The following is a 55,924-nucleotide window of genomic DNA, read 5'->3' on the forward strand; positions in this document are numbered from 1 at the left end:
GAACTGCGCGTCCATTCCGGAAGATGTGGTGGAGAGCGAGCTGTTCGGTCACGCGCCGGGCGCTTACGCCAATGCCCATGAGGGGAAAAAAGGCTTCTTCGAACAGGCTAACGGCGGCTCGGTGCTGCTCGATGAAATTGGCGAGATGTCGCCGCGTATGCAGGCCAAGCTGCTGCGCTTTCTCAATGACGGCACGTTCCGTCGGGTGGGCGAAGAGCATGAGGTGCATGTGGATGTGCGCGTTATCTGCGCGACGCAGAAAAATCTCGTGGAACTGGTGCAAAAAGGCGCGTTTCGCGAAGATCTTTTCTACCGCCTCAACGTGCTGACGCTGAATCTGCCGCCGCTGCGCGACCGCCCGCAGGACATCATGCCGCTGACGGAGATGTTCGTGGCGCGCTTTGCCGATGAACAGGGCGTGCCGCGCCCGAAACTGGCAGGCGATCTCGGCCAGGTGCTGACCCGCTACGGCTGGCCAGGCAACGTGCGCCAGCTGAAAAACGCGATTTACCGCGCGCTCACGCAGCTTGAGGGTTATGAACTGCGCCCGCAGGACATCCTGCTGCCGGATTTCGACGCCGCCGCGCTGCCGGTGGGCGAAGAGGCGATGGAAGGCTCGCTTGACGACATAACACGCCGTTTCGAGCGCTCGGTGCTGACGCAGCTTTATCGCAGCTATCCAAGTACCCGTAAGCTCGCCAAACGGCTCGGCGTCTCACATACGGCCATCGCCAATAAACTTCGTGAATATGGCTTAAGCCAGCGCAAGGGCGAAGAGTAACGCCGCAAACAAAAAAGCCTCCGCATGCGGAGGCTTTTTTTATCGGACGAATTACGCTTTCAGTGCGTTAAGCGCCGCGTCGTAGTTCGGCTCGTGGGTGATTTCATTCACCAGCTCGCTGAACACGATTTCATCGTTCTCATTCAGGACCAGCACCGCGCGAGCGGTCAGACCTTTCAGCGCGCCTTCTTCGATGCCCACGCCATATTCTTTGGCGAATTCCGGGTTACGCAGCGTGGAGAGCGTGATGACATTGCTCAGGCCTTCCGCGCCGCAGAAGCGGGACTGCGCGAACGGCAGGTCGGCGGAAACGCACAGCACAACGGTGTTTTCCATGCCGGTCGCCAGCTGGTTGAATTTGCGCACGGACGCCGCGCAAACGCCGGTGTCGATGCTCGGGAAAATGTTCAGTACTTTACGCTTACCGGCAAACTGGCTCAGCGAAACGTCAGACAGATCTTTTGCCACCAGGCTGAACGGCGCCGCTTTGCTGCCTGCCTGCGGGATCTGACCCACCACGGAAACCGGATTGCCCTGGAAATAGACGATTTGTGACATAGTTATCTTCCTGTTTACATATAGTTAACGTCGCCGCTAGTGTATGTGATCCCGCGGGGGATGAATATAAAAAACTGTCCCGGCAGGCTAACTTTCCAGTCGCTATACTGAGGCAAAGCCCGTTGCGAGGAAAATAATGAGAAGCGTAAAAGTGTATCAGGAAGCCTGGCCGCTCCATTCGCCGTTTGTGATTGCCCGCGGCAGCCGCAGTGAAGCGGTGGTGGTTGTGGTGGAGCTGGAAGAAGAGGGCGTCAGGGCGCTGGGCGAATGCACGCCGTATCCGCGCTACGGTGAGAGCGCAGCCTCGGTAATGGCGCAAATCATGACTGTTGTGCCACAGCTCGAAGCCGGGCTGGATCGGGCCGGGCTGCAGAAATTGCTGCCAGCAGGTGCCGCGCGTAACGCCGTCGACTGTGCGCTCTGGGATCTTGAGGCGCGCCGCGCGGGCGAAACGCTTGAGGCCTTTTTACAGGTCACGCTGCCGGAACAGCACACTACCGCCCAGACGGTCGTATTAGGCGCGCCGGAACAGATGGCGAGCAACGCCGCGCTGCTGTGGGAAAAGGGCGCACGGCTGCTGAAAATCAAACTCGACGACACGTTTATTACCGAGCGGATGGTCGCCATTCGCGGTGCGGTGCCGGAGGCGACGCTGATTGTCGATGCTAACGAATCCTGGCATGCGGAAGGGCTGGCGGCGCGCTGTCAGCTGCTGGCGGACCTCGGCGTGCAGATGCTGGAACAGCCGCTGCCGGCGTCTGACGATCGGGCGCTGGAGAACTTTATTCATCCGCTGTCCATCTGCGCCGATGAGAGCTGTCACGCGCGCGGCAGCCTGAAGACGCTCGCCGGGCGCTACGAGATGATCAACATCAAGCTCGATAAAACCGGCGGGCTGACGGAGGCGCTGGCGCTCGCGCGCCAGGCGACGGAGGAAGGATTCGGCCTGATGCTCGGCTGTATGCTCTGCACCTCACGCGCCATCGGTGCCGCGCTGCCGCTGATCCCGCAAATGCGCTTTACCGATCTCGACGGCCCCACGTGGCTTGCGGTGGATGTGGAGCCTCCCTTACGTTTTACGCCCGGCCAGCTCTATCTTCATTCTGACGTCGGCCCTCAGCTTTCGTCGTCGTAATGCAGCAATGCGGTCATCGCCGCCAGATAGCGCTCGGTGGCGTCGTCGGCGGAGATGGCCGGAAACTCGGCGGTAATGCAGATTAACCCCAGATCCGCGCACCAGCTGCCAAACGATCCGGGCGTCTCATAACCGACGCTGGTGACGTGCGGCAGGCCGAACGCGTCGGCGAGCCAGCGGCCAAGCGGAGTCTGCTGCGGATCTTCTATACAGCCTAACGGGTCGTGAAACGAGACCACCCAGGCGGGTTTTAGCTGATGAATTAACTGGCACAGCGCGGCGGTTTCCGGCTCCGAACCCGGCTTTTCGCCGGTGGAGAGCGTCACGTCGCGCGCTTCTGCCGCACTGTTCCAGCGATAGACGGTTTCGCCCGGCTGCCAGTTGGCCGCCGGAAAATTGCGGTTGAGATCGACGCCGCGGGCGTTGGCGCGCAGGCCGAGCTGACAGCCGTCCGGGTTGACCGCCAGCACCACGTGATGCCGCCGGTGCGTTGGCTCCAGCGTACGCAGCGCGCAGGAGAGCGTCACCAGCGCCGCGTTTTCATCACCGTGGGTGCCTGCGATGATAAGTCCCGGCGCGCGCTGCGCCTCCGGGGCCGGGAACCAGAGCAGCGGCGCGCCGAGCGCCGATTCGCCATAACGCAGGGCGTCGTCAGGTAAAGCGCCGCGCCGGGCGCGCGGTCGAAGCGGAGTCAGCGTGTTCATTGTGGGTCGCCATGAAAGGGTGATTACAGGAGTGTTGACGACATTTGGCCGAAATTCAACAGCCTGACGGTAGCCTGCGTCGTGCGCGCTATTTAAACGCTCAGACATTAACACTTTGATCTGACGCGGGGTTTGCACGCAAAATCGCGCCCACGGGTTTGCAATTTATATTCATCCAACAAATAATTCCCCGACAGCGCCCGGAGAGAGCGGTTCGGCGCGGGACCACGAGAACGAGGACCTCATGAAAATTCCTGTAAGCTTTACTCTTAGCGCATTATGGGTCGCGACCGCGCTGACCGGCGCGTTTGCCGCCGATGTGCCGCCAGGCACGGCGCTTGCCGAACACCAGACGCTGGTCCGCCATCTGAAAGATGAACCCGCCTCGCTGGATCCGGCGAAAGCGGTAGGGCTGCCGGAGATCCAGGTGCTGCGCGATCTCTTTGAAGGGCTGGTGAACCAGAATGAAAAAGGCGAACTGGTGCCGGGTGTGGCCACGCAGTGGCAGACCAACGATAACCGCATCTGGACGTTTACGCTTCGCGACAACGCGAAATGGTCCGACGGCACGTCGGTAACAGCGCAGGATTTTGTCTACAGCTGGCAGCGTATGGTCGACCCGAAAACCACCTCTCCATTCGCCTGGTTCTTTGCGCTGGCGGGTATCGCCAACGCGCAGGCGATTATCGACGGTAAACAGGCGCCTGCACAGCTTGGCGTCAGCGCGCCGGATGCGCATACGCTGAAAGTCACTCTCGATAAACCGCTGCCGTGGTTCCCGTCGCTTGCCGCCAACGCGGCGCTCTATCCTGTGCAAAAAGCGAACGTGGAGCAGGGCGGCGACTGGACGCGCCCCGGTAAGCTGGTGGGTAACGGCGCGTTTGTGCTGAAAGACCGCGTGGTCAACGAAAAGCTGGTGCTGACGCCAAACACGCACTACTGGGATAACGCGAAAACCGTGCTGACGCAGGTGACGTTTTTACCGGTCAATCAGGAATCCGCCGCTACCAAGCGCTATCTCGCGAATGATATCGACATCACGGAATCCTTCCCGAAAAATCTCTATCAGAAGTTGAAAAAAGAGATCCCCGATCAGGTCTTCACACCGCCGCAGCTTGGCACTTATTACTATGCATTTAACACGCAGAAAGGCCCGACGGCGGACCCGCGCGTGCGTCTCGCGCTCAGCATGACTATCGACCGCCGCCTGATGGCTGAAAAAGTGCTCGGCACCGGCGAGAAACCGGCCTGGCGTTTTACGCCGGACGTGACCGCAGGCTTTACGCCCGCGCCGTCAGAGTGGGAGCAGATGAGCCAGCAGGAGCTTAACGCGCAGGCGAAAACGCTGCTTCAGGCGGCGGGTTACGGCCCGGCGCGTCCGCTCAACCTGACGCTGCTCTATAACACGTCTGAAAACCACCAGAAAATCGCCATCGCCGTGGCGTCGATGTGGAAAAAGAATCTTGGCGTGGATGTGAAGCTGAAAAATCAGGAGTGGAAAACCTATATCGACAGCCGCAATACCGGGAATTTCGATGTGATCCGCGCCTCGTGGGTGGGAGATTATAACGAGCCGTCAACGTTTCTTTCGCTTCTGACTTCCACCCACAGCGGGAATATTTCGCGCTTTAAAAACCCGGACTACGACAAAGTGCTGCAACAGGCCGCACAGGAGAATTCCCCCAAAGCGCGTAATGCCGATTACAACAGCGCCGAGAGGATCATCTCAACCCAGGCACCGATTGCGCCGATTTATCAGTACACCAATGGCCGGTTAATTAAGCCGTGGCTAAAAGGCTACCCGATTAATAACCCGGAAGATGTGGCCTACAGCCGCACCATGTATATCCTTAAGCATTAACGCATGTCCGGCGCTGCCCCCGTGGCAGGCGCCGGAAACGTTTTGCTTCAATCTGCCGTTACTTTTCCGCTTCCGGGTGAATGAGCGCCAGTTCCTGCTCGCGGCGCTGGTTCATATTAATGACGCAGCTTAACGCGTGGGCGGCAAGCCACGGCGTACCCGCGGCCGAGGCGCTCGCTGCCGTACAGAAGGCGTCTCGCGCCGCCGTCCACTGCTGCTGACTTATTTTTAACGCCTCGACCATCTGGGTGCGCCGTGCCTCGTCGCCCTGCGGCCAGCGGGTATAGTCGAAGTTCTGTAGCTCAGTGACTTTGGCATTGAACGCCTGTTTAAGCGCATTATCTGAGGCCAGCCCCGCCGCTTCGAGACATTCACCGCTGTTTTCGCCCGTCTGTTGAGTGCAGGCATCGGTTGCCGCGCTGCGCGTAATCTCATCCGCCTGAGCGCACAGCGGATTTAACGCCAGCATCAGCAGCGCACTATTTATCAGGTTTTTCACAAGAGTGAATTCCGGTCTGAGGAAAGATAAAGACGCGTCACGTCGTCACCAGGCGGCGTGTTTGTGAGTATTTTCCCATGCCTGACAGGAAAATACTATGCGAAAGGCCTTACTGGTCAGTGCTTTTGAAACGGGCAATAAAGCAGTTTGCATTTACGGCGATAACCACACCGGCCCACGCTTTGCCGGTGATTACCCGCGCAATGCGCATTACTGTTCACGATAGTTTGCCAGAAGCGTGCGTTATAAACGGTGGTGCGGTACAGAGTAAGCTCGACGGGGTGATTATTAACGGTAATGGATGCGCCATTAATAGACAATGTATCGCCAGATGATAAATAAAACGTCGCCTTATACCAGAGAATAAGTTTAAAAGATTGTTGCGATGAAATTAAGGTAAATACAGAATTGGTGTCGGTGCTTACTACTGAATCAACCACCCGCCAGTTCATTCGACTCTCCATATGATTTCGCGTGCTTAATTGGCGTGCGCATCGGTTAATGATGCCGGTAGTTCAATTGTAACGTGTGAAAAGTAAATTTTTGCGAGGAAACGACGGGGAGTGAAGAGGAAAGTAAAGAAACATCATATATGCTGAACAATTATTGCTGTTTTTCATGTCTTTATAATTTAAAATCGTAATTGTCACAATCTGATTAAATTGATATGAAAATAGTTTCAGTGCGACAATAATAAAAATTAGAAGCGAATTTCGGATGGCCTTTCTGAAAAACCGAAGTGAGTTATCAATTGCATACCAACTGGTCAAATTCTGCATAGAAATTCATTTTCGCTGGTGTAACGCTATTGTGAAAAAAATTTAACTTAAGGAATGTGCTTGTTTGATCAAAAAATGATCACCCGAGGCGCTTCAGGTGCAGCGGAAAGCTATCCATACGCCTGATGACGGCTCAGGCGCTACCGGCCTGCCCGTTATTCAAAGCGCGCTTAACTGGCGATAGAGGGCACCTGCATTTTTATCCAGTTGGGGAAAAAGACTTTGCGGCCAGAGGTCGGGAAGGGTGTCGCTGTAAGCCAGCGCGACAAATTTTTCAGGCTCGCTGACGCTGTAGCTGAAACTCGAAAAGGTGGTGGCGGTTTTGACTTCCACATCCGCAAGTTGCGGCGTAGCGCCATCGCTGATGCGCCAGACATACAGCAGTTCTACATCACGAATGCTCATTTCACTCATCACGCGGGCCACATCGTCACGATGCGCTTTGCGCCAGCGTAAAGTCGTGTTTTGTTTGACCATCTCATTACTGTGCGTGCGAAATTTATCGGTCAGTATGGCCAGCTCCGTTTCGGGAAGCTTACAGGAGTAGAGCACGACATCGCGCCCGGCGGCATCTTCAAAGGAGCGCCAGGCACCCTGTTCGCAATCGGTTCGTGATTCAAAGGCCTGGCCGATGGAGGATTCCCCGGCGCTGAGGGCTTTCACCTGGTCGATGCTGTCCGCATCACACCCCTGCAATAAAAACACTGCCCCGACGACTGCTATCAGGCCGGACCGTTTCATCTCACTCTCCCTTTTCCTGAAGCGCGATGGCACGCATCCCCGCTTCAGGTGTGATGGTTAGCTGGTGTGGCGTAGCTGGTGTCAGCCGCACGTTACTGCTTTTATACATATCAGTTATCGGCCGCGTTTCGTATCGCTTTAATTTTATTAGTGAAGTCTGTAAAGCTTGCCATGGGCAAATCACAGGAACAACGGGCGTGGGCTACACTTAGCTTGTCTCAGCCATTCGGGGAGCCGATATGCCTTCTATCCAGCTGCATCTGAAAGACCGCCCGGAAGTAGATTTTACCGCCAGCTACAGCGTGAGTGAACCCGACACCGTTACCGGGGAAACAATAAAAACGTTTGAGATCGATAAATCGCAGGAAATAAGCGCTTTCGCCACGCTGCGTGAGGGGGATCGTCTCTGCGTGGTGTTGCCAAGCGGGGAGGCGCAGGAGGTGTTTTTAGCGCAGGAATCGCCAGAGAGCTATCTTTTCACCAGCCGGGCATAAACCACAGGCCTGCTAACCGGCCGGGAGAACACGAAAAAAACGTAAAAAGGAGAGCATTACGCTCTCCTTTATATTTCATGATGCTAAAAGCGTACCCGTTCAATGATGACCCTGCGGTGTCATGCAGGAAAGTTACGCTTTAGTGCTGGCACGCGGATCAGGAACGTCCGCCGCCGTGGCTGTTTTCACCGCCTTTGCGCCCCGCTTCAGAGGCGCGTTCCCGGTCATTTTTAAAATTACCCCCGCTCTGCTGGCCACCTTTATGGCCCGCTTCGGCTGCACGTTCCGGGTCGTTTTTAAAATTACCGCTGCTATGCTGGCCCCCTTTCTGGCCTGCTTCAGACGCACGCTGACGATCCTCTGCAAAATTACCTGAACCACCACGATGCTGAGTCATATCATTCTCCTCATGTTGTTGGTCGTACTTATTACAGCAGTGCGTGACTGCTATCGAAAAGGTATTGGTAACTGTAGATAAAGTGTTTTTATCCTGCAAGCCGTGAAGGCGACAAAAATAACGAAATTCAGAAAACTGTCTGAATTGTGGTTGAATTTTATTGTCCTTTCACTTTGTATTTTTGGTGCATTTACGGTTCGCCTGGTTTGATTTTTTAATTAAAATACGAAGCGGTGGTATAAATAATAATCACAATATTTAGCCAGTAATAAAATGAATATTATGAAAAATATCGTCATATTTTGACGTATTTATTTTGGACACGACTGACGTCACATTCAGGCCCGACGTGCAACGACTCGCAAGCGGTGGAGGCAAAGGCCGGGAGACCACGGGGTACGGGCAACAAGGGCGGTACGGCAGAAAAGGGGTTCATCCATGAACCCTGTTTCCCTGGTGATGGCAAAGCATGCCTCAGCTATCGCCAAGGTCTGAAATAAGCGTAGACGGGAAATATTGCGACACATAATTATTTTTTATTTTAAGTGTTTTCTGGTGCAGTTTAGCGGAAAACCATCAATTAAAATGTATTAATAATACACACTTGAATAAGTTAAATGTGTTGTAATGATAAACCACAGATATAAGGTGGTTATCAGGAAAGGCGTTGTTCTTGTGAAAGATAAACGGTTTCCGGTGTTTTTATTCACCGGAAACCGAGAGTTATATCCACTGTGCGATATATTCCGGCTCCACCGGACGCGAGAAGAAATAGCCCTGTGCTTCATCACAGCCAAACTCCAGCAGCAGACGCGCGGTCTCGGCATCCTCCACGCCTTCCGCCAGCACTACGTAATCCAGCTCTTTCAGCATCTGGATAACGTTACGCACGATAATCTGGCTGCTGCGCTCCTGCGCGATGCTGGATGTGAGCGAGCGGTCGAGCTTGATGATGTCGATAGGGATGCGGCGCAGGTAGTTGATGTTGCTGTAGCCCGCGCCAAAGTCGTCCAGCAGGATCTTAAAGCCGCGTAGTTTGAGCATATCCATCTCGCAGAGCGCGGTTTCGCTCTCCAGCGCTTTTTCGGTTTCCAGACATTCGATTCGAATATCGTTGGTCGAAAGCCCGGCGCGCAGTACACGCTCTTCCAGCGCGTCGGCAAACCCGCTTCGGGAGAGATCGCTAACGCTGATATTGACGGACAACGGCAGGGTGATCCCCTCTTTGCGCCATTTCTGGAGCTGTTGGAGCGCAGCGCCAATCACCCATTGCGTTATCTCTTCCATCAGACTGGTATTTTGCGCCAGCGGAATAAACACTCCCGGTGGGATATCCCCGCGCGTCGGATGACGCCAGCGGAGCAGCGCTTCCGCGCCGACCGCCCGGTTCGTGCTGAGTTTGATTTTTGGCTGATACATCAGATAGAGGCCGCGGTTTTTGGCGATGCTCTCACTGAGATCGTGCAGCAGCTGGAAATCGACGTTGCGCTTCTCATCGCGCTTAGCGTCAAAAACCATATGACGCTTGTTAAGCCAGATGGCTTCATGCAGCGCGCTGATGGCGCGACGCAGCGCCTCGTTGGGCGAGGTTTTCTCGGGCTGCCAGGCCACTTCGCCCGCGAAAATATTCAGCCGTATATTAATGCCCTGCAACATCCGCGCGTTAACCACCGGCAGTACCGCGGCGTTACGGCGAATGGCTTTCTGGTTGCGCGTTTTAAGGAGCAGCGCGTAGCGGCCTGTCGCCACGTTATAGAGCACCGTCTCGTTTTTCAGGCGCAGCTTCATGCGCAGCAGCGGGCCGAGATCGTTAAGCAGCGTCTCCAGCGCCGGCATACCGAGCGAACGCGCCAGCTCATACGCGGTCGGCATGTCGATGCAGTCGAAAATCATCAGCGTATAGCGCTCGGTGCTGCCGCTGGCGGAAAGCCGTTCCATATCAGCCAGCAGTTTCTGGCAGTTAGGGAGGCGGGTCACCGGGTCTAAAAAGCCGACCGCGTTTAAGGTCTCAAGCCAGGCACCGGTCAGCCCGGCGATAAGCGTGAGCGTGCGGGCGCGCTCCTCGTCAAACAGCTGCGCCACGGTATCTGTCATGCCGATGGTGCCGGTCAGGGTGCCGTCGCGCGTGCGCAGCGGCGCCAGGGCGTAGAAACGCAGATCCGGGGAGGCAGCGGCCAGCGGATGCAGACGCGCCTGCGCATCCAGCGCCGTGTCACAGCACCAGACCGGCTCGTTGTGCGTACATAACGACTGCGTCAAAACCGACGCGTCGATTTGCAACGGTTCAGGATGCGCGAGATGCACCGGCAGGCCCGCTTTATCCACCACGGCGATAAAACAGCCAGGAATGCCGAGCGCAAGGCTTGCAAGCCTCGCAAATTGCAGCAGTACCGGGTCCTGATGCCCGTGATTTCCCCGGAGCATATCCAGGGCTGCCATGCGTCTGGCATCTTTTCTGTCGATGTGGCTAAACATAAGGGGTGCTACCTTTAAGCACGGCTTCTTTTATGGCGCGAGCGCCTCGGGCTTTGACTGTCAACGCGGGCGTTGTGTTATCTGCATCATCGGCAAGGGCGCGCGGAGCTTTAACGCTAAGCGCGCGTTCACCCTAAATTGCCAGGCGGATACGGCGTGAGGGGTTACGTCAACGCGCCCGGTAAAATTGTGCGTCAGGCAGGGTCAGAAATAGCGGCGCGCTGGCCACTTCATACACGCAAAACACCACCAGGCGACGATATTGAGGCCAGGCAGCGTCAGCAATAGCGCCATCGACCAGCCGAAGCCTGCGCGCGTGGCGATTTTGTAAGAAGGGATAAAAATCAGCAGCCAGACCGTAAAGGCCAGCGCCAGCGTGGGTATTCCAGGCAGCATAGGTTCTTCCCCGTCCATTTTCAGAAGGTTATCGGCAGGGCAGGGAATAAGTTGAGAATTTTCTGAAAGCTGTCAGCGAACGGCGAGAACCGTCAGCGGCGCGCGCAGCATGGTGAAAAGCTGAAACTGACTGGCGTCGGAGACATCGCGCAGCACATCGCCATTGCGATAGACCAGATTTTTGATATGCCCGAGCTGGCGCCAGACCACAATCGCCGAGGCGATAAGCGAACAGTTCTGTTCCGTCTGAATACACTCAAGCGTCGCGTACTGGGAATCATCCAGTTGATTAATAAAGACCTGTAGCGCATCAGCGGGAATAATGGCTTTAATGTCATCAAGCATAACGTCGCTGACGGTGTGGGAAAGACGTAACGTAACGCGCGGGGTTCTCATTGCGGTAGGTCGGCCCTGACTTGTTAAATTTATAAGCAGGATTACGTTAACACATCACGTGCAGATTTGATTCATCCTCTTTTATGGCGAGAGAAGGGTGAAGCAGATCAACTTTTTCTGTGGAATGGCCTTAACTGATACTTGATCTGCGTCATAAAAAATCGCATATTGCGACCGCATTCTCAGTATGGATACGCAATCATGACGCTCTATCAACATATGCTCGTGTTTTACGCCGTCATGGCGGCAATCGCGGCGCTCATTACCTTTTTTATCGCCAAAGACAAAACCAGCATTAAGCTGCTTTGCGCGACGCTTATCGGCGCGACCTGGCCGATGAGTTTCCCTGTCGCCCTGCTGGTGGCGCTGTTTTAATCCTCAAAGGCATCGCTTCGGCTTGAAATTCCTGCGCAATGTATCACCATAAAGCCAGTTGAATCACCGGAGCGAACGATGCTGCCTGAAAATTACCCCTCCCGCACCGATGCGGAAAAACGCCTGCTGGCGGTCAATGCCGCCCTTGAACTGATCAAAGCCTCTGTGGCGGCCCCGAATGGTTATGAAGGGCGCGATAAGCTTGCCAAAGATATCGAATATACCCGTCACCACCTGGCTGAACTGGCTGACGCCATCCAGGCGGCGCTGGAAAGCCGTTAAGCGTACACGGCGATTTTGAACTGAACATCAGGAGACGCGATGGAGGCCATTAAAGGCTCTGAAGTCAATGTGCCGGACGCGGTCATCGCCTGGCTGCTGGATGGCCGCGGTGGTGTGAAGCCGTTGCAGGATGACGCTATTATCGATAAAGACCAGCCCTGCTGGCTGCATCTGAATTATGCCAACCCGGAGAGCGCGCAGTGGCTCGCTGAGACGCCGCTGCTACCAAACCTGGTGCGTGACGCGCTGGCGGGCGAAAGTTTGCGCCCACGCGTGACGCGCATGGGCGACGGTACGCTGATTACGCTGCGCTGCATCAACGGCAGCACCGACGAGCGACCCGATCAGCTGGTGGCGATGCGGCTCTATATCGATGAACGGCTTATCGTCTCCACGCGCCAGCGTAAAGTGCTGGCGCTTGACGATATCATTCACGACCTCAACGAGGGCAGCGGCCCGGCGGATGTCGGCGGCTGGCTGGTGGACGCCTGCGACGCGCTGACCGATCACGCCAGCGAATTTATCGAAGAGCTGCACGATAAAATCATCGATCTCGAAGACAATCTGCTGGAAGAGATCGTGCCGCCGCGCGGCGTGCTGGCGCTGCTGCGCAAGCAGTTGATTGTAATGCGCCGCTACATGTCGCCGCAGCGCGATGTTTTTTCTCGCCTCGCCAGCGAGCGTTTTAGCTGGATGACGGACGATCACCGCCGCCGGATGCAGGATATCGCCGACCGTCTTGGCCGCGGACTGGATGAGATCGACGCCTGTATCGCGCGTACTGCGGTGATGTCCGACGAGATTTCCCAGACGATGCAGGAATCGCTGTCGCGCCGCAGTTATACGATGTCGCTGATGGCGATGGTCTTTTTGCCCAGCACGTTTCTCACTGGCCTGTTTGGCGTCAACCTCGGCGGTATTCCCGGCGGCGGATGGCACCTCGGGTTCAGCGTGTTTTGCGTGGCGCTGGTGTTGCTGATTGGTGGTGTTACGTGGTGGTTACATCGAAGTAAATGGTTGTAAAAAAACGCCTTTCAACCGCGCCATTGCAGTAAAAACACCCACGAGTTTGAGCGATATCAAAAAATGCCGGGCGGTTTCGCGGCATCATTCTTGTCGCAGGTGAATGCAACGTCAAGCGATGGGCGTTGCGCTCCATATTGTCTTACTTCCTTTTTTGAATTACTGCATAGCACAATTGATTCGTACGATGCCGGCTTAATTAAGTCGGCTTTTTTTTGCCCGTTTCTTGTGGTCTGATCCGCGCGCCGCCGCGCTTTTCCCTTCTGTGACGCATCTTCTACGCTTAAGGTATCTGCCACGTAAAGAGGAAGCGACTATGCAGCATCTGTATCAGACCCGCATGAGCGATCCGGTGCCCATCGATCCCGTACCGGTGCCGGACCCGATCCCAACGCCGCAGCCCGTGCCCGATCCGCCATCGCCCGACCCGCGTCCTATCGACGACCCACCGCCGCATATGCGTTAAGCGCGCAAAAAAAAGCCCTCCGCGGGGAGGGCATCAGGCTTATTTGATTTCCAGCACGTCGAGGCGCTGCATCGGCGGGGCCTCTTCATCTTCCGGCGCCCAGCCTGCGGGCTTCATCGGGATCTCTTCACGGTCGAACGCCAGATCGCCGCCGTTCACCACTTCAGAGCCGTGATGAATGCCTTTGAAATCGAACAGTTCGGTGTCGCACAGGTGCGACGGCACCACATTCTGCATCGCGCTGAACATGGTTTCGATACGGCCCGGATAACGTTTATCCCAGTCGCGAAGCATATCGGCGATCACCTGACGCTGCAGGTTGGGCTGCGAGCCGCACAGGTTGCACGGGATAATCGGGAAACCTTTCGCCTGCGAGAAACGCTCAATGTCTTTTTCACGGCAGTAGGCGAGCGGGCGAATCACGATGTGCTTACCGTCGTCGCTCATCAGCTTCGGCGGCATGCCTTTCATTTTGCCGCCGTAAAACATGTTCAGGAACAGCGTTTGCAGAATGTCGTCACGGTGATGGCCGAGCGCGATTTTGGTCGCGCCAAGCTCGGTGGCGGTGCGGTAAAGAATGCCGCGACGCAGACGCGAGCAGAGCGAGCAGGTGGTTTTCCCCTCCGGGATCTTCTCTTTGACGATCCCATAGGTATTTTCCTCAACGATTTTATATTCCACGCCAAGTGATGACAGATACTCCGGCAGAATATGCTCCGGGAAACCCGGCTGTTTCTGGTCGAGGTTTACCGCCACCAGCGAAAAGTTAACCGGCGCGCTCTGCTGCAAATTGCGCAGAATTTCCAGCATCGTGTAGCTGTCTTTACCGCCGGAGAGGCAGACCATAATCCGATCGCCTTCTTCAATCATATTGTAATCGGCGATGGCCTCCCCGACATTGCGGCGCAGGCGCTTCTGCAATTTGTTGAGGTTGTACTGCTCTTTTTTACTAATTTCTTGAATTTCAGACATTTAAAAGTGGCTCAGTTCTGCGTTGCGGCGCGCCCTGGCGGATTGCCCGGCGCGTGTATTCACCGTTGGCTTGCCCGCGCGCGGCATAAATCGCCGCTTGCGCCAGCAGGCCCGAATATTGTTCCTGTGCGTGGCGTGTATGGTACGGATTACGGCGACGAATACCAGCGCGTTTTGCGCAGCGCCGCCTGTTTTGAAGCGGTAACAATTTGCTGCCACACTGAGAAAGATCGGATGCCGGGCCTGAGTGCCTGCGGCGGGGATAATCACAACGGGAGGGGCTATGCGTCTGGCGTCTTATAACGTAGAAAACCTGTTCGATCGCGCGCGCGTGATGTCGCAGAGCAGCTGGTCGCAGGGGCGGCCGGTGCTGGAAAAATTCGCGCGGCTGAATGAACTGCTCGGCGAAATCACCTACAGCGATGCCAGTAAGAAAGAGATGGTAAAGCTGATGGTGGCGCTCGGGCTTGAGAAATCGGACACCGGGCCGTTTGTCATTCTGCGTCGCAACCGTGGCAACCTGCTGAAGCGCCCGCGCGACGGCGGTATCGAGATTATCGCCAGCGGCCGCGCCGACTGGGTCGGCTCGCTTGAGCTTATCGAATCGCCGGTCGATGAAGTCGCCATGCGCATCACCGCCAAAGTGATGCGCGATCTTAACGCCGATGTGCTGGCGGTGGTGGAGGCCGAGAGCCGTCCGGCGCTGGCGGCGTTTAACCAGGAGATTATCGCGGCGCTCGGCGGCGAGCCGTTTCGTCACGTCATGGTTATCGACGGCAACGACAGCCGCGGCATTGACGTCGGCCTGCTTACCGGCGCGGAGTATCCCATCGGGCCGATGCGCAGCCACGTGGACGATCGCGACGCGCGCGGCCAGCTGATTTTTTCACGCGACTGCCCGGAATATTCGGTGCCGCTGAAAGGCGGCGACACGCTGTGGGTGATGGTGAATCATCTGAAGAGTAAAGGCTACGGCGGCAAAGCGGATTCCGATGCCCGGCGTAAAGCGCAGGCGCAGCGGGTGGCGGAAATCTACCAGGCGCGCCGCGCCGCTGGCGAGCAATTTATCGCCATCGCAGGCGATTTCAACGACACGCCGGAGAGCGACACCCTGGCACCGCTCCTGAAAGAGACCGATCTGCGCGATGCCTTCACGCATCCGGCGTTCGATAACGGCGGATATCCCGGCACCTGGGGCAACAGCGCCAAAAACAACAAGCTCGATTACATTCTACTGTCACCTGCGCTCTGGGAGCGCGTCACCGCGGGTGGCGTTATTCGTAAAGGTATGTGGCCCGGCGAGCGGCCGGTCAAATGGGAGGTTTACCCGGAGCTGAAAAAGCCGCAGCAGGCCGGCTCCGATCACGCGGCACTGTGGGTGGATCTCAATATTTAAACCAGCGGCGACAAAAAACGGGCTACGCGATATCAGCGCTGGCCCGGATTAATCCGCGTTTTCTCACCGGGTGAAAGAATAATATAAGCCAGTACGCCGCGCGTTATATTTCTCTCTTTTTATAGCTGAAATATTTTCGTATAAATTATTGTTATATAAGTCGTTATACGTATGCATCTCCGCCTCGCTAATAACGCGGTTTGCGTGCTTTCAATCCACAAAAATAAACCTCCGCAGCGGATAAAAATTACCCGTCTGGTTTCCCGCTTCGCTTGCATAAATATCTCGTCAACTATACTGAAACCTGAATTTATCGTTGGCGCTGATAAGCGTCAGGTTCCTGAAACCAGGATGTCTTTCGTGTCTTTACGAGCGCGAAATGAAAAGAAACAGGAGAACAAACCATGACGACACGTCCACAACCGCCATTCCCTGAACAGCAGCAGAATGTCCCTGGCAGTACCACGAAGATGCAGCCGCAGCCGGATCACGGCGAAACGAGCTATAAAGGCTCCGGACGACTCACCGGCAAGGCCGCCATCATCACCGGCGGCGACTCCGGTATTGGCCGCGCGGTCGCCATTGCGTATGCCCGCGAAGGGGCGGATGTGCTTATCTCGTATCTTGATGAGCATGACGATGCCAAAGACACCGCGCGTCTCGTGGAAGAGGCGGGCCGCAAAGCGGTTCTGGTGCCAGGTGATATCACCGACGCCGCCCACTGCCGCGCGCTGGTGCAAAAAGCCGCCGATGAATTCGGCAAAATCGACATCGTGGTCAACAACGCCGCGTTCCAGATGACCCGCGATTCGCTGGATGAAATCAGCGATGAAGAGTTTGACCGCACCATGAAAACCAACCTCTACGGCATGTTCTGGATCTGCAAAGCGGCTGTGCCGCATATGCCAGCGGGGGGTTCAATTATCAATACCGCGTCGGTCAATGCCGATCAGCCGAAGCCGAAACTCATCGCGTATTCCGCCACCAAAGCGGCTATCGTCAACTTCTCAGGTAGCCTCGCCGCGCTGCTTGCCGAAAAAGGCATTCGCGCGAACGCCGTTGCCCCAGGCCCCATCTGGACGCCGCTGATTCCGTCCACCATGCCGCCGGAGCAGGTGAAAGAGTTCGGCAGCCAGGTGCCGCTGGCGCGTGCCGGTCAGCCTGCTGAACTGGCGCCGGTTTATGTGATGCTCGCAAGCGACGAGGCAAGCTACGTCTCCGGCGCGACTGTGGCGGTCACGGGCGGCCTGGCGGTTATCTGATAAAAAAGGAGAGAGGGATGCTCAACTATCCGCTTACGCTGACGACGCCGCTCGCGACCCACATCTTCGGCGGCACGCGCATCAAAACGCAGCTCGGTAAGGCGGAACTGCCGGAATCGCGCATCGCGGAAACCTGGGAGGTGAGCGACGTTGACGGCATGATAGCGACCGTCACCAATGGCGAATACGCTGGCATGTCGCTGCGTGAGCTGGCGAAGCGCTATCCCGATGAACTGGTCGCGCCAGGCTGGCGCGGCCCGTACTTTCCGCTTCTGAGCAAATTTATCGACGGCAGCGGCATGCTGCCGGTGCATCTGCATGCTAACGACGACATCGCGCAGCGTCTCGAAAACCAGCCGAACGGCAAAACCGAGGCCTGGCATATTCTGTGGGCTGCACCCGGCGCGACCTGCCTTGTCGGTATCAAAACCGGCATGAAAAAAGAGGCGATCCGCGAGGCGCTGCTGGCGGGCGATTATGACCGCGTCATGTACCGCTTGCCGCTGAAAACCGGCGACACGATCTATGTACCGGGCGGCCAGCTGCACTCCTTCGGGCCGGACACGCTTATCTATGAAATCGAACAGACGTCTGACATTCAGCAGCATGCGATGCCGTGGAATATGGAAGATGGCTCGCCAGTGCCGCCTGACGAGCAGGCGCGTAACATCGATAAACTGCTGGAAGAGCTGCGCCCGGAACTGCTGACCCAGCCGCAGCGCGGGCTGGTGCTCGAAGAGTGCGAGGCCGTTCAGCGCCTGGTGTGCTGCGCAGGTCCTTATTTCGCGCTGGAGCGCTGGCGCTTCGATACCTGCTACGACTATCACTTCTCCTCAGTGCGCATCGTCACCAATATCGGCGCGCCGGTGACGATTCACACGCCCGGTAACGCGGTGATGACGCTTGAGCGCGCGCAGAGCGTGATTCTGCCCGCCGCGCTCGGCGAGGCGGAGTTCTGCGGTAAAGGCGAGTTGCTGGTAGGTTATGTGCCCGATCTGGCGCAGGAGATTGTCGCGCCGCTGCGCGCCGCAGGCTACCCGCAGGCGGCCATCGACGCGCTCGGCGATATCAGCGGGCGTCTGCGCTAGCGCGCTGTTTCTCAAGCCGCCGGTAGAGCGTGCTGCGCGAGACGCCAAGCTTGCGCGCGGCAAGGCTCATATTCCCGTTCACGCTCTGCAATACGGCGTCCACATCCGGCGCAGCGTTCTCTGAAGGCTGCGCCGTTTCTTTATGTCCGTCCACAGAACAATAGGGGGGCGGCAGGTCGCTTAACGTGACAACGTCACCGTCGTCCGCCAGCGCCAGCAACACTTTCAGCAGGCTTGCGAGCTGGCGCACGTTCCCCGGCCAGGGGAGGCGCGCGATATGCTCAACCACATCGGCAGAGAGCGTGACGCCGCGGCGCGCACCGCCCAGCTCCTGCCACAGCCGCTGAACAAAACGCGGCAGCGCGGGCCATTCGCGCAGCGGCGGAATGCGCAGCCGGTACTCTTCAATACGGTAAAAGAGATCTTCACGAAACGCGCCGCGCGCCACCATCTCATCCAGCGGACGGTGGGTGGCGCAGATAAGCGTAAACGCCACCGGTACCGCGCTGGTGCCGCCGAGCGGCACCACCTTTTTCTCCTGCAATACCCGCAACAGGCGGGTCTGCATGGCAAGCGGCATATCGCCAATTTCATCCAGAAACAGCACGCCGCCGTCGGCTTCGCGGATTTTACCGATATAGCCGCGGCTGCTCGCACCGGTAAACGCGCCGGGCTGGTAGCCGAAAAGCTCCGATTCAATCAGCTGCTCTGGCAGTGCGGCGCAGTTAATGGCGACGAACGGGCCGTCGCGCCACTGGCTCTGCTGATGCAGGCGGCGGCTCAGGTGTTCTTTGCCGCAGCCGGTTTCACCGGTAATACACAGCGCGATGCCCGCGTTCAGCAGGCGTAGCGCTTTGGCGGTTTCAACGCCGCTCTCTTCTTCCTGCAAAAGCGCCGGATGCGCGGCCCAGACGCGCCGCGCCGGAAGCTGGCGGCGGGTGTGGTAGCAGCGCTGGTTGATGGCGGTAAGCGCGGCGTTATCGCCTGCTGGCATGGCCTGCGGGAACAGCGCATCAAGCGAAAGCGTGCCGATATGCGCCGTAGAAAGCTTGAATTCATCCATCGCCAGTTTATTGGCGGCCACCAGACGGTTATCGCTGAACGCCAGCAGCAGTTCCTGTGCCGAGCCGAGCGCGGCAGGATCGGTGTGCAACCGCAGCAGCCACTGCTGCGCGTCGAGCTGCGCGATAACCCAGTCGTGTTCCAGCTGGCGTACGGCCTGGCGCATCAGGCGGCCTGCCTCAGCCACGGGCTGTTGTGCAGGCGTTGAGAGATCCAGCACGCCCGCTATTTGTCCATCCGGGCGGAACACCGGCACGCCGTAGCAGTAAAGCCCGGCGTTCTGATTGAGGAAATGCTGGCTGCCGTGGACTTCACACGGCGCGTGCAGCGCCAGCGCGGTGCCGATGGCGTTGGTGCCGCGCGCGTGTTCGCCCCACAGATTACCGGGCGCGAGCGCCACGCGCTGCGCCTTATGTAGAAACTGATTATTGCCGAAGGTATCCAGCACAAGGCCGGTATCGTCCGTGGCGACCACGACCGACGGCGCGCGGCTCAGGCTCTCACCGAGCCGCTGCATCAGCGGGCGGGCGAGCGTTTTCAGCCAGCCGTGTTGCGATCGCGCCTCTTCAAGCAGGGCGCGACTGACAAACGAGGTGGCGTCGTCGTCGCGGGTTAGCCCGTAGCGCTGGCTGCGCTGCCAGGAGTCATTCAGCAGACACGGAAAAGACAGGTCGTCGCAGTACGGCGTTAAGCCTGCGGAGGTCAACGAGGCGCTGTGCGGCATGGCATTCTCCGGGTGGGTATATATGTTTCAAATATGTAGCATTTTGGTGTTGCATGTGTTGCGACACATGACACAGTTCCGCGACATTTTCCGGGTTCCACGCGCGCCCGACGCGCCAGTACGTTACCTGCATTATTTCTAACTATCTGATTATAAGTGGTTAATAAGAAATCTTCGTCTGGCTCGCCACTCTGGCATAAGACCTGCTTATGTCTGTGCGCCGCACAGATAACTGTGCTTAACCGATTGTCGCTACACTGAGGAATCTGCCATGAAATATGCTCACCCCGGTCAGCCTGGTGCTCTCGTTAGCTTTAAACAGCGTTATGGAAACTTTATTGGCGGTCAGTTTGTCGAGCCTGTCGAAGGTCAATATTTCACTAACACCACGCCGGTGACGGGCGCGGTGGTGGCGGAGTTCCCGCGTTCGGGCGCAGCCGATATCGAGCGCGCGCTGGACGCGGCACATGCCGCAGCGCCCGCGTGGGGCAAAACCAGCGTACAGGAGCGTTCGAACCTGCTGCTGGCCATCGCCGATCGTATGTCGGGCCATATCGAACAGTTAGCGCTGACCGAAAGCTGGGACAACGGTAAACCGATTCGCGAAACGCTGAACGCCGACATTCCACTGGCGGTAGACCACTTCCGCTACTTCGCCGGTTGTCTGCGCGCCCAGGAGGGCAGCGTGGCGGAAATCGATCAATACACCGTGGCCTATCACATCTATGAGCCGCTCGGCGTGGTCGGGCAGATAATCCCCTGGAACTTCCCTATCCTGATGGCGGCGTGGAAACTCGCGCCTGCGCTGGCGGCGGGCAACTGCGTGGTACTCAAACCTGCGGAACAGACGCCGCTTGGCATTTCCGTGCTGATGGAGCTGATTGGCGATCTGCTGCCGCCGGGCGTGGTGAACGTGGTGCATGGCTTCGGGCAGGAGGCGGGCGAGGCGCTCGCGCGCAGCAAACGCATCGAGAAAATCGCGTTTACCGGCTCGACGCCGGTCGGACGGCATATTCTGGCCTGCGCGGCGGAAAATATTATCCCCAGTACCGTCGAGCTTGGCGGAAAATCGCCTAATATTTATTTTGCCGACATTATGCAGGCAGAGCCTGAATTTATCGAAAAAGCGGCCGAAGGGCTGATTCTGGGCTTCTTTAACCAGGGGGAAGTGTGCACCTGTCCTTCCCGCGCCCTGATTCAGGAATCGATCTACGAACCCTTTATGGAACGTGTGTTGGCGCGTATGGCCAACATTCGTAAAGGCGACCCCTATGACACTGACACCATGATTGGCGCGCAGGCCTCTCAGGAGCAGTTCGACAAAATTCTCTCTTACATTGATATCGCGCGCGGCGAGGGCGGCCAGATCCTTGCGGGCGGCTCGCGTGTGAACCACGGCGCGGCGCTGGAGAAGGGCTTTTACATTGAGCCGACGCTGATTAAAGGCGAAAACGAGATGCGCTTCTTCCAGGAAGAGATCTTCGGGCCGGTTATCGGTATCACCACCTTTAAAGACGCTGATGAAGCCCTGAAACTGGCCAACGCCACCGAATTTGGCCTCGGCGCGGGCGTCTGGACGCGCGATACCAATCTCGCCTGGCGCATGGGCCGCGAAATCAAAGCGGGCCGCGTGTGGACCAACTGCTACCACCTCTATCCGGCGCATGCCGCGTTCGGGGGCTATAAAAATTCCGGTATCGGCCGCGAAACCCATAAAAAAGCGCTGGAGCATTACCAGCAGGTGAAAAATGTGCTGGTCAGCTATGACATCCAGCCTCTGAACCTTTTCTGATCCATCCGAACGACCTGTTAACGAGGTAACTGATGAAAGTGATGAAAATGAAAGCGGCAGTGGTCAAGGCCTTCGGGCAGCCGCTGGAGATCCAGGAAGTGCTGGTGCCGGAAGTGACGCCGGGCAAAGTGCTGGTGAAAATCGCGGCGACCGGCGTGTGTCATACCGATCTCCACGCGGCGGAAGGCGACTGGCCGGTGAAACCGAACCCGCCGTTTATTCCGGGCCATGAGGGTGTGGGGCATGTGGTGGCGGTCGGTCAGGGCGTGACGCATATTAAAGAGGGCGACCGCGTGGGCGTGCCGTGGCTCTATTCCGCCTGCGGGCACTGCGAACACTGTCTCAGCGGCTGGGAAACGCTCTGCCACGGTCAGCAAAACTCCGGCTATTCGGTCAACGGTACCTTTGCCGACTATTGTCTGGCGGATGCCAATTACGTCGGTATTCTGCCGGACAACGTTGAGTTCACCAGTATCGCGCCGATCCTCTGCGCGGGTGTGACGGTCTATAAAGGGCTGAAAATGACCGACACCAAACCGGGCGACTGGGTGGTGATTTCCGGCATCGGCGGGTTAGGGCATCTGGCGATTCAGTACGCCAACGCGATGGGCTTGAACGTGGCGGCGGTGGATATCGATAACGATAAGCTGGAATTTGCGAAACGCCTCGGCGCGCAGGTGACGGCCAACGCGCTGGAGGTCGATCCGGGCAGCTATTTCCATGACACTTTCGGCGGTGCGCACGGCGTGCTGGTCACGGCGGTGTCGCCAAAAGCGTTCGCCCAGGCGACCACCATGATGCGCCGCGGCGGTACGATGGTGCTCAACGGTCTCCCGCCGGGCAAATTCGATCTCTCTATCTTCGATATGGTGCTGGACGGCACCACGGTGCGTGGCTCTATTGTCGGTACGCGTAAGGATCTCCAGGAGGCGCTCGATTTCGCCGGCCATAACAAAGTGGCGGCGGAAATTGCGGTCGAGCCGCTGGAGAATATCAACGATATTTTCGACCGTATGCGCAACGGGAAAATCACCGGTCGCATCGTGGTGGATATGTCGCTGTAAAAATAAGCGCCGCAGGGAGGCGGCGCTTATTACATCTCATTCTGATGAGTATCATCTGTCATTGTACTTTCATAAATAATCACGTTGCGTCATTACACCCTTATGGTCAGGTTGCAGATAAAAATATTTCTCATTAAGGTGTGGGTTTTTCTGACTTAAGGAAAGGTCATGTTTGGTTTATTGCACAAACTGCCGTGGCAGATGCCCGCGCTTATTCTTTTCTGGTGTGTTAACTGGTTTATTACCCTTTTTATTCTGGCCGTGGCGAATAAAACCCATGACCCGTCGCTGGTCGGTGCGGCCATTTGGTTTAATATGCTGTGGGTGTGTGCGTATATTATCGATTATTACGGACGCGCGGCGTTTCATACTCAGGAGCGCAAACGTCTGAAGGGTTTCCTGCCGCGCAAGCAGTACAGCAAAGTGAAAGCCTCGGTGTCGTTGTCTCGTACCGCCATGCTTACTATCTCCCTAAGCTTTTTACTGGCGGTCGCGCATGCGCCTGGCATTATTGTCTGGTCTCTGGTGGCTGCCTCTTGCTTGTTTGGCGCGATTAGCCTGACTCTGTCTTATCTGTTTTGCCTTTCGGTCCTCTCCCCGCGCGCCGCGTCGTTACTGAGCAAAGTACTGACCCTGCTGCTGGCGCTGGTGCTGTTTTTTGCCCGAATGATCGCCAGCGGCATGTTGCTTGAATCCTGGGATATTTCAGCAGCGCAGCTCCCGTATACCACCTGGTCAATGATGTTATTTTTTGCGGCATTCATTGTGGTGAATATTGCCTATGTCGTTGTGATTGTGATTGCAGGCGTAATGGAGGCGAACCTGAAAAAACGTAAGAAACTCGCCAAATTCTCTCTGGACAGTCAGTATATATTTGTCGTGGTATTTACCTGCATTCTGTCGGCATTAATGATAGCGAATGTCCGCACGCTGGCCGGCGCGTTATTAAATTCCTTTTATCAGTTTGATACCCGCACGACGTTTCGCTGCGGCGATCGCTATCAGACGATTTATGAACTTGGCGAAAAGGCGCGTTATTTAACGGTGGGGGACAATCAGTACCGTGGGTTTTTCCTGAAAGACGGGGATTTACACGGCGTGGCGGTGAAATGCACGACCGGCGATAAATTTACCTGGTATCGGGTATTAAGCCGCGAGGAACTGGGTGAAAACGCCCCTGCCAAAAACAGGGGCGATGATAAAGATAAGCGCTAAATTACTCGCTGACTTTCTCGGCTTTGCCCGCGAGCTGCGCCAGGAAGTCGTAGCGTTTTTGCAGATCGGCGGCGGCGTCTTTCCAGAGCTGTTCGGCCACCTCCGGCTGCTGCGCGTCCAGGCGACGGAAGCGCTGCTCGGTGAGCAGGGTTTCCGCCAGCGCGTCTGACGGCGGGCGCGAATCGAGCGCCAGCGGCAGCTTGCCTTCGTCGGCGCGGCGCGGGTCGAAGCGATATAGCGGCCAGAAGCCCGTCGCGGTCAGCTGGCGCATCTGATCGTGGCTCAGCGCCAGATCGTAGCCGTGCTCCTCACAAGGGCTGTAGGCGATAATCAGCGACGGGCCGGGGTAGGCTTCCGCCTCCTGAATCGCTTTCACCGTCTGGTTAAGCTGCGCACCCAGCGAAATCTGCGCCACGTAAACATGCCCGTACATCATCATGCTCATGCCGAGATCTTTACGTGCCTTGCGCTTGCCGTGTTCGCCGAATTTCGTCACCGCGCCAAGCGGCGTGGCTTTCGACGCCTGGCCGCCGGTGTTGGAATAGCACTGCGTATCGAGCACCAGAATATTGACGTTCTCGGTCAGGCTCAGCACATGATCGAGGCCGCCGAAACCGATGTCATACGCCCAGCCGTCGCCGCCAATCAACCAGATGGATTTTTCCACCAGCGCGTCGGCGTCGGTCAGCAACTGTTGTGCGCCTTCAACGCCCTGTAACTGCTGGCGCAGTTCCGCGATCTGTTCGCGACGCACTTCCGGCGTGGCGTCAGCGTGCAACGCCTCATAGAGCGCAGGCGTGAGTTTATCGGCAAACTGCGTGAGCAGACGCTGCACGCGCGCCTTATGCTGATCGACCGTTAAGCGGAAACCCAGGCCGAACTCCGCGTTATCCTCAAACAGCGAGTTCGCCCACGCCGGGCCGCGGCCGTTCGCGTCGGTGGTGTACGGCGTCGAGGGCAGGTTACCGCCATAAATTGACGAACAGCCGGTGGCGTTGGCAATCAGCAGACGGTCACCGTAAAGCTGGGTCAGCAGCTTGATATAGGGCGTTTCCCCACAGCCGGAGCATGCGCCGGAGTATTCGAACAGCGGGGTGATGAGCTGCGAGGTGCGAATGTCGATACGCTCAAGCGAGCTGCGATCGATTTCCGGCAGGTCCAGGAAGAAGTCGTAGTTGCGTTTCTCTTCTTCCACATGCTCCAGGCGCGACATCATATTAATCGCCTTGATTTCCGGGTTCTGGCGGTCTTTCGCCGGGCAGACCTCGACGCACAGGTTGCAGCCGGTGCAGTCTTCCGGCGCGACCTGCAGCACATATTTCTGGCCGCGCATATCGCGCGACTTCACATCCAGCGCGGCGAGCGAGGCGGGCGCGTCGGCGAGTGCTTCCGGCGCCACCACTTTGGCGCGGATAGCCGAGTGCGGACAGGCGGCGACGCAGTGGTTGCACTGGGTGCAAAGCTCCTCTTTCCAGATGGGGATCGCTTCCGCAATATTTCGTTTCTCCCACCGGGTCGTGCCGAGCGGCCATGTGCCGTCCGGCGGCAGCGCGGAGACCGGCAGCGCGTCGCCAAGCCCTGCCAGCATCGCGGCGGTCACCGTTTTGACAAAATCGGGCGCGGCGTCGGAGACCACGGGCGGGCGCAGGTGGCTGGTCTCATCCACCGGCTGGCGCGCCACTTCAAAGAGGGATTCGCGGGCCAGCGCCAGCGCCTGCCAGTTGCGCTCCACCAGCTCCTGGCCTTTGCTGCTGTAGCTTTTGGCGATGGCACCCTGGAGCGCCTCCAGCGCGCTGTCGCCCGGCAGGATCTGCGTGAGATGGAAAAACGCCATCTGCATCACGGTGTTGATGCGCGCGCCGAGCTGGCATTCACGGGCGATTTTCGCGGCGTTCACCACAAAGACGCGCGCGTTTTTGTTATTCAGCACCGCCTGGACTTCCTGCGGCAGCTGATGCCAGACCTCATCCGGCGCGTATGGCGTGTTAATCAGAAAAATACCGCCGGGTTTCAGGCGCTCGGCCATCTGGTATTTATCGATGAACTGCAACTGATGGCAGCCGACGAAATCCGCCTGGCTTACCAGATACGCGGAGTTAATGGGCCGCTCGCTGACGCGCAGGTGAGAAACGGTCAGACCGCCCGCTTTTTTGGAGTCATAAACGAAATAGCCCTGGGCGTACCACGGCGTCGCGTTACCGATAATTTTAATGTTGTTTTTGGTGGCCGAGACGCTGCCGTCGCTGCCAAGCCCGTAAAACAGCGCCTCCAGGCGCGCGTTAGAGGGCAGCGTATTCTCCGGCAGCGGCAGGGAAAGATGCGTCACATCGTCATAAATCCCGACGGTAAAGCGCGGTTTCGGTTTTTCTGCGCGCAGTTCATTAAACACCGCCAGCACGCAGTCCGGCCCGAACTCTTTGGAGGAAAGCCCGTAGCGTCCGCCGATGACGCGCGGCAGGCTGTCGCGCTCGCCGCTGTTAAAGGCTTCCGCCAGCGCGGTCATCACATCCAGATAAAGCGGCTCCGCCTGCGCGCCAGGCTCTTTGGTGCGGTCAAGCACCGCGATGCGCTGGACGCTCTGCGGCAGCGCCGCCAGCAGGTGACGCGCGCTGAACGGGCGGAACAGGCGAACTTTCAGCACGCCCACTTTCTCGCCGCGGGTGAGCAGTTCATCGACCACTTCTTCACAGGTGCCGCTGGCGGAACCCATCAGGATAATCACCCGTTCGGCCTCCGGGTGGCCGTAATACTCAAACGGCCGGTACTGGCGGCCCGTGGCGGCGGCGAAACCGTTCATCGCCTGTTCGACATGGTCATAGACCGCGTTATACCAGGGGTTGGTCGCCTCGCGGGACTGGAAATAGGTATCCGGGTTGGCGGAGGTGCCGCGGATCACCGGGTGTTCCGGGTTGAGCGCGCGGGCGCGGTGGGCGTCTATCTCCGCCTGCGGCAGCAGGGCGCGGATCGTGTCATCGGCGAGCGGCGCGATTTTGTTGATTTCGTGCGAGGTGCGAAAACCATCGAAGAAATGAATAAACGGCACGCGGCTTTTCAGCGTGGCGATATGGGAGATCAGCGCGAAATCCTGCGCCTCCTGAACGCTTGAGGCACAGAGCATCGCGCAGCCGGTCTGGCGTACGGCCATCACGTCCGAATGATCGCCGAAAATAGAGAGCGCATGGGTGGCGACGGTGCGCGCCGCCACGTGCAGCACAAAAGGCGTCAGCTGACCCGCGAGCTTATAGAGCGTCGGGATCATCAGCAGCAGGCCCTGGGAGGACGTAAACGAGGTGGAGAGGGCGCCGGTCTGGAGCGCGCCGTGAACGGTGGCGATAGCGCCCGCCTCGGACTGCATCTCCACCACGCGCGGAACGTCGCCCCAGACGTTTTTCATCCCGTTGCCGGCCCAGGCGTCGGCCTGCTCTGCCATCGTGGAGCTCGGCGTGATGGGATAAATAGCGATAACTTCACTGGTGCGAAAAGCGACTGAAGCGACTGCGCCGTTGCCGTCGATAGTAATCATAAAAGACCCTTACATTGCGCAACATTGTCAGATCTGTGCGGACGCAACAGACCCTGTAGTAATAAGGGAATTTTAGCAAAGCCCCGGAGTCGGGATTTTCGTTTTTGTGTACTGACTATTCGAGAGGTGAATGATTTCATGCGCAGGATCAAGAGAAATAGACCGAAAAGCGCAAGAAAATGTGTCTTCGTCCAAAAAAGCAGCAGCGGGAATCTCGACGCGCCGCGTCGGGCGGCCTATGATGCTCAGGTTTTGCTTGTCAACGAAAGGGGAGAAACATGCGAGCAGCGTTTTGGGTAGGATGTGCCGCGTTATTATTATCGGCATGCAGCAGCGAACCCGTTCAGCAGGCCACCGCGGCCCATGTGCCGCCGGGAATGCGGGCTGCGATGTCGAGCGCAGGGCAGGCGAACTGCGCGATGGTCGGAGGCTCGCTGTCGGTCGCGCGCCAGCTTGACGGCACCTCCACCGGCATGTGCGCACTGCCCAACGGCAAACGTTGCAGTGAAGCGGCGCTCGCCTCTGGCGCCTGCGCCGCCTACTGATTACGACATCAGATCCGCCAGTTTATAGACCAGACTGTACTGGCGGTATTTCAGGGTGAGCTGCTGTTTCTCCACGCTCACCTTCGCTCCCTGGCTTAACATCTCATTAATCAGCTTATCCAGCTCGTTGAGCTGCGGCTCGGCGCACAGCATGCGCGTTGACGCGAGCCCCTGCACCTTCAGCGTATCGCCATGCAGTTCACCCTGACCCATAAAGCGGTTGCACATGCTGCCGGAGACATGCATACGCTCGCCAAAGCTCAGCTCCGGCACGCGGCGCGTTGAGTCCAGTGGCGCGCCGTTGACGGTTTGCAGCACGTAGCGGTGGTGTTGCAGCGTTTCAGGCGTCACGTTTGACGTCGCCGTGTTCTGGCAACCGGCGAGCGTCATTCCCGCCAGCAAGGTGAAAAGGATTTTTTTCATGAGCGTCTCCCTGAGGTAAAAAACGCGACGCGCCAGGCGGCGCGTCGGCGGTGTTACACCAGCTCGTTCGGGCAGGGCTGGCCCTGTTCCAACTGGCGCAGATTTCCAAGCGTGGTTTCAGAAATGCTGATCAGCGCTTCTTCCGTCAGAAATGCCTGGTGGCCGGTGAATAGCACGTTATGGCAGGCGGAAAGACGGCGGAACACGTCATCCTGAATCACATCGTTGGATTTATCTTCAAAGAACAGATCGCGCTCGTTTTCATACACATCCATGCCAAGCGCGCCGATTTTCTGACGTTTGAGCGCTTCAATCGCGGCCTGGGAATCGATCAATGCACCGCGGCTGGTATTGATGATCATCACGCCGTCTTTCATCTGCTCGAAGGCGCTTTGATTCAGCAGGTGGTAGTTTTCCGGCGTCAGCGGACAGTGGAGGCTGATGACATCAGATTCCGCGAGCAGGGTCGGCAGGTCGACATATTCAACGCCAATCTCCAGCGCGGCGGCGCTCGGGTACGGATCGAACGCCAGTAGGCGCATGCCAAAGCCTTTGAGAATGCGCAGCGCCGCGACGCCGATTTTACCGGTGCCGATAACGCCTGCGGTTTTGCCGTACATCGTAAAGCCGGTCAGCCCTTCGAGGTTAAAGTTAGCGTCACGGGTGCGCTGATACGCGCGGTGAATGCGGCGGTTGAGACACATCATCATGCCCACCGCGTGCTCGGCCACGGCTTCCGGCGAGTAGGCCGGGACGCGAACGACTTTTAACCCCAGCTCTTTTGCCGCGTCGAGATCGACGTTGTTAAAGCCCGCGCAGCGCAGCGCGATAAATTTCACGCCATGCTTTTTCAGCTCTTCCAGCACCGGACGGCTGGCGTCGTCGTTAACGAAAATGCAGACGCCGTCGCAATGAATGGCGGTTTTCGCCGTGCGCTCGGTTAACAGGAAGTCATAAAATTCAAGATCGAAGCCATATTCCTGGTTAACATGCTGCAAATACTTTTTGTCGTACTGCTTTGTGCTATAAACCGCCAGTTTCATAAGACTTTCTCCAGTGATTTTCTGTGATCACGTTAGCATAATTAAAAAATTCGTACAAAGTTTAAAAATTAATGGTTGAACAGCTGCTTACCTCTAATTCTAGGTCAACTATGCTTTCATAGCCGCCCTGGCTTCACCTCGCCCGGCAAAGCTGTCAGAATAACGGCTTTCTTCGGCATAATTTCTCGCTGAATCAGGATATTAACGGCCCATGAAGGGTAAATACAGAGCCGTCATCGCTTTATTACTTCTGGTTGTGCTGCTGCCTCTGGCGCTGCTGTTAACCGCGGGCTACTGGCTACCGACGCTCGCGGGCGTCTGGCTGCCGCAGGGGACGCGCATCGCGCTGGAGCAGCGCCCGCGCCTGACCCGCTCCGCTATTGTGCTGCCGGATTTGCGTTATTTCGCGAGCGATTGCGAACTCGCCCACGCCCAAAATGTCGTGTTGAGCCACCCGACGCGCTGGCGGCTGCATCTGGACGCGCTCACTCTCAACACCGGCTGCTTCAGCGCCATACCTGACGACCCGGCGCCCGGCGCGCCGCGCACGCTCGCGCAGTGGCAGGCGATGCTGCCGGAAAGCGAGGTGGAGATAGCGCGTCTTAAACTCGCCGACCTGCCGGATTATGACGGCGCGCTCAGGGCGAGCCTGAGTCCGCAGGCGCAGCGCGTCGCGTTTACCGGCGACAAGCTGGACGTGAGCGCCAGGCTCGAAGGGCAGGCGCTGAAGGTGGAGCGCCTGCGTCTGTACCTCTTTGACGGCCAGCCGCCGGTGTCGCTGCTTGGCGATTTCACGTTAGGGCTGATGCCGGACGGCATTCCAACCCAAGGCGAGGCGCAGGCGCGCTTTTCGCTGCCGCAGGCACCGCATGACGCCCGCGCCGAAGTGACGTGGCGAGGCGGCGAAGGGCAGTTATTACTCTTTGCGCAGGACGATCCCGATCCGCTGCTCGATCTCCCGTGGCAGGCCGGTCACGACTCGTTTGCCTTCAGCGACGGGCGCTGGCGCTGGCCGTACGAGGGCTTTCCGCTGAGCGGTCGCGCCGCGCTGCGCGTGGAAAACTGGCGCGGCGGGCTGGATGCCGCGCGCATTAGCGGGCGCGTGAATGTGGTGACGCAGGGGAATGCCGGGAAGGGCAACGCGGTGATGACCTTCGGCCCCGGCACTCTGAGCCTGCGCGAGAGCGCGATGCCGCTGCGCATCACCGGCGAAGCTAAACAGGACGCGCTGGCGTTTTACGCAAGCCTCCCCGCCATGCTGCGCGGCCCGCTGCTGTCGCCTGCGCTGCATTTTATGCCGGGCGCGCTGCTGCGCTCGCGCGGGCGCATCATTGATGCGCTGAATATCGAAGAGATCCGCTGGCCGCTCGCGGGCGTCACGGTCACGGAAAAAGGCATCGACGGGCGGTTACAGGCTATCGCCCGCGCCAGCGAGCCCGGCCAGGGCGATATGCTGCTGCATCTCGATGGCCGCGCCGAAGATTTTTTGCCTGACGTTGGCCTGTGGCGCTGGCGCTACTGGGGCAACGGCACCTTTGAACCGATGCAGTCGCGCTGGTCTGTCGGCGGGCGCGGCGAGTGGCGCGATGAGGTGATCACGCTCAGTGAACTCAACACGCGTTTCGATAAGTGGCACTACGGGAGCATGACGGTCGACCATCCGCAACTGGCGCTCAGCACCCCGGTGCGCTGGGCGCGGGGAGCCGCAACTCAGGCGCTGGAGGGCGCGCTGAAGCTGGACGCCGGCGCCACGCGCTTTTCCAGCGGTGCCAGCCTGCCGCCGTCAACGCTTAATTTCAGCGTTCAGGGGCGCGACCCGAGCGCGTTCCAGTTTAAAGGCGATCTACACGCGGGTGAGATTGGCCCGGTGCGCGTCAATGGCCGCTGGGACGGCGAGCGCCTGCGCGGGCAGGCCTGGTGGTCGCCGCAGCCGCTCGCGGTTTTCCAGCCGCTGCTGCCGCCAGACTGGAAGCTGCTGCTGCGCGACGGCGGCTTTTACGCGCAGGTGGCGTTTTCCGCCGCCGCAGGCCAGGGCTTCGAAGCGGGCGGTCACGGCGTGGTGAAACAGGGCAGCGCCTGGACCAAAGACAACGAGTTTAACGGCGTGGACTTCGTGCTGCCGTTCCGCTTTCGCGATTCCACCTGGCAGCTCGGCACGCGCGGGCCGGTGCGACTGAACATCGCGGAGATCCAAAGCCAGGTGCCGGCGCGGGATATCACGGCGTCACTCCAGGGCGGCTACCCGTGGAGCGAGGCGAATCCGCTGGTGTTAAGCGACGTCAGCGCGTCGCTGCTCGGCGGCAAAATTCGTATGCAGCAGTTGCGCCTGCCGCAGCACACGGCCGCGCTGTTGCGCCTTGAAAATATTTCGTCGAGCGAGCTGATTACCGCCACCAACGTCAAACAGGTGGCGCTCTCGGGCGCCATTAACGGCGCGCTGCCGCTGTGGGTCGATAACCCGCAATGGATTGTGCATGACGGCTGGCTTACCAGCCCCGGCCCGCTGACGCTGCGCATGGATAAAGAGATGGCGGACGCGATGGCGCGGGATAACGCGGCGGCCGCGGCGGCGGTCAACTGGCTGCGCTATATGGAAATCTCCCGCTCCTGGACGCGGCTGGATGTTGATAACCTCGGCGTGCTGCGCATGCGTTCGGAGTTCCAGGGCGAAAGCCATGTGGACGGCAAAACCAGCGGCGTGCGGCTTAACTATCAGCATCAGGAAAATCTATTCACGCTGTGGCGCAGTTTACGTTTCGGCGATAATTTACAGTCCTGGCTTGAGCAACACGCGACGCTGCCCGCCGCGCGTTGCAAGGCAACGTCAGGGAAGACCTGCGAGGAACAACCATGAAAACCGCAATCACGCTGATGGCAGGCGTCATCATCCTGGCACTGTGCGGCTGTACGCCGCGTATTGAGGTGGCGGCGCCCAAAGAGCCGATTACCATTAATATGAACGTCAAAATTGAACACGATATCCATATCAAAGTGGATAAAGACGTCGAAGCGTTGCTGCAAAGCCGCAGCGATCTCTTCTGAGGAGACGGCCAATGAAAAGCCTGCTGGTCGTGATGCTGGCTCTGCTGCTGGCAAGCCCTGTCAGCTACGCGCTGACGCTTGACGAGGCCCGCGCGCAGGGGCGCGTGGGCGAAACGTTCACCGGTTATCTCGCGCCGGTGGCGCAGGATGGGGAAACGGCGGCGCTGGTGGCGCGCATTAATCAGGCGCGGGCAGAAAGTTACCGCGACGTCGCCCAACAGAACGGATTGCCGGTCGATGAAGTAGCGAAAATGGCGGGACAGAAGCTGGTGGCGCGCAGTAAACCCGGCGAATATGTCCGCGGCATCAATGGGCAATGGATGAAAAAATAACACCGCTACTCCCCACGGGTAACAGACGAGGCTGCGCGCCTGTGTCAGGCTCGGCAAACACGCTTACAGGAGAAACGTCATGACAACCGAATACACTCTGCCGCTGAACGACGCGCAGGCGTCATCGTTACCGGCTATTGCGCAGGTGCTGCGCGCTAACGCCGGGTTGTTTAAACATCTGGTGATGTCCGAGCACCCGGACGATATCCGCTACGCCTATCAGCCGGAGTCGTTCGAGATAACCGACATTACCGACCGCACGTTTACGTTCCGCTGTCTGGTGCACTATTTCGAGCCGTGCGGCGATCGCGATATGCACGATCCGCGAACCTACACCATTCCCTACCAGGTGCGCGATAACACGCTGGTGTTTGCGCTCGATGAAACGCCGTGGGTGGTGGCGTAACGCGGGCTGCGTCCATAAAAAAACCGCCCCGGAGGGCGGTTTTTTCGTCTGGCCGTCTGATTACGCAGAGACCAGCGCGTCGATAGCGGCTTTGGCGTCGCTCTGCGCTTTGGTCGCCATTTCCGGGCCGTAAGCCACGCCTTCGGCAAACACGAAGTTCACGTCGGTGATACCGATAAAGCCCAGGAACAGGGAGAGGTACGGGGTGACCAGATCGGTCGGGGTATCTTTATGGATGCCGCCGCGGCTGGTCAGTACGATAGCGCGTTTGCCAGTCACCAGACCTTCCGGGCCTTTCTCAGTGTAGCGGAACGTCACGCCAGCGCGGGCCACCAGGTCAAAGTAGTTTTTCAGCTGGGTCGGGATGTTGAAATTGTACATCGGCGCCGCAATAACAATCACGTCGTGCGCCTGCAGCTCAGCAATCAGTTCATCAGAGAGCGAGAGCGCGTCCTGCTGACGCGGGGTCAGCGGCGCGTCTGACGGACGCAGGGCACCAACCAGCTCGCCATCCAGTACCGGCACCGGGTTCGCCGCCAGGTCACGCACGGTGATTTCATCCGCGCTGTGCTTTTCACGCCACTGCTCTACGAAGTAGTCGGAAAGCTGGTTGGACTGGGAGTAACCTGCCAGAATACTGGACTTCAGAACGAGTACTTTGCTCATGGGATGTTCCTTTTTGATTTGGTTGTCAGGGCCGTTGCCCCTTGCCTGACGACAACTCTATTCACAAACCGATTACAGTGATAGCGCAATATATCGAAGTCTATGTTCTAAATTTTTGAACAAGGCGCGCCAGAAAGCGGTGTGGTACTCTACGCTTAACGAAACCCTAAGATTTAACGGGCCGTGCACAGGCCGTATAACACAATGATGGAAAAACAAAATATTACTCTCCCTGCCCTGATGGCACATCTCGACTCGCTGATGCTGCGCGATAAAAGCCGCTTCGCCCGTCGCCTCCACGGGGCTAAAAAGATTAAAAATACTGAATCTCAGCAGGCGCTTTTCGAACAGCTCTCTCAGGAGATGAGCGAGGCGGCAGGGAAAGTCCTGCTGCGCGAAGCGGCGCGCCCGGCCATTACGTACCCGGAAAACCTGCCGGTCAGCCAGAAGAAACAGGATATTCTCAATGCCGTGCGCGACCACCAGGTGGTGATCGTGGCGGGGGAGACCGGCTCCGGGAAAACCACCCAGTTGCCGAAAATCTGTATGGAACTCGGGCGCGGCGTGAAAGGGCTTATCGGCCACACCCAGCCGCGCCGTCTCGCGGCGCGTACCGTGGCGAACCGCATCGCCGAAGAGCTGCAAACCGAGCCGGGCGGCTGTGTCGGTTATAAAGTCCGCTTTAGCGATCACGTCAGCGACAACACCATGGTTAAGCTGATGACCGACGGTATTCTGCTGGCGGAGATCCAGCAGGACCGTCTGCTGATGCAGTACGACACCATCATCATCGATGAGGCGCATGAGCGCAGCCTGAACATCGATTTTCTGCTGGGTTACCTGCGCGAACTCCTGCCAAAGCGCCCGGATCTGAAAGTCATTATTACGTCGGCGACCATCGATCCCGAGCGTTTCTCGCGCCACTTTAATAACGCGCCGATTATTGAAGTCTCTGGCCGTACGTATCCGGTTGAGGTGCGCTATCGCCCGATTGTGGAAGAAGCAGACGACACCGAGCGCGACCAGCTACAGGCGATTTTCGATGCCGTAGAAGAGCTTGGCCGCGAAGGGCCGGGCGATATCCTGATCTTTATGAGCGGCGAGCGCGAAATCCGCGACACCGCCGACGGGCTGATGAAACTCAACCTGCCGCACACCGAGGTGTTGCCGCTCTATGCGCGGCTCTCCAACAGCGAACAGAACCGCGTCTTCCAGCCGCATGCCGGGCGACGCATTGTGCTGGCGACCAACGTCGCCGAAACCTCGCTGACCGTGCCGGGCATTAAATATGTGATAGATCCGGGGACGGCGCGCATCAGCCGTTACAGCTACCGCACCAAAGTGCAGCGTCTGCCGATTGAGCCGGTGTCTCAGGCGTCCGCCAACCAGCGTAAAGGCCGCTGCGGGCGCGTCTCGGAAGGCATCTGTATTCGTCTCTATTCGGAAGATGATTTCCTCTCGCGCCCGGAATTTACCGACCCGGAGATCCTGCGCACCAACCTGGCGTCCGTCATTCTGCAAATGACGGCGCTGGGGCTTGGCGATATCGCGGCGTTCCCGTTTGTCGAAGCGCCGGATAAGCGCAACATTCAGGATGGCGTGCGTCTGCTGGAAGAGCTGGGCGCTATCACCACCGACGCGCAGGCGTCAGTGTATAAACTGACGCCGCTGGGCCGTCAGCTTTCGCAACTGCCGGTGGACCCGCGTCTCGCGCGCATGGTGCTGGAGGCGCAAAAGCATGGCTGCGTGCGCGAGGCGATGATCATCACCTCGGCGCTGTCGATTCAGGACCCGCGCGAGCGGCCGCTCGATAAACAGCAGGCGTCGGATGAAAAACACCGCCGCTTCCATGATAAAGAGTCCGATTTTCTGGCTTTCGTGAACCTGTGGAATTACCTCGGCGAGCAGCAGAAAGCGCTGTCGTCCAATCAGTTCCGCCGTCTGTGCCGTACCGATTACCTTAATTACCTGCGGGTGCGCGAATGGCAGGATATCTACACCCAGCTGCGCCAGGTGGTGAAAGAGCTGGGCATTCCGGTAAACAGCGAACCGGCGGGCTACCGCGAGGTGCACACGGCGCTGTTGACCGGCCTGCTGTCGCACATCGGCATGAAAGACGCCGATAAACAGGAGTACACCGGCGCGCGCAATGCCCGTTTCTCCATTTTCCCCGGCTCCGGGCTGTTTAAAAAGCCGCCGAAGTGGGTGATGGTGGCGGAGCTGGTGGAAACCAGCCGCCTGTGGGGCCGCATTGCGGCGCGTATCGATCCGGAGTGGATCGAACCGGTGGCGCAGCACCTGATTAAGCGCTCATACAGCGAACCGCACTGGGAGCGCGCGCAGGGTGCCGTGATGGCGAGCGAGAAAGTCACGCTCTACGGCCTGCCGATCGTGGCCGCGCGCAGCGTCAACTACAGCCAGATCGATCCGGTGCTTTCGCGAGAGCTTTTCATCCGCCACGCGCTGGTGGAAGGCGACTGGCAGACGCGCCACGCCTTTTTCCGCGAGAACCAGAAACTGCGCGCCGAAGTGGAGGAGCTGGAGCATAAATCGCGTCGCCGCGACATTCTGGTGGACGACGACACGCTGTTTGAGTTTTACGATCAGCGCATCAGTGTTGATGCGATTTCCGCGCGCCACTTCGACAGCTGGTGGAAAAAGGCGAGCCGTGAAACGCCGGATCTGCTCAACTTCGAAAAGAGCATGTTGATTAAAGAGGGCGCGGAGAAGGTCAGCAAGCTCGATTACCCGAACTTCTGGCATCAGGGCAACCTGAAGCTGCGCCTGTCCTATCAGTTTGAGCCAGGCGGCGACGCCGACGGCGTGACGGTCCATATTCCGCTGCCGCTGTTAAACCAGGTGGAAGACGCGGGCTTCGAATGGCAGGTGCCGGGAATGCGCCGCGAACTCATCATCGCGCTGATCAAATCGCTGCCAAAACCCGTGCGCCGCAATTTCGTTCCGGCGCCCAATTACGCCGAGGCGTTTTTAGGCCGCGTTACGCCGCTGGAGCTGCCGCTGCTGGACGCGCTGGAGCGCGAACTGCGCCGCATGACCGGCGTGACGATTGACCGTGAGGCGTGGCAGGCCGAACAGGTGCCCGATCATCTTAAAATGACTTTCCGGGTGGTGGATGACAAGGGCCGCAAGCTGCGCGAGGGCAAAGATCTCCACGCGCTGAAAGAGGGTCTGAAAGAGAAAGTGCAGGAGACGCTTTCGGCGGTGGCGGATGACGGCATTGAGCAGAGCGGGCTGCATATCTGGAGCTTCGGCACGCTGCCTGAGCGCTATGAGCAGAAGCGCGGCGGCTACCAGGTGAAAGCGTTCCCGGCGCTGGTGGATGAGAAAGAGAGCGTCGGCATCCGGCTGTTCGATAACCCGCAGGAGCAGCAGCACGCCATGTGGCGCGGCCTGCGCCGTCTGCTGCTGCTGAACATTCCGTCGCCGATTAAATATCTGCACGAGAAACTGCCGAACAAAGCCAAGCTGGGGCTCTATTTCAACCCGTACGGCAAGGTGCTGGATCTGATTGACGACTGCATCTCCTGCGGCGTCGATAAGCTTATCGCCGAGAACGGCGGGCCGGTATGGAGCGAAACGGGCTTTGCGCAGCTTCACGATAAAGTGCGCGCGCAGCTGAACGATACCGTGGTGGATATCGCAAAACAGGTTGAACAGATCCTGACGGCGGTCTTTAGCATCAATAAACGCCTGAAAGGGCGCGTGGATATGACGATGGCGCTCGGTCTTTCTGATATCAAAGCGCAGATGAGCGGGCTGGTGTACCGCGGGTTTGTCACCGGCAACGGTTATAAGCGCCTCGGCGATACGCTCCGTTATCTTAATGCCATTGAAAAACGGCTTGAGAAGATGGCCGTTGACCCGCACCGCGACCGCGCACAGATGCTCAAAGTGGAAGCCGTACAGCAGGCGTGGCAGCAGTGGCTTAACAAGCTGCCGCCCGCGCGGCGCGATGACGACGACGTGCAGGAGATCCGCTGGATGATCGAGGAGCTGCGCGTGAGTTATTTCGCCCAGCAGCTTGGCACGCCATACCCGGTATCCGACAAGCGCGTGTTGCAGGCGATGGAGCAGGTGAGCGGGGCGTAAGGGTGCGTTATGTAGTAAAGGTGGGTGCGCTTCGCTTACCCACCCTACAAGACCCACGTTAATCTGTGCGTAGGGCGGGTAAGCGTAGCGCACCCGCCGTTCCGGAATCTCTCTCGCAAACCTGACATCCCCAAAAAGCGAACGCCCATCGTACATGTTATAAACCCGCGACAACCCCCGTAGGGTGGGTAAGCGCAGCGCACCCACCATGAAAACGGCAAACTGTCTCATGGAAGGAGGCGAATCGTATGTCCCGCTATCGCAGGCTTTATATTCCCGGCAACACCTGGTTTTTTACCGTCAACTTACGCGACCGCCGAAGCCTTCTGTTATGCCGTCATATCCATCTGTTGCGTGAACAGTTCGCAAAGGTTAAACGCCGCTACCCCTTTACGATCGACGCCTGGGTGGTGCTGCCCGAACATATGCACTGCATCTGGACGCTACCTGAGGGAGACATGAATTATTCTGTTCGCTGGCAGGAGATTAAAAAGGGGTTTACCCGCGCGTTAACGCCGCAACGTGCGGCAGACACGGTCTGGCAGCGGCGCTTCTGGGAGCACGGCATTCGTGGCGAAGAGGATCTGCGGCGGCATATGGATTATGTCTATTTCAACCCGGTGAAACATGGTTGGGCGCGCCAGGTGTGCGATTGGCCGTTTTCGTCGTTTCACCGTGATGTGGCGCGGGGGTTGTATCCGAAAACCTGGGCGGGAGACAGCGGGGAGTTTTTCGTGGGTGAACGGCGCAGGTAGTCGCGGCTTCGAGTTGTGGTTGAATTGGGCAACGGTGGGTGCGCTTACGCTTACCTACCCTACAATACCCACATTGACCTGTGCGTAGGGCGGGTAAGCGTAGCGCACCCGCCGTTCCATCAAACCGCACCCGCCGCTCCATCAAACCGTACCCGCCGTTCCACCAAACCTTACCCCGCCGTCCCATCAAACCGGACTTATTTCACCACCGCAAACGTAAAACCGTCCCATCCCTTGCTGCCGACGGTTTGCAGCGCGGTGGTGCGCAGGCGCGGGTGGTTGCCTAGCATTTCAATAAACGTTCGCACGCCCTGCACGCGCAAATCGTCGCTCTGCGGATCGGTTACGGCGCCGTCGCGCACCACGTTATCACCCACAATCACCGTTCCGGTGCGTGAAAGCGTCAACGCCCACTCCAGGTACAGCGGGTTGTTCGGTTTATCGGCATCGATAAAAATCAGATCAAACGGCGGCTCGTCGGCGTACAGCGGCAGGCTCTCCGCCGCTGGCCCCACGCGCAGCTGCACTTTCGGCGTCACGCTCGCCAGCGCCAGGTTGGCGGCCGCCACTTCGGCGTGTTCCGCGTTCGCCTCAAGCGTCACCACCAGCCCGTCCTCCGGCAGCGCACGTGCCAGCCACAGCGTGCTGTAACCGCCAAGCGTGCCGATTTCCAGCACCCGTTTTGCGCCGGTTATCATCACTAAAAGCCCCAGGAACTGTCCCTGCAAGGGCGAGACGTCATGCGGCGGCAGGCCCGCCAGACGGTTGTTCTCAAGTACCTGCGCCATCAGCGGATCGGCGGGAATTAGCGCCTGCGCGAGATATTCATCGACTTCACTCCATTGCTGCTGCATCAAACCGCTCTCCTGAAAGCGCCGTGCAGGCGCATGAAATTACGGACTGGCTACCTTAGCAGCATAGCTGTGATTATCGTTTTGCGCAGCGGCGCCGGGCCACCCGCCGCCGAGCGACCGGTAGAGATCCACCTGCGCCAGCAGCAGATTATTTTTCACCTGCACCACGTTAAGCTGCGCCGAGAAGAGCGTACGGCGGGCGTCCAGCTCATCAAGATAAGAGGCGTACCCGTTCTGGTAACGATTATGGGCGATGCGCACCGTCTCCTGCGCGGCCTGCTCCTGCGCCTGAAGTTCCACAAGCTGTTCGCCAAGACGCTGCACCGCGTCGAGGCTGTCGTTCACTTCCTTAAAGGCGTTGCGCACTGTGCTCTCATAACTGTAAAGCGCCTGATTTTTCTGTGACGTGGTCACGTCAACCTGCGCATTCAGCGCCTCGCGGTTCAGCAGCGGCGCAAGAACGCTGGCGCCCACGCTCCAGAGCCGCAGCGGGTTGGCGAGCAGTTCCGGCAGGGTATTCTCCTGGAGCGAACCCGACGCGGTGAGGTTAATGCCCGGCAGCAGGCGCGCGCTGGCCACTTGCAGCTGCGCGTCGCTCGCCACCAGCGTCTGTTCGGCCTGGACGATATCCGGGCGGCGGTTTAACAACGACGACGGCAGCTGGGACGGAATAGTCAGCGGGCTTAAGACGTCAAATTCACCGCCGCGCGCGATCGGGCCAGGATTCTGGCCGATGAGAATGCTGAGCGCGTTCTCCTGCTGGGTTATCTGGTGCTGAATCTGCGGGATCTGCGCACGCGTGGCGCGCAGTTCAGATTCCGACTGCATCAGCTCCAGCCGTGAGCTGTAGCCGGTTTCATACTGGCGTTTCGCCAGCTTCAGCGCGTCTTCGCGCGCGCTAAGCGTCGCTTGCGTTACCCGAAGCTGCTCATCCAGCGCCAGCAAGGTGATATAGCCGCTCGCGACCTGCGAGGCCACCGTTAGGTTGGCGGCGGCTGCCGCGGCTTTCTGCGCCTCCAGGCTCGCCTTTGCGGCGTCGGCGGCGCTGGCGTATTCGCCCCAGATATCGACGTTATAACTGGCGTTCAGGCTGCCTTTGTAGAGATCGCCATACACCGGCAGACCCGTCGCGGCCGATTGCGAACGGCTGCGGCCGGCGCTGAAACCGGCGTCGAGCGTCGGGAAACGATCGCCGAGTGCCGCCTGTACCTGCGCCTGATACTGATTAACGCGCTCGCGGGCCAGCAGCACATCGCTGTTGTAGCGCAGCGCCTGGTCCACATAACGGTTCAGCGCCGAATCGTGAAAATTGCGCCACCAGAAGCCTTCTGTGGGCGATGACGGGCCGACAGCGGCGCGCCAGGCAGGTGGAATAATCAGCGACGGGCGGGCCTGCTCCACGTTGCCGGAATGACAGCCTGCGAGCAGGAGGACGGCGGTCAGCAGTGTCAGAGCGCGGTGCATTATTTCGCCTCGCTGCGGGTGTTAATCGTCACCTGTACCGACATGCCGGGGCGCAGGCGGGCGCGTTTTTCGGCGTCGCCCAGCACCTCGATACGTACCGGAATACGCTGGGCGATTTTCACAAAGTTGCCGGTCGCGTTATCGGGCGTGATGGCGCTAAACTCCACGCCGGTTGCCGGAGAGATGCTCTGCACGCGGCCTTCGAATTTTTCATCGTTCAGCGCGTCCACGGTGAACGTCACCGACTGGCCGGTTTTCACGTCGGCAAGCTGGGTTTCTTTCAGATTGGCGATAACCCAGTTTTGCGGCGGCACCAGCGACGTCAGCCGCGTGCCGGCAGTCACGTAGCCGCCCTGACGCACGGTAATTTGCCCGAGCTGGCCATCGCGCGGGGCGATAATGCGGGTGTTTTGCAGATCGATTTCGGCAAGCTCCAGCGCCGCGCGGGCGTTTTCGACATCCGCCTCCAGCGACGCGCGGTTTACAATCACGCTTTGCAGATTCTGGCGCGACACCTCAAGCTGGGCGGCGGCCTGCTCTACGCTTGCGCTGCCCTGCGCGGCGCTGGCGATGGCGGCGTCGCGCTCGCGCACCGACAGCGAGCCATCCTGCGTCAGTTCTTTGACGCGGCGTAAATCGGCCTGGTTATGCAGGCTCTGGGCGCGGGCGCTGGCGAGTGCCGCTTTATTCTGGGCGATGGTCGCCTCGGCGCTGCGGCGCTGTTGCAGGTTGTTGGTCAGTGCCGCTTCACGCATGGCGAGCGTCGCCTGCGCCTGATGCACCCGCTGTTTGTAGATACGGTCATCGATGGTCATCAGCACGTCGCCCTGGTTCACATGCGCGAAATCCTGCACGTTAACGTTGGTGATATAGCCGTTCACCTGCGGGCTGATAAAGGTCGTCATACCGCGCACGTAGGCGTTATCGGTCGAGGCCGCGTGGCGGGTAAACGGCGGAAGCTGCCAGGCGTACATAATCACCAGCAGGCCGACCAGCCCGATGGCACCGGCGGCGAAAAAGGAAACCACGCGCAGGTTGTTTTTTTCCGGCGACGCGGGGGTCGGGGCGCCTTGTTGGCTCATCACTACTCCAGAATATGTCAGTCAAAAATCGTCAGGTTACTGGCCGCTCTGCATCGCCTGCTTCAGTGCTCGGCGCGCGGCGAGCCGCAGGCGGATAAGCCGCCAGAAAATCCACAACAGCGTCGAGGCGGCGATGGCCGCCGTCAGCAGACAGGTATCGTTATAGGCCAGAATATTAGCCTCGGTCGTCGCCACGCTCTGCAACTGCTGCACCGCCTGGGTGTTTAACAGCGTCGGGTCGTTAAGCAGACTGCTCCAGATCTGGCTGTACTGCGCTATCCGCTCGTTCACCAGTGGGCTGAGCGAGGAGAGCTGGTCGGCCAGCAGGCTGGAGTGATATTTCTCCCGCCAGGTCTGAAAGGTGCCGAGCAGCGCCGAGCCGATAAGCCCGCCCAGGTTCTGGCTCATGCCGAACAGCACGGAGAAGCTCACCAGGTTGCGCGGATCGGCGATAACACCACCAATGCCCGCGAGCATCGCCGGTGCCAGGAAAAAGGCGCTGCCGAAGCCGAGCAAAAACTGGCTTATCAGCATCTGGTCGGCGCGGGTCTGGCTGGTGGCCTGGCTGTCCATCAGCGAGGCGACAATCATCAGCGCCAGCGAGACCATAATCGGCCAGACGGTTTTCTGCGGGTTGATAGTGAGCGCGCTGGTGACGATGCCGCAAATGACACCCGCCAGAATCGCCAGCGCCAGGTTAGTCATCTGCTCATTCTGCAAACCGATATACTGCAACCAGCCGATAGCGCCGGTGTTCTGCTCCGCCAGTACGATGCGGATCAGCACCATAATCAGCCCGAGGCGCACAATACTGCCGCTGGAGAGCCAGCGGGTGTTCAGCAGCGGGTTGGTGCGGTTATGCTCAAACACGATAGCGGCGAGGATAAGCACCAGAGAGGCGGCGAGCGCCCAGCCTATCCACGGCGCTTCAAACCACCAGTCGAGCCGCCCGAGCGACAGCGCGCCGCAGAGCAGCGCCATGCCGGGTGCCATCAGTAAGAACGTAATAAAATCTTTTTTCTCAAACACTTTACGGCGATCGCCCGGCGGCAGTTTCAGCGCAATCACGCAGGCGAGTGAAATCAGCGCCAGCCCCAGCTCAAACAGATACAGACCGCGCCACTCCTCCAGTTGCAGCAGCTCGGTGGAGAAAAGGCGGGCGATGGGGATCGCCAGCTGCGAACCGGTAATACCGATGGTCAGCGCCTTCAGGCGATGCTTCGCGGGCCAGGCCTGGATCTGGTAATAGATACCAAGCGAGCTTAGCGCCGCGCCCACCATGCCGTGCGCGGCGCGCACCATGATGGCGGTGTTGAGATCGTTAACGAACAGGTGGAAAAACGTCACCAGCACATAGAGCACCAGAAACCCTTCGGTAAAGGCGCGCAGCCCGTACTGCTGGCGAAACTTCACCAGCAGCAGGTTGATGGAGACGTTGGTCATGACATAGACCGCGGGCAGCCAGGCGATTTCCGTCGACCAGGCGGCGAAGGTGCCCTGCAAATTTTGCAGGTTCGCCGTGACCATGGCGTTACCGAGCGCGCCGGTCAGACACACCAGCAGCCCGACGATGCCATAGGCGATGCGCTTATAGGGCGGATGGTGCGGCGTCGACGGCGAGCCGAGCAGCATCGGTTTTTCATGGGGCGCCCACTCACGCGGCGCATAAGGGTCGTGTTTCACCGATCGCATTACTGTTTTTCAATTTCCTGCAACAAACGGTCCAGTACGCGACGCGTGACGGCCAGTTCTTCCGGGGGAATGGTGGAAAGGATAGTCTCCCTGAGGCTGTCTGCCTCGACTTTCACCTTTTCAAACAGCGCCTGGCCTTGTGGTGTGGCGACCAGCAGCCGTTTGCGGCGATCGCCTGGCGGCGTCACACGCTCCACAAGCTGCTGTTCCACCAGGCGATTCAGCAATGGCACCAGCGTCGCGCTCTCCACGCCGAGCTGTTGCGCCAGTTCGCCCTGCGACAGCGGCGTTTCATGGCGCGCAATCGCGGCGACAGCCACCCAGCTCGCCTGGCTCATACCAAGCCCTTTCAGCCGACGATCCATCGCGAGACGCCAGTGGTGGGCGGTCATCCACAGCAAATGTGAGAAAGTCAGGTCACGCGTATCCACGGCGGTTATCCATTCGTTAGTGCTCTAACTATTCTAGAGTGCGCCATTTTAATAATTCAAGTGAATGTAAAGTAATCTTTAAAAAATATTGTGAATGTATCGCGGCGCGTTGTCTGAATTGCAGCACCATCCGTTGCCGCTGCGCTATGCTGTGATGCGGCCTGACGCCGCGTGAATGAGAGGGAAAGATGCCTGATTACCTGATTGAACCGAGCGACCCGACCCACCCTGACGCTATCGTTTTGCTGGCGGCGCTCTCCGAGACGCTGGTGGCGCTCACCGGCAGCTCGGGCAGGCAGTCGTTTGATAATGACGATGTGCGCGCTGAGGGTGCCACTTTTTTACTGGCGCGCAACGCCAGCGGTACGGCTATTGGCTGCGTGGCCTGTCGGCCTTTTAAGCCCGGCATCGCCGAAATTAAACGTCTGTTCGCGCTGCCGGATAATCCCGGCGCGGGCAGCCAGTTATTAAGCGCGGCGGAGCGTTTCGCGCGCGACTTTGGCTATGAGCAAGCGTGGCTTGAGACGCGGCGCACCAACCCGCGCGCGGTGGATTTTTACCTGCGCCGCGGTTACGAGATTATCGACAACTACGGGCGCTACGTCGGGCAGGAAGATGCGGTCTGTTTCGCAAAACTGCTTCAGGAAGAGGGCGCGGAACATGCTGAGCGGGCTTAACCATCTGACGATCGCCGTGCGAGACGTGGCGCAAAGCCTCGCCTTTTACCACTCGCTGCTGGGGCTGCGGCTGCATGCGCGCTGGGATGGCGGAGCGTATCTTTCGTGCGGCGATCTCTGGCTCTGTCTGTCGCTGGATGACAACGCCGGGCAGCCTGCCCGTGACTACACGCATTATGCCTTTACCGTGAGCGAGGCCGATTTCCCGTTAATGGTGGACACACTGACCGCCGCGGGGGTGAAAACTTGGAAAAGCAACCGCAGCGAGGGCGACTCCTGGTATTTCCTCGACCCGGACGGGCATCAGCTCGAACTGCACGTCGGCAGTCTCGCCACCCGGCTGGCCGCCTGCCGGGCGCGGCCTTACCGGGGAATGACGTTTTTTGATTGATTACCGCACTGTGGTTTCGCCTTCGACAGGGGCTTTACGGCGGTGCAGGCGGCTGGCGCACAGGATAGCCAGAAGCGAAATCGCGACGGTGACCGCCAGATACCAGGCGACGGGCGTCCAGTCGCCGCCGGAGTGGGCCAGCAGGCCTGTGGCGATAAGCGGCGCGGTACCGCCGGCGAGCGCGGCACCCAGTTGATACCCAAGCGTAATACCGGTATAGCGCACCCGGGCGTGAAAAATTTCTGAACAGAGCGTGCCGAGCACCGCGGTGATTGGTGACCACAGTACGCCGAACGCGATTACCGTCGCGAGCACGATCCCCCAAGTGGTGCCGGTGTCGAGCAGCATAAACCACGGCACGATAAATGCGCCGAGCAGCATGACGCTCACCGCATACATCCGCTTGCGGCCAATTTTATCCGACAGCAGCCCCATCACCGGGATCAGTACCGTCGCCACCAGTGCCGCCAGCGTTACCGATTCCAGCGCTTGGGATTTCTCATAGGCCAGCGTAGTGGTGGCGTAGCTCACCACGAAAGTCGAGAAGATGTAGAAAGGCGCGGTTTCCACGACTTTTAATCCGGCGGCGATAAGCACTTCGCGCCAGTGGTGGCGAACCGTCACGCGCAGCGGCGTTTTGCTTAGCTGCCCGGTGCGCTTCGCCTGCTGGAAATCAGGCGTTTCATCAATCCCGCGACGGATCCACAAGCCCAGCAGCACCAGTACCGCGCTAAAAAGAAACGGAATACGCCAGCCCCAGGCGAGAAATTGCGCTTCGCTAAACAGCGTCATCAGCGAGACGATAAATGTCGCCATCAGCATGCCGATGGTCACGCCCGCCTGCGGGATGCTGCCGAAAAACCCTTTGCGCTTTTCGGGCGCGTATTCGTAGGCGAGGAGCAGTGCGCCGCCCCATTCACCGCCGATGCCCATGCCCTGGATAATGCGCATCAGGATAAGCAGCACCGGTGCCCAGATACCGATCGTTTCGTAATCAGGCAGCAGGCCAATCATAACCGTCGCGCCGCCCATCAGCGAGAGCGTCAGCACCAGCGTTTTCTTGCGCCCGATGCGGTCGCCGATATGGGCGAAAAACACGCCGCCAATCGGGCGGATAAAAAAGGTCAGCGAGAACGAGAGCCAGGAGAGGATAAGCCCAATCACCGGGTCAACCATCGGGAAAAATATTTTGTTAAACACCAGGGCGGCGGCGGTGCCATAGAGAAAGTAGTCGAACCATTCAATAGCGCTGCCCGTGAGGCTCGCGATCAGCACTTTTCGGTTCTTTTTGAGGATAGCGATACTGCTGTCGTGTGTCGTCATTAGAGTGAAACCCTCGCACGTGGAGTGGTGGTGCAAGGCGCTACCTGGCGCGCTACAGGTGCAACCCTGAACGGTAAAAAAGGTTGTCAAAGTGTTAAGCAAATTAAGTTTGGTGAGGGCATTTGGCAAGTCACTGGTCGCGCCAGTGGCGCTAAATCAGCCATATCAACTAGGGATAAAACCTTAATTAACGCTGGTTTGCCGCAGATTATTATTCGGGATAGGGAACCTGTCAGAATGGGAAGCAGGTGCAACCCGACGATTTTCAGTAAATTCGATTTATTTCAAATTTGTAACATTTGGCGGTCTGCTGAGCATCAGGCGCAGGCAGATTAGGAGCTCTCCGGTAGGGGAGCCGAACGCCAGTCGGTACGCTGGATACTGGCTTTTACTATGGAGGTGACCATGAACATGATGCCTTTTCCTCTGCTGTCGGAAGGCACGCTGCAGCGTGTTAACCTCATCGGCGCCTGGCTCGCCCGTAACGATTTTGCCGCCGCACCCGTCACCGGGGACGCTGAGCTGATTGTGCTGGCGGGTAACGCCGTTTTGCCAACCGTGGACGCCGCCGCGCGTCTGGCTAAAGAGAGCGGGCTACCGCTGCTGATAACCGGCGGGCTTGGTCACTCGACCACGTTTCTCTATGCCGCCGTGGCGCAGCATCCACGCTACAACCATCTGCGCACCACCGGCCTTACGGAGGCGGGGATCCTCGCCCGTATCGCCCGCGATTTTCATGAGGTGCCGGAGGAGCAGATTATTGTTGAGGAGAAATCCACCAACTGTGGCGAGAACGCCCGTTTTACCCGCGAGCTGCTGGATGCGCGCGGTGAGTTGCCTGCGCGCGCAATACTGATTCAGGACCCGACCATGCAGCGGCGCACCCACGCCACGTTTACCCGCGCCTGGCGCGACGCGGCGACCTCGCCGCAATGGCTGAGTTACCCCGGCGTACAGCCGGTGCTGGAAAACGGCGCCAGGGCGGTACAGTTCCGCGAGCCGTCCGAAGGGCTCTGGCCGGTAGAGCGGTATCTGTCGCTGGTGCTGGGCGAGATCCCGCGCCTGCGTAACGACGCAGACGGCTACGGCCCGGCGGGGCGTGATTTCATTGACGAAGTGGTGATACCGCCTGAGGTGCTGAACGCCTGGCAGGCGCTACACGAGGAGCCGCAGCTCACCAGCTTTTTACGTCACCGGTCGCTCGCCTGACGGCCCGGCTGCCCGTTTGCGCGTTTTGCGGCGCAAACGGGCAGCGGCGTGTTGAATATTTGTTATTTCTCTGCCCGTTATTCGCCGATTTTCCCGACCTGATTCACATTTTCAGCCAAAACGCTTCGGCCGACCGCCTGCTGCTCGTAATTTTTTAACAATTAATTCACCTGTTAAAAACCAATGCGACAGCAGGAGCACGCGATGACAGCACCCGTACAACATCCAATGTATATCGACGGTCAGTTCGTTCAGTGGCAGGGCGAGGCGTGGATCGATGTGGTGAACCCCGCCACGGAGGCGCTTATCTCCCGTATCCCGGACGGAACGGCAGAGGACGCGCGCCGCGCCATTGACGCCGCCGCCCGCGCGCAGGCGGGCTGGGAGGCGCTGCCCGCCATCGAGCGCGCCGGATGGCTGCGTAAAATCGCCGCCGGTATTCGCGAAAAGGCGGCGGAAATCAGCGCGCTGATTGTGGCCGAAGGCGGCAAAACGCAGCAGCTAGCGAGCGTTGAAGTTAACTTCACGGCGGATTACATCGACTATATGGCCGAATGGGCGCGCCGTTATGAAGGCGAAATCCTGCAAAGCGACCGGCCGGGCGAAAATATTCTGGTGTTTAAGCGCGCGCTCGGCGTTACTACCGGCATTCTGCCGTGGAATTTCCCGTTCTTCCTGATCGCCCGCAAACTGGCCCCTGCGTTGATTACCGGCAACACCATTGTGATTAAACCGAGCGAATTCACGCCGAACAACGCCATCGCGTTCGCGCAGATTGTTCATGAGGTGGGGCTGCCGGCGGGCGTGTTTAACCTGGTGCTGGGGCGTGGCGAAACCGTCGGGCAGGAGCTGGCCGGTAACCCGAAAGTGGCGCTGGTGAGCATGACCGGCAGCGTCGGCGCGGGTGAGAAAATCATGGCGGCGGCCGCGAAAAACATCACCAAAGTCTGTCTGGAGCTTGGCGGCAAAGCGCCCGCCATTGTGATGGACGATGCGGATGTGCCACTTGCGGTAAAAGCGATTGTCGATTCACGTGTGATTAACACCGGGCAGGTCTGCAACTGCGTTGAGCGCGTCTATGTGCAGAAGGGCATTTACGACCGTTTTGTCAGCGCGCTTGGCGAGGCGCTGAGCGCGGTGAAATTTGGCGACCCGGCAACGCGTGATGATATCGCGATGGGGCCGCTGATTAACGCGGCTGCGCTGGCGCGCGTGAAAGAGAAAGTGGCGCGTGCGGTCAGCGAGGGCGCGACGGTGGCGCTCGGCGGCAAGACGGTAGAGGGCAAAGGCTATTTCTATCCCCCGACGCTGCTGGTGGATGTGCGCCAGGAGATGAGCATCATGCATGACGAGACGTTCGGCCCGGTGCTGCCGGTCGTCACGTTCGATACGCTGGAAGAGGCTATCGCGATGGCGAATGACAGCGAATATGGCCTGACGTCTTCAATCTATACGCAGTCGCTCACCACCGCGATGAAAGCGATTAACGGGCTGAAGTTCGGCGAAACTTACATCAACCGTGAAAACTTCGAAGCGATGCAGGGGTTCCATGCGGGCTGGCGTAAATCCGGGATCGGCGGGGCGGATGGCAAACACGGGCTGCATGAATATCTGCAAACCCAGGTTGTCTATCTGCAAAGCTAACCGTTTCAGGGCCGCCTGCGGGCGGCCCGCTGCGTCAGCGTTTGCTCTCAATCCAATTCATCAGCAGCTCCGGCCAGAGGTGCGCGGGCAGCCCCAGCGCATCGCGAATGCCGAAGCCGTGTTGCCCCTGTTCAAAAAGATGCATCTCCACCGGCACGCCCTGCGCGTGCAGCGCGTTAAACATCAGCAGGCTGTTTTCCACTTTTACCGCCGGGTCATCCACCGCGTGCAGTAAAAACGCGGGCGGGGTGGCGCGGGTGACCGCTTTTTCTGGCGAATAGCGGAGGATGGCGGCGTCATCGGGCGCGTTGCCTGTCAGCGCCTCCCGCGAGCCGGGGTGCGCCACCGGCTCCTCCATCGTCATCACCGGGTAGACCAGCCCCATAAAGGCCGGGCGGGCGCTGAACGCGTCGGTTTCATCCAGCGGCGCGTACACCGCGTCATTCCAGCGGGTGCCGAGGCTTGCAGCAGCGTGGCCGCCGGCGGAAAAGCCCAGCACGCCGAGTTTGTCCGGATCAAGTTGCCAGCGCGACGCCTGTGCGCGGATAAGCCGCATGGCGCGCTGGAGATCGGCGAGCGGAGCGTCCGCGCCCTCGGCGTGGCCGTCGGCGGGCAGGCGATAGGTCATCACAAACAGCGTATAGCCGCGGTCGTTAAACGCGGGTGCCAGCGCGCTGCCTTCTTTATCGAGCACCACGCGACGGTACGAGCCGCCGGGCGTTACCAGAATGCCGGCGCCGTTAGGATGTTCCGGCGCGTAGACCACAATACGCGGCGCACGCACGCCGGTGACGGAACGGTCAAGCTCGCTGTCGCCGGTCAGGCGCTCTTCAAGAGTAAACACCGCGTGGCTCTGGCGCGCGCCCGGCGCGTCGCCCTGTGGCCAGACGGACATGTCGTGGCTGCGCGCGACCGCCTCGCGCATGCGGGTTAACAGAACCTCGTGGGCATTCATGTTCTCTCCTTTATTATTCTCTGGCGGCGTGAAAACTAATGAATATTTAATCTTCAGCCGTTATCCTGGTGTTTTCGTTGCGTTTAATCAGGATAGTCTTATGCGCAGTAAATACACGTCATTACAAATCACGCTTCACTGGCTGGTATTCGTTCTGGTGGTCATGGCTTATGCGGCGATGGAGCTCCGCGGGCTGGTGCCGCGTCCTGTCGGGCGGCTCTTTATCTGGACGCACTTTAGCTGCGGCATCGCGATTCTGGTGTTAATGGTTGCACGTCTGCTGGTGCGCATTAAATATCCCGCGCCGCCCATCGTGCCGAAACCGCGCGCGATGTATATCGGGCTTTCCCATCTGGTGCATCTGGTCATTTACCTGATGTTTATCGGCCTGCCGCTGCTCGGGATCGTTGCCAAATATTATGGCGGCAGCCCGTGGTTTGCGTTTGGCATCAGTATGCCGGTGGCCGCTGAACCTGATGAAGATCTCGAAATGCAGCTGCGCGCCATTCACGCGTTTATCGCGAATCTCAGCTACTTTGTCATAGGGCTTCATGCGGCGGCCGCACTGGCGCATCACTATTTCTGGAAGGACAACACGCTGCTGCGCATGATGCCGGGCAAGCGCGATTAACCCTGGACGAAATGTGATCCCGGCGGCATTTTACAGAGGGTCGCGCGGCGTAGCTCACAATTTAAGCGGCGCGACGTGGGCGGTCTGGCAATGGCGGCTTATAGATCTATATCTATTATAGAAACACTCGCGCTCTATCAGCGCACCAGCCGGGAGAGTCAGCATGACGCAGTCAGTACAACGTGAAGCGACAGGGGCAGCAGTGGACGAACAGACGCAACTGGCGCGTAAACTGCGAAAGGTGTTGCTGGCGACGGGCGTGGGGCATTTTGTCGAGTGGTTCGATTTCGGGCTTTACGGCACGCTGGCGGCCATTATCGGGATGCAGTTTTTCCAGACCGGCGACCCGGCAGCGGCGCTGCTTTCGTCTTTCGCGGTATTTGGCGCAGGCTTTATTATGCGCCCGCTTGGGGGGCTTTATTTCGGCTCGCTTGGCGACCGCATTGGCCGCAAGCGCGTACTGGCGACGGTCATTCTGCTCACCTCCGGTGCCACTTTCATTATGGGCCTGCTGCCAACGTACCATCAGATTGGCCTGCTGGCGCCTGCGCTGCTGGTGCTCACCCGGCTGGTGCAGGGCTTTGCGGCGGGCGGCGAAACCTCCGGCGCGACCACGTTTCTCGCGGAATATGCCCCGGTGGATAAACGCGGGTACTTCACCTGCTGGATCGATAACTTCGGTTTTATGGCGTTTGTGGCGGGTTCCGGGCTGGTGTTTCTGCTGACAGCCGGGCTTGGCGAAACCGCGATGAACGACTGGGGCTGGCGCATTCCGTTCTTAATCGCCGGGCCGCTCGGCTGGGTGGGACTTTACCTGCGAACGCACCTTGAAGACACGCCGGAGTTCCAGGCGGCGGCGAAAGCGGGCACCACGCAGGCCGCGCCGCTGCGCAGTACGCTCAAAAGCGCCCGCGGCGCGCTGCTGTTCTGCGTCGGGTTTGTGGTTATCAAAGCGGTCGGCCACTGGATGCTGCAAACCTTTATGCCGGGCTACCTGATAACGCAGATGCACTTCAGCAAGCTCGATGCTTACGCGATTACCACCATCGGGCTGTTCGGCATCGCGGTGCTGGTGCCGTTTATGGGCTGGCTCTCCGACCGCTATGGCCGTCGGTCCCTGATGCTCGCAGGATGCGGCGGGTTTATTCTCTTTACCTACCCGGCGCTGATGGTGATGGCGAACGGCGATATGCTATCCGCCGTGCTCGCGATGCTCCTGCTGGGGGCGTTTATCGCCGCCTTTGATGGCGCGTGCAGCGCGGCGATGGCCGAGCTGTTCCCGACCAGCGTGCGCTATGGCGGGCTGTCGGTCGCCTATAACCTGTCGGTGGCCTTCTTCGGCGGCATCACGCCGTGGTTCTCGGCATTTCTCATCGCTTCCACCGGTAATCTTTTCTCACCCGCGTTTTATGTCATGGGAGCGGCGCTGATCACCTTTATTACCGTGATGCGCGCCAGAGAAACCGCCGGGCTGCCGCTGCGCCGCTAATTCCCGGTGACTCTGGCCGGGTTTATTCACGAAACACCGGGAGATCCACCGGCCAGGCGCTGCGCAGGCTCAGAAGCTGGCAGTGGACGAATCTCGCTTCGCGTTGATACCAGAAACCGAACGACTGCGTCATCTGGTCATATACCATGCTGTCCAGATTCGCGAACGGAAAGATCACTAAACTTCCCCGCTGCCTGCGACCGCCGCCAGTTTCAAAATGATCGCGGCCCCAGGCTTCCTGCGTATGTTCATAACGGTGCAGTATCACTTCAATCGTCTCTCTGCCGGGGCAGCGCAGCATCAGCACACTGTTGTCAAAAGCGAAGGGGTAAACGGATGGGGGGAAGATCGCGAGTAAAGCCACTAACAATAATTTTTTCATACCACTCCTGTCCTCTACAGGGCGGCAGTTATGTCATCCTGTAAAGCCGGCGGTATTGAGATATATCATGCTGTTAGTTTGGTTGAGGGCTATATATACGGCTGGTGAATGATTTACTGCGCACGGGTTATGTCGTTAGGCTGTTGTGCTTCTGCCTCGTTTCCCTTCCCGCAAAAACGTACCGCCAGAAAATGACCGTTTGCATAGGCGGAAGCACTTCTATACCATACCCCCCTATAGTATCCATGAGGCGAAAACCATGCCGCATTCTCCTGAAGACAAAAAGCGCATTCTGACCCGCGTGCGCCGCATTCGCGGGCAGGCGGAGGCGCTGGAGCGCGCGCTGGAGGCGGGCGAACCCTGTCTCCATATCCTCCAGCAAATCGCCGCCGTGCGCGGCGCCGCCAACGGCCTGATGGGCGAGATGGTGGAAATTCACTTAAAAGATGAGCTGGTCAGCGGCGACACCACACCGGAGCAGCGCGCGCAGCGGATGGCGGAAATCGGCCAGCTTTTGCGCGCTTATCTAAAATAACTACGACGACTCACTACAACGGAAGGACATTATGAAATCACGTGCAGCAGTCGCATTTGGCCCGGGCAAACCGCTGGAAATCGTTGAGATTGACGTCGCGCCGCCGAAAAAGGGCGAAGTGCTGGTCAAAATTACCCACACCGGCGTGTGCCACACCGATGCGTTCACGCTCTCCGGCGACGATCCGGAAGGCGTCTTCCCGGCGGTGCTCGGTCATGAAGGTGGCGGCGTGGTCGTGGAAGTGGGCGAGGGCGTCACCAGCCTGAAGCCGGGCGACCATGTGATCCCGCTCTATACCGCCGAATGCGGCGAGTGCAAATTCTGTAAATCCGGTAAAACCAACCTCTGCCAGGCCGTACGCGCCACGCAGGGCAAAGGCCTGATGCCGGACGGCACCACCCGTTTCTCTTACAACGGCGAGCCGGTTTATCACTATATGGGCACCAGCACCTTCAGCGAATACACCGTCTGCGCCGAGATTTCGCTGGCGAAAGTGAACCCGCAGGCGCCGCTCGATAAAGTCTGCCTGCTGGGCTGCGGCGTCACCACCGGCATCGGCGCGGTGCATAACACCGCCAAAGTGAAAGAGGGCGACACCGTTGCCGTGTTCGGCCTCGGCGGTATTGGCCTTGCGGTAATCCAGGGCGCGGTACAGGCGAAGGCCGGGCGCATTCTGGCCATCGACACCAACCCGGAGAAATTCAAGCTGGCGGGTGAAATGGGTGCCACCGATTTCGTTAACCCGAAAGATTACGACAAGCCGATTCAGGACGTTATCGTTGAGATGACCGACGGCGGTGTCGATTTCAGCTTTGAGTGCATCGGCAACGTCAACGTGATGCGCGCGGCGCTGGAGTGCTGCCATAAAGGCTGGGGTGAAAGCGTTATCATCGGCGTGGCGGGCGCAGGTCAGGAGATCAAAACGCGTCCGTTCCAGCTGGTGACAGGCCGCGTCTGGCGCGGTTCGGCGTTCGGTGGCGTGAAAGGCCGCACCCAGCTGCCGGGCATGGTGGAAGACGCGATGGCGGGTAAGATTCGCCTCGATCCTTTCATTACGCACCGCCTGCCGCTTGAGCAGATCAACGAGGCGTTCGACCTGATGCATGAAGGTAAGTCGATCCGCACCGTTATCCACTTCGGCGACAAATAACCTTATCTGCCAGCGGTTTAGCGACCGCTGGCCTCTTCACTTTCCCCGACTTTAGCCCCTCTTTTCGAATCTGTGAGCCAGGTATCGCTTTTAAGGGTAAGCGTTTACGCAAAACTGCCGATGTCCTAGAGGCAAGACTCTTTTTGCATCTTACCCAAAGGGAAATCGTGGCCATGAATAAAACAACAACCCGTGATGTCGGGGCGCTAAGCTTCTGGCATCACATTCGGCTTGTCCCGCTGTTCTCCGTCATCCTGGGAGGGATTCTGGTGTTGTTCGCGCTCTGTGGCGGGCTGGCAGGATACTTCCTTATGCAGGGCGACAGCGCGCTCAACAACGTAACGCAGGAAATACAGATCCGCAGTGGGCTTGCGGACAGCGCCAACCAGCTTCGCACCGCGCGTATCAATATGATCCACGCAGGCGCGGCGAGCCGCGTCGCGGAGATGGACGCGATGAAGCGCAACATCGCCGATGCGGAAAAAGCGATAGCGCAGGCTAACGTTGGCTTTAAACAATATATGGATCGTGAGACGCATGCCGATTCTGAAGCGGCGCTCGACAGCGAGCTTAAAGCCCGTTACGACGCCTACATCAGCGGCCTTGCGCCGATGCTGAAATATGCCAAAAACGGCATGTTCGAAGCGATTATCGAGCATGAAAACGAAACTGCCCGCAAGCTTGACGACGACTATAACCAGGTGCTGGCGAAAGCGCTGGCGAGCCGTACCGATCGCGTTGAGCAACTGCGCAGCGACGCCAGCAGCCGCACGCATTTCAGCCTGATGGTGATGGTCGCCGCGTTTATTGTCGCGCTGGTGATGTCGCTGCTCACTTTCGTGGTACTGCGTCGCGTGGTTATCGTTCCGCTGCAACATGCGGCGACGCGCATTGAAACTATCGCCAGCGGCGATCTGACGCTGCCGGAAGAGGCGACAGGGCGCAGCGAAATCGGCCGCCTGAGCCAGCATCTGCAAATGATGCAGCGATCGCTGGTGAAAACCGTCAGCGCCGTGCGCGAAGGCGCGCAGGCGATTTATCAGGGCACCAGCGAAATCTCTGCGGGCAATACCGATCTCTCTTCGCGCACCGAGCAGCAGGCTGCGGCGCTTGAGCAGACCGCAGCCAGCATGGAACAGCTGACCGCCACCGTGAAACAGAACGCCGACAACGCCCACCACGCCAGCAAACTGGCGCAGGACGCCTCCGGCAAAGCCACCACCGGCGGACAGA

54 protein-coding genes (2 of these 54 only partly in view) are annotated in these 55,924 nt (G+C 58.8%); 31 read left to right on the forward strand and 23 right to left on the reverse strand.

The window, feature by feature from the left end:
• Positions 1-781, forward strand: the 3' portion of a protein-coding gene (gene tyrR, locus AFK66_RS08980; protein WP_007782141.1) for a transcriptional regulator TyrR. The gene continues 782 nt to the left of window position 1, outside the view; the window shows 781 of its 1,563 coding nt (coding positions 783-1,563); its start codon lies beyond the left edge, outside the window; the stop codon is at positions 779-781.
• A gap of 51 nt (positions 782-832) precedes the next feature.
• Here tyrR and tpx read toward each other — a convergent pair whose 3' ends face one another.
• Positions 833-1,339 carry a thiol peroxidase gene (gene tpx / locus AFK66_RS08985; RefSeq protein WP_004387306.1) on the reverse strand — a complete coding sequence of 169 codons (507 nt, stop codon included), beginning with the start codon at positions 1,337-1,339 and terminating at the stop codon, positions 833-835.
• A 136-nt stretch (positions 1,340-1,475) separates the two neighbouring features.
• On the opposite strand from tpx, the gene ycjG reads away from it, so the two are divergent.
• Complete coding sequence (ycjG, locus tag AFK66_RS08990) at positions 1,476-2,474, forward strand: L-Ala-D/L-Glu epimerase (RefSeq protein ID WP_007782143.1); 999 nt, start codon at positions 1,476-1,478, stop codon at positions 2,472-2,474.
• Here ycjG and mpaA read toward each other — a convergent pair.
• A complete protein-coding gene (mpaA, locus tag AFK66_RS08995) occupies positions 2,456-3,178 on the reverse strand; it encodes a murein tripeptide amidase MpaA (protein ID WP_023898629.1) in 723 nt (240 codons plus the stop codon). The two genes, ycjG and mpaA, sit on opposite strands and share 19 nt — an antisense overlap.
• Positions 3,179-3,422: 244 nt before the next feature.
• Here mpaA and AFK66_RS09000 point away from each other — a divergent pair, with 244 nt between their 5' ends.
• On the forward strand, positions 3,423-5,039 hold the full coding sequence (locus AFK66_RS09000) for a peptide ABC transporter substrate-binding protein (RefSeq protein WP_007782146.1): 1,617 nt from the start codon (positions 3,423-3,425) through the stop codon (positions 5,037-5,039).
• A gap of 58 nt (positions 5,040-5,097) precedes the next feature.
• Here AFK66_RS09000 and AFK66_RS09005 read toward each other — a convergent pair whose 3' ends face one another.
• The 3 genes from AFK66_RS09005 to AFK66_RS09010 all read right to left on the reverse strand — a co-directional run bounded on the left by AFK66_RS09005 (position 5,098) and on the right by AFK66_RS09010 (position 7,058).
• Positions 5,098-5,538, reverse strand: a complete 441-nt coding sequence (locus AFK66_RS09005) for a lysozyme inhibitor LprI family protein (protein WP_007782150.1) — start codon at positions 5,536-5,538, stop codon at positions 5,098-5,100.
• Positions 5,539-5,654: 116 nt separating this feature from the next.
• Positions 5,655-5,990, reverse strand: coding sequence for an anti-adapter protein IraM (gene iraM, locus AFK66_RS21380; RefSeq protein WP_023898631.1), 336 nt, complete (start codon positions 5,988-5,990; stop codon positions 5,655-5,657).
• A 486-nt stretch (positions 5,991-6,476) separates the two neighbouring features.
• On the reverse strand, positions 6,477-7,058 hold the full coding sequence (locus AFK66_RS09010) for a hypothetical protein (protein ID WP_007782152.1): 582 nt from the start codon (positions 7,056-7,058) through the stop codon (positions 6,477-6,479).
• A 239-nt stretch (positions 7,059-7,297) separates the two neighbouring features.
• Here AFK66_RS09010 and AFK66_RS09015 point away from each other — a divergent pair, with 239 nt between their 5' ends.
• On the forward strand, positions 7,298-7,552 hold the full coding sequence (locus AFK66_RS09015) for a hypothetical protein (protein WP_007782155.1): 255 nt from the start codon (positions 7,298-7,300) through the stop codon (positions 7,550-7,552).
• Between the two features lie 157 nt (positions 7,553-7,709).
• On the opposite strand, the gene AFK66_RS09020 is transcribed toward AFK66_RS09015, so the two are convergent.
• From AFK66_RS09020 to AFK66_RS09035, 4 genes are all read right to left on the reverse strand, one after another.
• Positions 7,710-7,949, reverse strand: a complete 240-nt coding sequence (locus AFK66_RS09020; RefSeq protein ID WP_007782156.1) for a con-10 family general stress protein — start codon at positions 7,947-7,949, stop codon at positions 7,710-7,712.
• 723 nt (positions 7,950-8,672) lie between these two features.
• Entirely contained in the window at positions 8,673-10,424 is a 1,752-nt protein-coding gene (locus AFK66_RS09025) for an EAL domain-containing protein (protein ID WP_038882459.1), read from the reverse strand.
• Positions 10,425-10,628: 204 nt separating this feature from the next.
• On the reverse strand, positions 10,629-10,820 hold the full coding sequence (locus tag AFK66_RS09030; protein WP_007782160.1) for a hypothetical protein: 192 nt from the start codon (positions 10,818-10,820) through the stop codon (positions 10,629-10,631).
• Between the two features lie 72 nt (positions 10,821-10,892).
• Positions 10,893-11,216 carry a hypothetical protein gene (locus tag AFK66_RS09035; protein ID WP_032968039.1) on the reverse strand — a complete coding sequence of 108 codons (324 nt, stop codon included), beginning with the start codon at positions 11,214-11,216 and terminating at the stop codon, positions 10,893-10,895.
• A gap of 201 nt (positions 11,217-11,417) precedes the next feature.
• On the opposite strand from AFK66_RS09035, the gene AFK66_RS21385 reads away from it, so the two are divergent.
• The 4 genes from AFK66_RS21385 (at position 11,418) to ynaL (ending at position 13,362) form a co-directional block, all read left to right on the forward strand.
• Positions 11,418-11,591, forward strand: coding sequence for a GhoT/OrtT family toxin (locus AFK66_RS21385; protein ID WP_004387319.1), 174 nt, complete (start codon positions 11,418-11,420; stop codon positions 11,589-11,591).
• Between the two features lie 78 nt (positions 11,592-11,669).
• Positions 11,670-11,873, forward strand: coding sequence for a hypothetical protein (locus AFK66_RS09040; protein ID WP_007782166.1), 204 nt, complete (start codon positions 11,670-11,672; stop codon positions 11,871-11,873).
• Between the two features lie 39 nt (positions 11,874-11,912).
• Positions 11,913-12,896, forward strand: a complete 984-nt coding sequence (gene zntB / locus AFK66_RS09045) for a zinc transporter ZntB (protein WP_023898634.1) — start codon at positions 11,913-11,915, stop codon at positions 12,894-12,896.
• A 316-nt stretch (positions 12,897-13,212) separates the two neighbouring features.
• Positions 13,213-13,362 (forward strand): proline-rich small protein YnaL, encoded by a 150-nt coding sequence (gene ynaL, locus AFK66_RS22625; RefSeq protein ID WP_004387322.1) that lies wholly within the window; start codon positions 13,213-13,215, stop codon positions 13,360-13,362.
• Positions 13,363-13,401: 39 nt separating this feature from the next.
• Here ynaL and ttcA read toward each other — a convergent pair whose 3' ends face one another.
• Positions 13,402-14,334: a tRNA 2-thiocytidine(32) synthetase TtcA gene (ttcA, locus tag AFK66_RS09050; RefSeq protein ID WP_007782174.1), complete on the reverse strand. Its 933-nt coding sequence runs from the start codon at positions 14,332-14,334 to the stop codon at positions 13,402-13,404.
• A 283-nt stretch (positions 14,335-14,617) separates the two neighbouring features.
• Here ttcA and AFK66_RS09055 point away from each other — a divergent pair, with 283 nt between their 5' ends.
• The 3 genes from AFK66_RS09055 (at position 14,618) to AFK66_RS09065 (ending at position 18,080) form a co-directional block, all read left to right on the forward strand.
• Positions 14,618-15,730, forward strand: coding sequence for an endonuclease/exonuclease/phosphatase family protein (locus AFK66_RS09055; RefSeq protein WP_023898635.1), 1,113 nt, complete (start codon positions 14,618-14,620; stop codon positions 15,728-15,730).
• A 404-nt stretch (positions 15,731-16,134) separates the two neighbouring features.
• Positions 16,135-16,992, forward strand: coding sequence for an SDR family oxidoreductase (locus AFK66_RS09060; protein WP_038882460.1), 858 nt, complete (start codon positions 16,135-16,137; stop codon positions 16,990-16,992).
• Positions 16,993-17,009: 17 nt separating this feature from the next.
• Positions 17,010-18,080 carry a class I mannose-6-phosphate isomerase gene (locus AFK66_RS09065; protein ID WP_023898636.1) on the forward strand — a complete coding sequence of 357 codons (1,071 nt, stop codon included), beginning with the start codon at positions 17,010-17,012 and terminating at the stop codon, positions 18,078-18,080.
• Here AFK66_RS09065 and AFK66_RS09070 read toward each other — a convergent pair.
• Positions 18,061-19,866, reverse strand: a complete 1,806-nt coding sequence (locus AFK66_RS09070; protein ID WP_023898637.1) for a sigma-54-dependent Fis family transcriptional regulator — start codon at positions 19,864-19,866, stop codon at positions 18,061-18,063. The genes AFK66_RS09065 and AFK66_RS09070 overlap by 20 nt on opposite strands.
• Positions 19,867-20,137: 271 nt before the next feature.
• Here AFK66_RS09070 and exaC point away from each other — a divergent pair, with 271 nt between their 5' ends.
• The 3 genes from exaC to AFK66_RS09085 all read left to right on the forward strand — a co-directional run bounded on the left by exaC (position 20,138) and on the right by AFK66_RS09085 (position 23,937).
• A complete protein-coding gene (gene exaC, locus AFK66_RS09075; protein ID WP_023898638.1) occupies positions 20,138-21,658 on the forward strand; it encodes an acetaldehyde dehydrogenase ExaC in 1,521 nt (506 codons plus the stop codon).
• Positions 21,659-21,690: 32 nt separating this feature from the next.
• On the forward strand, positions 21,691-22,722 hold the full coding sequence (gene adhP / locus AFK66_RS09080; RefSeq protein WP_023898640.1) for an alcohol dehydrogenase AdhP: 1,032 nt from the start codon (positions 21,691-21,693) through the stop codon (positions 22,720-22,722).
• 168 nt (positions 22,723-22,890) lie between these two features.
• Positions 22,891-23,937, forward strand: a complete 1,047-nt coding sequence (locus AFK66_RS09085; protein WP_007782203.1) for a hypothetical protein — start codon at positions 22,891-22,893, stop codon at positions 23,935-23,937.
• 1 nt (position 23,938) lies between these two features.
• On the opposite strand, the gene nifJ is transcribed toward AFK66_RS09085, so the two are convergent.
• Positions 23,939-27,460: a pyruvate:ferredoxin (flavodoxin) oxidoreductase gene (nifJ, locus tag AFK66_RS09090; protein WP_007782206.1), complete on the reverse strand. Its 3,522-nt coding sequence runs from the start codon at positions 27,458-27,460 to the stop codon at positions 23,939-23,941.
• Between the two features lie 278 nt (positions 27,461-27,738).
• On the opposite strand from nifJ, the gene AFK66_RS09095 reads away from it, so the two are divergent.
• The gene (locus tag AFK66_RS09095) at positions 27,739-28,005 is read left to right on the forward strand and encodes a putative hemolysin (protein WP_032804641.1); all 267 of its coding nucleotides are present in this window, start codon (positions 27,739-27,741) and stop codon (positions 28,003-28,005) included.
• Here the strand turns inward: AFK66_RS09095 and hslJ are convergent, their stop codons facing one another.
• Positions 28,006-28,428 carry a heat shock protein HslJ gene (hslJ, locus tag AFK66_RS09100; protein WP_007782214.1) on the reverse strand — a complete coding sequence of 141 codons (423 nt, stop codon included), beginning with the start codon at positions 28,426-28,428 and terminating at the stop codon, positions 28,006-28,008.
• Between the two features lie 53 nt (positions 28,429-28,481).
• The gene (locus tag AFK66_RS09105; protein ID WP_004388292.1) at positions 28,482-29,471 is read right to left on the reverse strand and encodes a 2-hydroxyacid dehydrogenase; all 990 of its coding nucleotides are present in this window, start codon (positions 29,469-29,471) and stop codon (positions 28,482-28,484) included.
• Between the two features lie 211 nt (positions 29,472-29,682).
• On the opposite strand from AFK66_RS09105, the gene AFK66_RS09110 reads away from it, so the two are divergent.
• The 4 genes from AFK66_RS09110 (at position 29,683) to AFK66_RS09125 (ending at position 33,251) form a co-directional block, all read left to right on the forward strand.
• Complete coding sequence (locus AFK66_RS09110) at positions 29,683-32,325, forward strand: YdbH family protein (RefSeq protein WP_023898641.1); 2,643 nt, start codon at positions 29,683-29,685, stop codon at positions 32,323-32,325.
• Positions 32,322-32,513, forward strand: coding sequence for a YnbE family lipoprotein (locus tag AFK66_RS09115; protein WP_007782217.1), 192 nt, complete (start codon positions 32,322-32,324; stop codon positions 32,511-32,513). Before AFK66_RS09110 ends, AFK66_RS09115 begins: the two co-directional genes overlap by 4 nt.
• A gap of 11 nt (positions 32,514-32,524) precedes the next feature.
• Complete coding sequence (locus AFK66_RS09120; RefSeq protein ID WP_007782218.1) at positions 32,525-32,845, forward strand: YdbL family probable chaperone protein; 321 nt, start codon at positions 32,525-32,527, stop codon at positions 32,843-32,845.
• Positions 32,846-32,924: 79 nt separating this feature from the next.
• Positions 32,925-33,251, forward strand: coding sequence for a hypothetical protein (locus tag AFK66_RS09125; RefSeq protein ID WP_007782222.1), 327 nt, complete (start codon positions 32,925-32,927; stop codon positions 33,249-33,251).
• Between the two features lie 60 nt (positions 33,252-33,311).
• Here the strand turns inward: AFK66_RS09125 and azoR are convergent, their stop codons facing one another.
• A complete protein-coding gene (gene azoR, locus AFK66_RS09130; protein ID WP_004386715.1) occupies positions 33,312-33,917 on the reverse strand; it encodes an FMN-dependent NADH-azoreductase in 606 nt (201 codons plus the stop codon).
• Between the two features lie 204 nt (positions 33,918-34,121).
• Here azoR and hrpA point away from each other — a divergent pair, with 204 nt between their 5' ends.
• Complete coding sequence (hrpA, locus tag AFK66_RS09135; protein WP_023898643.1) at positions 34,122-38,027, forward strand: ATP-dependent RNA helicase HrpA; 3,906 nt, start codon at positions 34,122-34,124, stop codon at positions 38,025-38,027.
• A gap of 248 nt (positions 38,028-38,275) precedes the next feature.
• On the forward strand, positions 38,276-38,782 hold the full coding sequence (locus AFK66_RS09140) for an REP-associated tyrosine transposase (RefSeq protein WP_007775448.1): 507 nt from the start codon (positions 38,276-38,278) through the stop codon (positions 38,780-38,782).
• Positions 38,783-38,979: 197 nt separating this feature from the next.
• Here AFK66_RS09140 and AFK66_RS09145 read toward each other — a convergent pair whose 3' ends face one another.
• The 5 genes from AFK66_RS09145 to AFK66_RS09165 are packed head-to-tail and all read right to left on the reverse strand — an operon-like array spanning position 38,980 to position 44,305.
• Complete coding sequence (locus tag AFK66_RS09145; protein ID WP_023898644.1) at positions 38,980-39,636, reverse strand: O-methyltransferase; 657 nt, start codon at positions 39,634-39,636, stop codon at positions 38,980-38,982.
• Positions 39,637-39,675: 39 nt separating this feature from the next.
• Positions 39,676-41,100, reverse strand: a complete 1,425-nt coding sequence (locus tag AFK66_RS09150) for an efflux transporter outer membrane subunit (protein ID WP_007775446.1) — start codon at positions 41,098-41,100, stop codon at positions 39,676-39,678.
• Positions 41,100-42,182, reverse strand: a complete 1,083-nt coding sequence (locus tag AFK66_RS09155; protein ID WP_007775445.1) for an HlyD family secretion protein — start codon at positions 42,180-42,182, stop codon at positions 41,100-41,102. Before AFK66_RS09155 ends, AFK66_RS09150 begins: the two co-directional genes overlap by 1 nt.
• Positions 42,183-42,218: 36 nt before the next feature.
• On the reverse strand, positions 42,219-43,874 hold the full coding sequence (locus AFK66_RS09160) for an MFS transporter (RefSeq protein WP_032983706.1): 1,656 nt from the start codon (positions 43,872-43,874) through the stop codon (positions 42,219-42,221).
• Positions 43,874-44,305, reverse strand: a complete 432-nt coding sequence (locus AFK66_RS09165; protein WP_007775418.1) for a MarR family winged helix-turn-helix transcriptional regulator — start codon at positions 44,303-44,305, stop codon at positions 43,874-43,876. The genes AFK66_RS09160 and AFK66_RS09165 overlap by 1 nt, the downstream gene beginning before the upstream one ends.
• Positions 44,306-44,493: 188 nt before the next feature.
• Between AFK66_RS09165 and AFK66_RS09170 the strand changes: the two genes are divergently transcribed.
• Both AFK66_RS09170 and fos read left to right on the forward strand, forming a co-directional pair.
• Entirely contained in the window at positions 44,494-44,982 is a 489-nt protein-coding gene (locus tag AFK66_RS09170) for a GNAT family N-acetyltransferase (RefSeq protein WP_007775414.1), read from the forward strand.
• Entirely contained in the window at positions 44,966-45,373 is a 408-nt protein-coding gene (gene fos, locus AFK66_RS09175) for a FosA family fosfomycin resistance glutathione transferase (protein WP_007775411.1), read from the forward strand. The genes AFK66_RS09170 and fos overlap by 17 nt, the downstream gene beginning before the upstream one ends.
• Here fos and AFK66_RS09180 read toward each other — a convergent pair whose 3' ends face one another.
• Positions 45,374-46,696 (reverse strand): MFS transporter, encoded by a 1,323-nt coding sequence (locus tag AFK66_RS09180; protein ID WP_007775409.1) that lies wholly within the window; start codon positions 46,694-46,696, stop codon positions 45,374-45,376.
• Positions 46,697-46,726: 30 nt separating this feature from the next.
• Between AFK66_RS09180 and AFK66_RS22360 the strand changes: the two genes are divergently transcribed.
• The 3 genes from AFK66_RS22360 to aldA all read left to right on the forward strand — a co-directional run bounded on the left by AFK66_RS22360 (position 46,727) and on the right by aldA (position 49,549).
• Positions 46,727-47,032 (forward strand): hypothetical protein, encoded by a 306-nt coding sequence (locus AFK66_RS22360; RefSeq protein WP_131824101.1) that lies wholly within the window; start codon positions 46,727-46,729, stop codon positions 47,030-47,032.
• 69 nt (positions 47,033-47,101) lie between these two features.
• Complete coding sequence (locus tag AFK66_RS09185) at positions 47,102-47,905, forward strand: YdcF family protein (RefSeq protein ID WP_032983705.1); 804 nt, start codon at positions 47,102-47,104, stop codon at positions 47,903-47,905.
• Positions 47,906-48,109: 204 nt separating this feature from the next.
• Positions 48,110-49,549 (forward strand): aldehyde dehydrogenase, encoded by a 1,440-nt coding sequence (aldA, locus tag AFK66_RS09190; RefSeq protein WP_032986272.1) that lies wholly within the window; start codon positions 48,110-48,112, stop codon positions 49,547-49,549.
• 34 nt (positions 49,550-49,583) lie between these two features.
• Here aldA and AFK66_RS09195 read toward each other — a convergent pair whose 3' ends face one another.
• Positions 49,584-50,504 carry an alpha/beta hydrolase gene (locus AFK66_RS09195; protein ID WP_007775363.1) on the reverse strand — a complete coding sequence of 307 codons (921 nt, stop codon included), beginning with the start codon at positions 50,502-50,504 and terminating at the stop codon, positions 49,584-49,586.
• Positions 50,505-50,604: 100 nt separating this feature from the next.
• Here AFK66_RS09195 and cybB point away from each other — a divergent pair, with 100 nt between their 5' ends.
• On the forward strand, positions 50,605-51,135 hold the full coding sequence (gene cybB, locus AFK66_RS09200; RefSeq protein WP_007775359.1) for a cytochrome b561: 531 nt from the start codon (positions 50,605-50,607) through the stop codon (positions 51,133-51,135).
• Between the two features lie 163 nt (positions 51,136-51,298).
• Positions 51,299-52,624, forward strand: coding sequence for an MFS transporter (locus tag AFK66_RS09205; RefSeq protein WP_007775358.1), 1,326 nt, complete (start codon positions 51,299-51,301; stop codon positions 52,622-52,624).
• A 22-nt stretch (positions 52,625-52,646) separates the two neighbouring features.
• Here AFK66_RS09205 and AFK66_RS09210 read toward each other — a convergent pair whose 3' ends face one another.
• A complete protein-coding gene (locus tag AFK66_RS09210; protein WP_007775357.1) occupies positions 52,647-53,006 on the reverse strand; it encodes a hypothetical protein in 360 nt (119 codons plus the stop codon).
• Positions 53,007-53,265: 259 nt separating this feature from the next.
• Between AFK66_RS09210 and AFK66_RS09215 the strand changes: the two genes are divergently transcribed.
• From AFK66_RS09215 to AFK66_RS09225, 3 genes are all read left to right on the forward strand, one after another.
• The gene (locus AFK66_RS09215; protein WP_004386881.1) at positions 53,266-53,541 is read left to right on the forward strand and encodes a metal/formaldehyde-sensitive transcriptional repressor; all 276 of its coding nucleotides are present in this window, start codon (positions 53,266-53,268) and stop codon (positions 53,539-53,541) included.
• Positions 53,542-53,572: 31 nt separating this feature from the next.
• The gene (locus tag AFK66_RS09220) at positions 53,573-54,691 is read left to right on the forward strand and encodes an S-(hydroxymethyl)glutathione dehydrogenase/class III alcohol dehydrogenase (protein ID WP_007698027.1); all 1,119 of its coding nucleotides are present in this window, start codon (positions 53,573-53,575) and stop codon (positions 54,689-54,691) included.
• A 173-nt stretch (positions 54,692-54,864) separates the two neighbouring features.
• Positions 54,865-55,924, forward strand: the 5' portion of a protein-coding gene (locus AFK66_RS09225) for a methyl-accepting chemotaxis protein (RefSeq protein ID WP_032983328.1). It continues 638 nt past the right edge of the window; only the first 1,060 of its 1,698 coding nucleotides appear in the window; the start codon lies at positions 54,865-54,867; its stop codon lies beyond the right edge, outside the window.

It is taken from the genome of Cronobacter malonaticus LMG 23826, assembly GCF_001277215.2.
Taxonomy (GTDB): domain Bacteria; phylum Pseudomonadota; class Gammaproteobacteria; order Enterobacterales; family Enterobacteriaceae; genus Cronobacter; species Cronobacter malonaticus.

Excerpts from the sequence above, each read along its gene's own strand:
- cybB (WP_007775359.1), top strand. The coding sequence starts at position 50,605 with ATGCGCAGTAAATACACGTCATTACAAATCACGCTTCACTGGCTGGTA.
- AFK66_RS09115 (WP_007782217.1), top strand. The coding sequence starts at position 32,322 with ATGAAAACCGCAATCACGCTGATGGCAGGCGTCATCATCCTGGCACTG.
- AFK66_RS09170 (WP_007775414.1), top strand. The coding sequence starts at position 44,494 with ATGCCTGATTACCTGATTGAACCGAGCGACCCGACCCACCCTGACGCT.
- fos (WP_007775411.1), top strand. The coding sequence starts at position 44,966 with ATGCTGAGCGGGCTTAACCATCTGACGATCGCCGTGCGAGACGTGGCG.
- AFK66_RS09205 (WP_007775358.1), top strand. The coding sequence starts at position 51,299 with ATGACGCAGTCAGTACAACGTGAAGCGACAGGGGCAGCAGTGGACGAA.
- AFK66_RS09035 (WP_032968039.1), bottom strand. The coding sequence starts at position 11,216 with ATGAGAACCCCGCGCGTTACGTTACGTCTTTCCCACACCGTCAGCGAC.
- AFK66_RS09195 (WP_007775363.1), bottom strand. The coding sequence starts at position 50,504 with ATGAATGCCCACGAGGTTCTGTTAACCCGCATGCGCGAGGCGGTCGCG.
- azoR (WP_004386715.1), bottom strand. The coding sequence starts at position 33,917 with ATGAGCAAAGTACTCGTTCTGAAGTCCAGTATTCTGGCAGGTTACTCC.
- AFK66_RS09140 (WP_007775448.1), top strand. The coding sequence starts at position 38,276 with ATGTCCCGCTATCGCAGGCTTTATATTCCCGGCAACACCTGGTTTTTT.
- nifJ (WP_007782206.1), bottom strand. The coding sequence starts at position 27,460 with ATGATTACTATCGACGGCAACGGCGCAGTCGCTTCAGTCGCTTTTCGC.
- AFK66_RS09105 (WP_004388292.1), bottom strand. The coding sequence starts at position 29,471 with ATGAAACTGGCGGTTTATAGCACAAAGCAGTACGACAAAAAGTATTTG.
- AFK66_RS09070 (WP_023898637.1), bottom strand. The coding sequence starts at position 19,866 with ATGCCGCACAGCGCCTCGTTGACCTCCGCAGGCTTAACGCCGTACTGC.
- AFK66_RS09055 (WP_023898635.1), top strand. The coding sequence starts at position 14,618 with ATGCGTCTGGCGTCTTATAACGTAGAAAACCTGTTCGATCGCGCGCGC.
- exaC (WP_023898638.1), top strand. The coding sequence starts at position 20,138 with ATGAAATATGCTCACCCCGGTCAGCCTGGTGCTCTCGTTAGCTTTAAA.
- AFK66_RS09060 (WP_038882460.1), top strand. The coding sequence starts at position 16,135 with ATGACGACACGTCCACAACCGCCATTCCCTGAACAGCAGCAGAATGTC.
- AFK66_RS09210 (WP_007775357.1), bottom strand. The coding sequence starts at position 53,006 with ATGAAAAAATTATTGTTAGTGGCTTTACTCGCGATCTTCCCCCCATCC.
- AFK66_RS09020 (WP_007782156.1), bottom strand. The coding sequence starts at position 7,949 with ATGACTCAGCATCGTGGTGGTTCAGGTAATTTTGCAGAGGATCGTCAG.
- AFK66_RS09220 (WP_007698027.1), top strand. The coding sequence starts at position 53,573 with ATGAAATCACGTGCAGCAGTCGCATTTGGCCCGGGCAAACCGCTGGAA.
- AFK66_RS09000 (WP_007782146.1), top strand. The coding sequence starts at position 3,423 with ATGAAAATTCCTGTAAGCTTTACTCTTAGCGCATTATGGGTCGCGACC.
- AFK66_RS09025 (WP_038882459.1), bottom strand. The coding sequence starts at position 10,424 with ATGTTTAGCCACATCGACAGAAAAGATGCCAGACGCATGGCAGCCCTG.
- AFK66_RS09145 (WP_023898644.1), bottom strand. The coding sequence starts at position 39,636 with ATGCAGCAGCAATGGAGTGAAGTCGATGAATATCTCGCGCAGGCGCTA.
- AFK66_RS09040 (WP_007782166.1), top strand. The coding sequence starts at position 11,670 with ATGCTGCCTGAAAATTACCCCTCCCGCACCGATGCGGAAAAACGCCTG.
- AFK66_RS09120 (WP_007782218.1), top strand. The coding sequence starts at position 32,525 with ATGAAAAGCCTGCTGGTCGTGATGCTGGCTCTGCTGCTGGCAAGCCCT.
- aldA (WP_032986272.1), top strand. The coding sequence starts at position 48,110 with ATGACAGCACCCGTACAACATCCAATGTATATCGACGGTCAGTTCGTT.
- ttcA (WP_007782174.1), bottom strand. The coding sequence starts at position 14,334 with ATGTCTGAAATTCAAGAAATTAGTAAAAAAGAGCAGTACAACCTCAAC.
- tpx (WP_004387306.1), bottom strand. The coding sequence starts at position 1,339 with ATGTCACAAATCGTCTATTTCCAGGGCAATCCGGTTTCCGTGGTGGGT.
- ynaL (WP_004387322.1), top strand. The coding sequence starts at position 13,213 with ATGCAGCATCTGTATCAGACCCGCATGAGCGATCCGGTGCCCATCGAT.
- hslJ (WP_007782214.1), bottom strand. The coding sequence starts at position 28,428 with ATGAAAAAAATCCTTTTCACCTTGCTGGCGGGAATGACGCTCGCCGGT.
- AFK66_RS09085 (WP_007782203.1), top strand. The coding sequence starts at position 22,891 with ATGTTTGGTTTATTGCACAAACTGCCGTGGCAGATGCCCGCGCTTATT.
- AFK66_RS09160 (WP_032983706.1), bottom strand. The coding sequence starts at position 43,874 with ATGCGATCGGTGAAACACGACCCTTATGCGCCGCGTGAGTGGGCGCCC.
- zntB (WP_023898634.1), top strand. The coding sequence starts at position 11,913 with ATGGAGGCCATTAAAGGCTCTGAAGTCAATGTGCCGGACGCGGTCATC.
- AFK66_RS09065 (WP_023898636.1), top strand. The coding sequence starts at position 17,010 with ATGCTCAACTATCCGCTTACGCTGACGACGCCGCTCGCGACCCACATC.
- iraM (WP_023898631.1), bottom strand. The coding sequence starts at position 5,990 with ATGAACTGGCGGGTGGTTGATTCAGTAGTAAGCACCGACACCAATTCT.
- ycjG (WP_007782143.1), top strand. The coding sequence starts at position 1,476 with ATGAGAAGCGTAAAAGTGTATCAGGAAGCCTGGCCGCTCCATTCGCCG.
- hrpA (WP_023898643.1), top strand. The coding sequence starts at position 34,122 with ATGATGGAAAAACAAAATATTACTCTCCCTGCCCTGATGGCACATCTC.
- mpaA (WP_023898629.1), bottom strand. The coding sequence starts at position 3,178 with ATGAACACGCTGACTCCGCTTCGACCGCGCGCCCGGCGCGGCGCTTTA.
- AFK66_RS09155 (WP_007775445.1), bottom strand. The coding sequence starts at position 42,182 with ATGAGCCAACAAGGCGCCCCGACCCCCGCGTCGCCGGAAAAAAACAAC.
- AFK66_RS09030 (WP_007782160.1), bottom strand. The coding sequence starts at position 10,820 with ATGCTGCCTGGAATACCCACGCTGGCGCTGGCCTTTACGGTCTGGCTG.
- AFK66_RS09125 (WP_007782222.1), top strand. The coding sequence starts at position 32,925 with ATGACAACCGAATACACTCTGCCGCTGAACGACGCGCAGGCGTCATCG.
- AFK66_RS09095 (WP_032804641.1), top strand. The coding sequence starts at position 27,739 with ATGCGAGCAGCGTTTTGGGTAGGATGTGCCGCGTTATTATTATCGGCA.
- AFK66_RS09180 (WP_007775409.1), bottom strand. The coding sequence starts at position 46,696 with ATGACGACACACGACAGCAGTATCGCTATCCTCAAAAAGAACCGAAAA.
- AFK66_RS09110 (WP_023898641.1), top strand. The coding sequence starts at position 29,683 with ATGAAGGGTAAATACAGAGCCGTCATCGCTTTATTACTTCTGGTTGTG.
- AFK66_RS09015 (WP_007782155.1), top strand. The coding sequence starts at position 7,298 with ATGCCTTCTATCCAGCTGCATCTGAAAGACCGCCCGGAAGTAGATTTT.
- AFK66_RS09185 (WP_032983705.1), top strand. The coding sequence starts at position 47,102 with ATGAACATGATGCCTTTTCCTCTGCTGTCGGAAGGCACGCTGCAGCGT.
- AFK66_RS09010 (WP_007782152.1), bottom strand. The coding sequence starts at position 7,058 with ATGAAACGGTCCGGCCTGATAGCAGTCGTCGGGGCAGTGTTTTTATTG.
- AFK66_RS21385 (WP_004387319.1), top strand. The coding sequence starts at position 11,418 with ATGACGCTCTATCAACATATGCTCGTGTTTTACGCCGTCATGGCGGCA.
- AFK66_RS09215 (WP_004386881.1), top strand. The coding sequence starts at position 53,266 with ATGCCGCATTCTCCTGAAGACAAAAAGCGCATTCTGACCCGCGTGCGC.
- adhP (WP_023898640.1), top strand. The coding sequence starts at position 21,691 with ATGAAAGTGATGAAAATGAAAGCGGCAGTGGTCAAGGCCTTCGGGCAG.
- AFK66_RS09150 (WP_007775446.1), bottom strand. The coding sequence starts at position 41,100 with ATGCACCGCGCTCTGACACTGCTGACCGCCGTCCTCCTGCTCGCAGGC.